At 45.5% G+C, this 52,010-nt stretch carries 48 protein-coding genes, 2 rRNA genes and 2 pseudogenes (2 of these 52 only partly in view); 28 read left to right on the plus strand and 24 right to left on the minus strand.

Annotated features, from left to right (window positions below):
- Together ACO6V5_RS10740 and ACO6V5_RS10745 are read right to left on the minus strand one after the other, a co-directional pair.
- Positions 1-187, minus strand: the start of a protein-coding gene (locus tag ACO6V5_RS10740) for a M23 family metallopeptidase (RefSeq protein ID WP_422133060.1). It extends 617 nt beyond the left edge of the window; only the first 187 of its 804 coding nucleotides appear in the window; the start codon lies at positions 185-187; its stop codon lies off the left edge, out of view.
- A 355-nt stretch (positions 188-542) separates the two neighbouring features.
- Positions 543-776, minus strand: a complete 234-nt coding sequence (locus ACO6V5_RS10745; RefSeq protein ID WP_422133059.1) for a flavodoxin domain-containing protein — start codon at positions 774-776, stop codon at positions 543-545.
- Between the two features lie 200 nt (positions 777-976).
- On the opposite strand from ACO6V5_RS10745, the gene ACO6V5_RS10750 reads away from it, so the two are divergent.
- Entirely contained in the window at positions 977-2,137 is a 1,161-nt protein-coding gene (locus ACO6V5_RS10750) for a glycosyltransferase family 87 protein (protein ID WP_422137511.1), read from the plus strand.
- Positions 2,138-2,190: 53 nt separating this feature from the next.
- Here the strand turns inward: ACO6V5_RS10750 and ACO6V5_RS10755 are convergent, their stop codons facing one another.
- The 11 genes from ACO6V5_RS10755 to ACO6V5_RS10805 form a co-directional block, all read right to left on the minus strand.
- Positions 2,191-3,150: an ABC transporter permease gene (locus tag ACO6V5_RS10755; protein WP_422409422.1), complete on the minus strand. Its 960-nt coding sequence runs from the start codon at positions 3,148-3,150 to the stop codon at positions 2,191-2,193.
- Positions 3,147-4,127 carry an ABC transporter permease gene (locus ACO6V5_RS10760; protein WP_422133056.1) on the minus strand — a complete coding sequence of 327 codons (981 nt, stop codon included), beginning with the start codon at positions 4,125-4,127 and terminating at the stop codon, positions 3,147-3,149. The genes ACO6V5_RS10755 and ACO6V5_RS10760 overlap by 4 nt, the downstream gene beginning before the upstream one ends.
- Before the next feature lie 128 nt (positions 4,128-4,255).
- Complete coding sequence (locus ACO6V5_RS10765; protein WP_422133055.1) at positions 4,256-5,815, minus strand: ABC transporter substrate-binding protein; 1,560 nt, start codon at positions 5,813-5,815, stop codon at positions 4,256-4,258.
- 134 nt (positions 5,816-5,949) lie between these two features.
- Complete coding sequence (locus ACO6V5_RS10770; RefSeq protein WP_422409420.1) at positions 5,950-7,689, minus strand: dipeptide ABC transporter ATP-binding protein; 1,740 nt, start codon at positions 7,687-7,689, stop codon at positions 5,950-5,952.
- Positions 7,690-8,231: 542 nt separating this feature from the next.
- On the minus strand, positions 8,232-8,663 hold the full coding sequence (gene alaE / locus ACO6V5_RS10775; protein ID WP_422409418.1) for an L-alanine exporter AlaE: 432 nt from the start codon (positions 8,661-8,663) through the stop codon (positions 8,232-8,234).
- 420 nt (positions 8,664-9,083) lie between these two features.
- A complete protein-coding gene (thpR, locus tag ACO6V5_RS10780; RefSeq protein ID WP_422133052.1) occupies positions 9,084-9,671 on the minus strand; it encodes an RNA 2',3'-cyclic phosphodiesterase in 588 nt (195 codons plus the stop codon).
- 83 nt (positions 9,672-9,754) lie between these two features.
- On the minus strand, positions 9,755-11,161 hold the full coding sequence (gene menE / locus ACO6V5_RS10785; RefSeq protein WP_422409416.1) for an o-succinylbenzoate--CoA ligase: 1,407 nt from the start codon (positions 11,159-11,161) through the stop codon (positions 9,755-9,757).
- Positions 11,137-12,171, minus strand: a complete 1,035-nt coding sequence (gene menC, locus ACO6V5_RS10790) for an o-succinylbenzoate synthase (RefSeq protein ID WP_422409414.1) — start codon at positions 12,169-12,171, stop codon at positions 11,137-11,139. Before menC ends, menE begins: the two co-directional genes overlap by 25 nt.
- A 12-nt stretch (positions 12,172-12,183) precedes the next feature.
- The gene (menH, locus tag ACO6V5_RS10795) at positions 12,184-13,011 is read right to left on the minus strand and encodes a 2-succinyl-6-hydroxy-2,4-cyclohexadiene-1-carboxylate synthase (protein ID WP_422409412.1); all 828 of its coding nucleotides are present in this window, start codon (positions 13,009-13,011) and stop codon (positions 12,184-12,186) included.
- The gene (gene menD / locus ACO6V5_RS10800) at positions 13,008-14,750 is read right to left on the minus strand and encodes a 2-succinyl-5-enolpyruvyl-6-hydroxy-3-cyclohexene-1-carboxylic-acid synthase (protein ID WP_422409410.1); all 1,743 of its coding nucleotides are present in this window, start codon (positions 14,748-14,750) and stop codon (positions 13,008-13,010) included. Before menD ends, menH begins: the two co-directional genes overlap by 4 nt.
- A complete protein-coding gene (locus tag ACO6V5_RS10805; protein WP_422409408.1) occupies positions 14,725-16,140 on the minus strand; it encodes an isochorismate synthase in 1,416 nt (471 codons plus the stop codon). Before ACO6V5_RS10805 ends, menD begins: the two co-directional genes overlap by 26 nt.
- Positions 16,141-16,289: 149 nt before the next feature.
- Here ACO6V5_RS10805 and ACO6V5_RS10810 point away from each other — a divergent pair, with 149 nt between their 5' ends.
- Together ACO6V5_RS10810 and ACO6V5_RS10815 are read left to right on the plus strand one after the other, a co-directional pair.
- Complete coding sequence (locus ACO6V5_RS10810; protein ID WP_422442269.1) at positions 16,290-16,445, plus strand: hypothetical protein; 156 nt, start codon at positions 16,290-16,292, stop codon at positions 16,443-16,445.
- A 286-nt stretch (positions 16,446-16,731) separates the two neighbouring features.
- A complete protein-coding gene (locus tag ACO6V5_RS10815) occupies positions 16,732-17,064 on the plus strand; it encodes a hypothetical protein (RefSeq protein WP_422409404.1) in 333 nt (110 codons plus the stop codon).
- Between the two features lie 129 nt (positions 17,065-17,193).
- On the opposite strand, the gene ACO6V5_RS10820 is transcribed toward ACO6V5_RS10815, so the two are convergent.
- Complete coding sequence (locus ACO6V5_RS10820) at positions 17,194-17,421, minus strand: hypothetical protein (protein ID WP_422137503.1); 228 nt, start codon at positions 17,419-17,421, stop codon at positions 17,194-17,196.
- 93 nt (positions 17,422-17,514) lie between these two features.
- On the minus strand, positions 17,515-19,044 hold the full coding sequence (putP, locus tag ACO6V5_RS10825; RefSeq protein WP_422133043.1) for a sodium/proline symporter PutP: 1,530 nt from the start codon (positions 19,042-19,044) through the stop codon (positions 17,515-17,517).
- A gap of 280 nt (positions 19,045-19,324) precedes the next feature.
- On the opposite strand from putP, the gene hutI reads away from it, so the two are divergent.
- Positions 19,325-20,575: an imidazolonepropionase gene (hutI, locus tag ACO6V5_RS10830; protein WP_422409401.1), complete on the plus strand. Its 1,251-nt coding sequence runs from the start codon at positions 19,325-19,327 to the stop codon at positions 20,573-20,575.
- On the opposite strand, the gene ACO6V5_RS10835 is transcribed toward hutI, so the two are convergent.
- A complete protein-coding gene (locus ACO6V5_RS10835; protein WP_422133041.1) occupies positions 20,572-21,216 on the minus strand; it encodes an NAD(P)H-binding protein in 645 nt (214 codons plus the stop codon). The genes hutI and ACO6V5_RS10835 overlap by 4 nt on opposite strands.
- Before the next feature lie 1,129 nt (positions 21,217-22,345).
- On the opposite strand from ACO6V5_RS10835, the gene ACO6V5_RS10840 reads away from it, so the two are divergent.
- From ACO6V5_RS10840 to ACO6V5_RS10950, 23 genes and pseudogenes are all read left to right on the plus strand, one after another.
- A complete protein-coding gene (locus ACO6V5_RS10840; protein WP_422133040.1) occupies positions 22,346-23,419 on the plus strand; it encodes a glycosyltransferase in 1,074 nt (357 codons plus the stop codon).
- A gap of 3 nt (positions 23,420-23,422) precedes the next feature.
- The gene (gene rfbB, locus ACO6V5_RS10845; protein WP_422409399.1) at positions 23,423-24,490 is read left to right on the plus strand and encodes a dTDP-glucose 4,6-dehydratase; all 1,068 of its coding nucleotides are present in this window, start codon (positions 23,423-23,425) and stop codon (positions 24,488-24,490) included.
- On the plus strand, positions 24,487-25,386 hold the full coding sequence (rfbD, locus tag ACO6V5_RS10850; RefSeq protein WP_422409397.1) for a dTDP-4-dehydrorhamnose reductase: 900 nt from the start codon (positions 24,487-24,489) through the stop codon (positions 25,384-25,386). The genes rfbB and rfbD overlap by 4 nt, the downstream gene beginning before the upstream one ends.
- Positions 25,383-26,273 (plus strand): glucose-1-phosphate thymidylyltransferase RfbA, encoded by an 891-nt coding sequence (gene rfbA, locus ACO6V5_RS10855; RefSeq protein WP_422409395.1) that lies wholly within the window; start codon positions 25,383-25,385, stop codon positions 26,271-26,273. The genes rfbD and rfbA overlap by 4 nt, the downstream gene beginning before the upstream one ends.
- On the plus strand, positions 26,260-26,808 hold the full coding sequence (rfbC, locus tag ACO6V5_RS10860; RefSeq protein WP_422409393.1) for a dTDP-4-dehydrorhamnose 3,5-epimerase: 549 nt from the start codon (positions 26,260-26,262) through the stop codon (positions 26,806-26,808). The genes rfbA and rfbC overlap by 14 nt, the downstream gene beginning before the upstream one ends.
- 62 nt (positions 26,809-26,870) lie before the next feature.
- Complete coding sequence (locus ACO6V5_RS10865; protein WP_422133035.1) at positions 26,871-27,560, plus strand: TylF/MycF/NovP-related O-methyltransferase; 690 nt, start codon at positions 26,871-26,873, stop codon at positions 27,558-27,560.
- Between the two features lie 12 nt (positions 27,561-27,572).
- Positions 27,573-28,403 carry an ABC transporter permease gene (locus ACO6V5_RS10870; RefSeq protein ID WP_422133034.1) on the plus strand — a complete coding sequence of 277 codons (831 nt, stop codon included), beginning with the start codon at positions 27,573-27,575 and terminating at the stop codon, positions 28,401-28,403.
- A complete protein-coding gene (locus ACO6V5_RS10875) occupies positions 28,393-29,784 on the plus strand; it encodes an ABC transporter ATP-binding protein (RefSeq protein ID WP_422133033.1) in 1,392 nt (463 codons plus the stop codon). Before ACO6V5_RS10870 ends, ACO6V5_RS10875 begins: the two co-directional genes overlap by 11 nt.
- Complete coding sequence (locus ACO6V5_RS10880) at positions 29,738-31,045, plus strand: hypothetical protein (RefSeq protein WP_422133032.1); 1,308 nt, start codon at positions 29,738-29,740, stop codon at positions 31,043-31,045. The genes ACO6V5_RS10875 and ACO6V5_RS10880 overlap by 47 nt, the downstream gene beginning before the upstream one ends.
- Positions 31,046-31,231: 186 nt before the next feature.
- Entirely contained in the window at positions 31,232-34,099 is a 2,868-nt protein-coding gene (locus ACO6V5_RS10885) for a glycosyltransferase (RefSeq protein WP_422133031.1), read from the plus strand.
- 6 nt (positions 34,100-34,105) lie between these two features.
- A complete protein-coding gene (gene rfbF, locus ACO6V5_RS10890; RefSeq protein ID WP_422133030.1) occupies positions 34,106-34,879 on the plus strand; it encodes a glucose-1-phosphate cytidylyltransferase in 774 nt (257 codons plus the stop codon).
- Positions 34,876-35,955, plus strand: a complete 1,080-nt coding sequence (gene rfbG, locus ACO6V5_RS10895; protein WP_422409389.1) for a CDP-glucose 4,6-dehydratase — start codon at positions 34,876-34,878, stop codon at positions 35,953-35,955. The genes rfbF and rfbG overlap by 4 nt, the downstream gene beginning before the upstream one ends.
- Positions 35,936-36,505: a dTDP-4-dehydrorhamnose 3,5-epimerase family protein gene (locus ACO6V5_RS10900; RefSeq protein WP_422133028.1), complete on the plus strand. Its 570-nt coding sequence runs from the start codon at positions 35,936-35,938 to the stop codon at positions 36,503-36,505. The genes rfbG and ACO6V5_RS10900 overlap by 20 nt, the downstream gene beginning before the upstream one ends.
- Entirely contained in the window at positions 36,502-37,728 is a 1,227-nt protein-coding gene (locus tag ACO6V5_RS10905) for a methyltransferase domain-containing protein (protein WP_422133027.1), read from the plus strand. Before ACO6V5_RS10900 ends, ACO6V5_RS10905 begins: the two co-directional genes overlap by 4 nt.
- Before the next feature lie 269 nt (positions 37,729-37,997).
- Complete coding sequence (locus ACO6V5_RS10910; protein WP_422409387.1) at positions 37,998-38,534, plus strand: hypothetical protein; 537 nt, start codon at positions 37,998-38,000, stop codon at positions 38,532-38,534.
- A complete protein-coding gene (locus ACO6V5_RS10915; protein WP_422133025.1) occupies positions 38,527-38,862 on the plus strand; it encodes a hypothetical protein in 336 nt (111 codons plus the stop codon). The genes ACO6V5_RS10910 and ACO6V5_RS10915 overlap by 8 nt, the downstream gene beginning before the upstream one ends.
- Before the next feature lie 218 nt (positions 38,863-39,080).
- Complete coding sequence (locus ACO6V5_RS10920) at positions 39,081-39,848, plus strand: DUF1698 domain-containing protein (RefSeq protein ID WP_422409385.1); 768 nt, start codon at positions 39,081-39,083, stop codon at positions 39,846-39,848.
- Entirely contained in the window at positions 39,848-40,750 is a 903-nt protein-coding gene (locus tag ACO6V5_RS10925) for an NAD-dependent epimerase/dehydratase family protein (protein ID WP_422133023.1), read from the plus strand. The genes ACO6V5_RS10920 and ACO6V5_RS10925 overlap by 1 nt, the downstream gene beginning before the upstream one ends.
- A 153-nt stretch (positions 40,751-40,903) precedes the next feature.
- Positions 40,904-41,041, plus strand: coding sequence for a sugar transferase (locus ACO6V5_RS10930; protein WP_422133022.1), 138 nt, complete (start codon positions 40,904-40,906; stop codon positions 41,039-41,041).
- A 288-nt stretch (positions 41,042-41,329) separates the two neighbouring features.
- The gene (locus tag ACO6V5_RS10935; protein ID WP_422133021.1) at positions 41,330-41,554 is read left to right on the plus strand and encodes an AbrB/MazE/SpoVT family DNA-binding domain-containing protein; all 225 of its coding nucleotides are present in this window, start codon (positions 41,330-41,332) and stop codon (positions 41,552-41,554) included.
- Positions 41,551-41,814 carry a PIN domain-containing protein gene (locus ACO6V5_RS10940; RefSeq protein WP_422133020.1) on the plus strand — a complete coding sequence of 88 codons (264 nt, stop codon included), beginning with the start codon at positions 41,551-41,553 and terminating at the stop codon, positions 41,812-41,814. Before ACO6V5_RS10935 ends, ACO6V5_RS10940 begins: the two co-directional genes overlap by 4 nt.
- Before the next feature lie 313 nt (positions 41,815-42,127).
- Positions 42,128-42,244 (plus strand): annotated as a pseudogene (locus ACO6V5_RS10945) (transposase family protein); the annotation flags it as partial.
- A 12-nt stretch (positions 42,245-42,256) separates the two neighbouring features.
- Positions 42,257-42,482: pseudogene (locus ACO6V5_RS10950) on the plus strand (transposase); the annotation flags it as partial.
- A gap of 33 nt (positions 42,483-42,515) precedes the next feature.
- Here the strand turns inward: ACO6V5_RS10950 and ACO6V5_RS10955 are convergent.
- From ACO6V5_RS10955 to ACO6V5_RS10980, 6 genes are all read right to left on the minus strand, one after another.
- Complete coding sequence (locus tag ACO6V5_RS10955) at positions 42,516-42,857, minus strand: type II toxin-antitoxin system PemK/MazF family toxin (protein WP_422133019.1); 342 nt, start codon at positions 42,855-42,857, stop codon at positions 42,516-42,518.
- Positions 42,830-43,051, minus strand: a complete 222-nt coding sequence (locus ACO6V5_RS10960) for a hypothetical protein (protein WP_422133018.1) — start codon at positions 43,049-43,051, stop codon at positions 42,830-42,832. Before ACO6V5_RS10960 ends, ACO6V5_RS10955 begins: the two co-directional genes overlap by 28 nt.
- A gap of 308 nt (positions 43,052-43,359) precedes the next feature.
- A complete protein-coding gene (locus ACO6V5_RS10965) occupies positions 43,360-43,578 on the minus strand; it encodes a toxin-antitoxin system HicB family antitoxin (protein WP_422133017.1) in 219 nt (72 codons plus the stop codon).
- Positions 43,579-43,784: 206 nt separating this feature from the next.
- Positions 43,785-45,032 carry a group II intron reverse transcriptase/maturase gene (gene ltrA / locus ACO6V5_RS10970; protein ID WP_422133016.1) on the minus strand — a complete coding sequence of 416 codons (1,248 nt, stop codon included), beginning with the start codon at positions 45,030-45,032 and terminating at the stop codon, positions 43,785-43,787.
- A 572-nt stretch (positions 45,033-45,604) separates the two neighbouring features.
- Complete coding sequence (gene ltrA, locus ACO6V5_RS10975) at positions 45,605-46,930, minus strand: group II intron reverse transcriptase/maturase (protein ID WP_422409380.1); 1,326 nt, start codon at positions 46,928-46,930, stop codon at positions 45,605-45,607.
- 382 nt (positions 46,931-47,312) lie between these two features.
- Entirely contained in the window at positions 47,313-47,573 is a 261-nt protein-coding gene (locus ACO6V5_RS10980; RefSeq protein ID WP_422133014.1) for a PIN domain-containing protein, read from the minus strand.
- 396 nt (positions 47,574-47,969) lie between these two features.
- Here ACO6V5_RS10980 and ACO6V5_RS10985 point away from each other — a divergent pair, with 396 nt between their 5' ends.
- The gene (locus tag ACO6V5_RS10985; protein ID WP_422133013.1) at positions 47,970-48,518 is read left to right on the plus strand and encodes a sugar transferase; all 549 of its coding nucleotides are present in this window, start codon (positions 47,970-47,972) and stop codon (positions 48,516-48,518) included.
- A gap of 56 nt (positions 48,519-48,574) precedes the next feature.
- Here ACO6V5_RS10985 and rrf read toward each other — a convergent pair.
- Both rrf and ACO6V5_RS10995 read right to left on the minus strand, forming a co-directional pair.
- Positions 48,575-48,690, minus strand: a 5S ribosomal RNA gene (gene rrf / locus ACO6V5_RS10990).
- Positions 48,691-48,907: 217 nt separating this feature from the next.
- Positions 48,908-52,010, minus strand: a 23S ribosomal RNA gene (locus tag ACO6V5_RS10995); it runs 379 nt beyond the window's last position.

Here is a 52,010-nt window from a genome sequence, read left to right on the forward strand (position 1 = left end):
ACCCGATGATAAATTGGCCCCGTTCCGACACTCTGACGGACCTGTCTTTATAGATGACTTCAGTTCCCGGCTTCACCTGCCCTACATAAAAGCCCCCCTGAATCAGTTTGGACTTAAGGGAAACGACATCCTGGGCCATGGCCAGTGGCAACACCCAAAAGGAAAACAGTAACAGAATTAAACGCATATGGACTCCATGTCTTATAAGCATCACTATTTTATCGCCACCACTTTTCAAACGTTACAGCAAACTGGTAGATTGATATAAGGCTATCCGGCTCAGGAGATCTCATCCAGCCTGCATTACCCGACAAAGTAACTGCAAAACAGGATATGAGATTTTCGATATAAAAAGAATAACAGCAGGTACCCTTCCATGAACATGGATTACATTATTCTGGCTCTGTCGCTTTTTCTCCCCACCGTTTACGGTTTTGCTTTACTAATGTCCCTGGCTTTTGAACCTGAAACCTGATCGTCAGGGTGCTTATGTCCATTTAATTCGCTTGCCAGTTGCTGAACGAGTCGTTCAGCAAACTGTGTTACACGACTCCAGTCTGTAAACTCATGATCTCAAAACGAAAAAAATCAGCATGATGGTGGCCATATCGGATAGAACTGCCAAGCATCAAGGCATCGTACTGCTGCAAACGAATCCCGGTTGTCAGCCCTTCAAGATCAACCAAATCCACGCCGTGACCGGCATGACTCACTATGGAGCGCATCCTTTCGATGATTTTCTGTGTCTGACCTTCCCTGGATGCAAACAGAGTCAAAAAACAGCGGAAAACAAGCCCCTTTCAAATACGCTGCACCCACCAATGGACAGGAAATTTCAGAGAGGAATTCATACAGACCACTGGCAGAAAAGACATTCTCATCGTATGTTGTAATCAGCCTCGGAAAAAACAGATGACTTTCGGCCAATTTGGGAGTTATCCATTTTTTGTCATAACTCAAAAAAGAAAGAGTACTGATGAAGGACATAGCCCTCCTTAAAAATCATCCTGCTGCCCTTTTCGGAATGTTTCTATGGGGGCTGGCCGTGGCCCTGATCTTTGCCAAAGTCGCGCTGGAACCGGGTCAGCACACAGTGCTGGACAGCTACCTGCTGGGCGCTGACCGATGGATCGACCGGGTAAAGCTCTATTCGGGACCGGGAGGATTCATTTATACACCTACTTTTGCCCTACTGTTTGTTCCTGTCACCAAACTGCCTGTTTTTCTCGCTGACCTGCTCTGGCGTTTATTTATCATGGGTCTCTATGCCTGGGCCAGCCTGAGACTGCTGAGACACTTTCAGGAATACTCACAGGAGACACTCTTTAACCGATTTGGATTATTCAGCCTGATTGCCGTTCCCATTGCTTTTTCAGGTTTTCGAAATGGCCAGGTGAATGTGATCCTTATTGCGGCCATGATGCTGGTGATCAGCCAGATCATAGAGAAGCGCTGGAATTCGGCAGCCCTGGTTCTGGCCCTGATCATGAGTCTGAAACCCACCTTTATTGTCTTTTTCCTGCTGGTGACCACTTTGTTCAGACCTTTCTGGCTAAGAGTGCCACTGATGCTGCTGGCATTTCTTGCACTGCCTCTGATATTTGGCGGGCTCGATTACGGACTTGAACAGTACAACAACTTTCTTGAGATGGCCGAGTCTGCAGTTGACCGTGGAGTAACAACACCTAACTGGGCCAGTTTCTTTAACATTCCCATGCAGCTTTTCAACTACTCAGTACCCGAAGCCTTGCAGAACATAATAAAAATCATTCTGGCTGCCACCACCTGGGCCGTTTGTTTTTATGCCATTGTCCGTCATGGCACCAGAAATGGCCTGATCTATTTATTGAGTTTTGCAGCCTGCTATCACGTTATGTTCAACCCCAGAAGCGTCAATACCGATTATATTATTCTTGGTTCCGTTCTGGCCTTCTGGTTTACTGCTGCCGCCTTTCAATGGAGAGATAAAGCACTGACATGGATAATCGGCTTAATCGCCCTGGGTGTACTGTTAGCATTTGATATTTCAAGAACGCTGGTCACAGATACCACCAGCTGGTTCAACCCTTTAATGGCTGCCGTTTTCGCCGGCGTTCTGATCTGGCAATTGAGCAGAAAAAGGGTTTTTGCCCCCTGAGTTCAAAAAAGGAAAAGGCCGCTAAACGGCCTTTTTCCTGAAGAAAATTTGATTTAACCTTTATAAAGTTTGGGATTAAGCACGTCCCTCAGCCAGTCACCCAACAGGTTAATCACCAGAACCAGAGTGACCAGGATCACACCGGGGATGACCGTAATCCACCAGCTGCCAGAAAAAATATACTCAAAGCCGCTGGAGATCAGTGAGCCCAATGAAGGCTCTGATACTGGCATCCCCAGTCCCAGGAAAGAGAGAGCAGCTTCACTGATAATGGCGTTGGCAATCTGAACGGTTGAGATCACCAAAATAGGAGACAGGCAGTTTGGCAGAATATGACGGAACATAATGCGTCCGGAGCCAAAGCCCATGACCCTGGCAGCCTCGACATACTCCTTCTTTTTCTCAGCCAGAACCGACGCACGTATCGTACGTGCGTACTGTGGCCATTCGGCAATACCAATCACCATAATCAACATCCACATCGCCAGCTTGCTGTATAACTCTGACCCAAAGGATGCCTGGAAAACAGCCAACACGACAATGGCCACCATCATGGTTGAGAAGGACAACTGAATATCCGCCATCCGCATCAGGAAGTTGTCAACCCGCCCCCCGACATAGCCGGCTGTCAAGCCAATCACAATGCCCAGCAGCGCCTGCAGTATCACTGCAAAGAAACCGATGGTAATGGAGATTCTGGCACCATACAGAATGGTACTCAGCATATCCCGGCCCTGAGAGTCTGTTCCCAGAAGGAATCGCTCATCGCCGTCTTCACTCCAGGACGGCGCCATCTCGGAGTCCATAATATCAATGGTCGAAAGATCATAGGGATTCGTCGGAGCGATAACCGGTGCCAGCAGGGCGGCGGCAACCATAACAGCCAATATAAAAGCAGCCACCATGGCCAGACGATCATTGACAAAACTGTACCAGACATTGGACTGACGAATCTTCTGCCAGATAGAAGGCACCTTTTGTGCCTCTGCTTCATTCATGGGCAACTCACTCATTGGCTGCCTCCTGCCAGTTTTACAGTTGGGTTAATAAGGCCATAGATCAGATCGACCAGGGTATTCACCACCACAAAGATGCCGCCAACAACGATCAGATAAGCAACAATCAAGGGTGTATCGACACGGTTTACCGCTTCCAGAAACATGAAGCCCATGCCGGGCCACTGGAAGACGGTCTCCGTCAGAATTGTATAGGCGACCATGGTTCCAATCTGGACCCCCCCTACCGTAATAACAGGCAACATGGTGTTCTTCAAAGCGTGCAGGAAGTAAACACGCGCTTTCTGCAGACCTTTCGCCTTAGCAAACTTCACATACTCACTGTGCAGGGTTTCCACCATCTCGGAACGAATCAAACGAATAAAGAGCGGCAGCATGATGCTGGCCAGAGAAATAGACGGCAGAATCAGATGTAGCCAGCCACTTTTGGTCAGGAAGCCAGTTTCCCAACTGCCGAAAACGTGGGTTAAATCACCCCGTCCATAGGAAGGCAGCCACCCCAGCTCTATGGAAAACAGATAAATACTAAATATAGCGGTCAGGAAAACAGGGACAGAAATACCCAGAATACTGACTCCGAGAATCAATCTGGACAAAAAACTGTTCGGGCGAATAGCACTGTAAACACCTGCGGGAATGGAGATCAAAATAATCAGCAGGGTAGCACTGAATACCAGCTCAAGCGTCGCTGGTAACTTATTCATAATGACTTCCAGGGCGGGCTCTTTAAAGAAGTAAGAGGTTCCCAGGTCTCCCTGAACGGCTTTGGACATAAAGCGCCCATATTGCACCAGGAATGGATCGTTCAGGCCCAGCTCATCACGCAGCACCTCTCTTTCAGCTTCTGATACGGACTGGCCCACCATCTCCCTGAGAGGATCACCCAGATTATCCTGGATGGAAAAACTGATCAGGCTGATGACAAACATCACCACCAGACCCTGCATCAGTCTCCTGAATAAAAATAACAACATAAAAAATCCTGCAGCGTTTTATAGTTGCGAAAATGCCGCTCTACTCAGATGACGACACAGACTGACCAGAGAAAATTATCGATCAGAAAAAATAAAAAAAGGGCCAGCATAAACCGGCCCTGTGGGGATTACTTCTCACTAACGACCAGGTCAGCCAGGTATGGGAAGTTCATGATGTTCACCACTTCTTCGGCTTTCACACCTTTACGGGCACCCCAGGCCAGGTTCTCCCAGTGCAGAGGAACGTAAGCCGCTTCCTGATAAAGCTCCTTCTCAACTTCCTGCAGCAGTTTGGCGCGCTTGTCCAGGTTTGTTTCAGTCCCTGCCGCTTTAACCAGCTTATCGATGGACTCGTTGCAGTAGTTACCACTGTTGTACTGACCCCAGCCTGTAGTGTCATCCTTGCAGGCAGTCGTATATTCAGTCATGTTGGCTGAATCTTCGGTATCAGAGTGCCAGCCGATCATCATGATGTCAGCGGCACGCTCATCAAATTCTGGCCAGTACTGCGCCTTGGGCATGGTTTTCAGGTCAACCTTGATGTTAATACGCTCCAACATGCTGGCCACGGTCTGGGCAATCTTGGCATCGTTGATGTAACGGTTATTTGGCGCCATCATGGTGACAGAGAAGCCATCTTCATAGCCTGCTTCTTTCATCAGTTGTTTGGCTTTCTTCAGGTCATAACGTGGTGCCAGCTCATCAACATAGCCAACGTAACCTTCAGGTCCCTGCTGACCGGCAGCCTCGCCAAAGCCCTTCATAATCTTTTTAACAATGCCTTCGTTGTTGACAGCATAAACGATGGCCTGACGAACTCGCTTATCCTTGAATGCTTCAACACGATCCTGGTTCAGCTGGAAAGAGATCAGACGGGAACCGGTCAGAGTGATCAATTCAGCATCGTCTGAACGCTTGATACGCTCATGATCATTAGGTGGTACCGGATAGATAAAGTCCACACCACCGGACAGCAGAGCAGCAACACGTGTCGCATTTTCCTTGATCGGCGTCAGTGTAATCTTGTCCACGTTACCCGGAGACTGTTTGTCCCAATAGCCATCAAAACGCTCATATTCAAGCTTCACGCCCTGCTGACGCTCACTGACGACGTAAGGTCCGGTACCGGAAATGTGACGGGAAGCGAAGCTATCACCGTGCTTGACAATCAGCCCCTTATCACGGCCTTTATCATCTTTACCGCTATAGAACTGGCTGTCCATCGGGAAGATGTAAGTGGCAGAGTTCAGAACCAGTGGATAAGGCTTCCTGGTGACCAGATCAAAGGTGTAGTCGTCGATCACTTTCAGCTCGGCGAAAGGAGCGAAAATGGCTTTGTAGTCCGCACTGTCGACCATACGATCGTAGGTCCACTTGACGTCCCTGGCTGTCAATGTGTTGCCAGAATGGAACTTAACCCCCTTTCTCAGGGTAAAGCGCATGGTCAGGTCATCAATACGCTCCCACTTCTCAGCCAGACGAGGCTCAAAGCTCAAGTCCTGATTCCAGCGAATCAGTGGATCAAAGGACATATGTGCCATCTGCAGGGTACCGCCCGACAGCTGCTCATAAGGGTCCAGAGATACAGGGTCAGCGTCGTAAGCAACCTTCAACGAAGCGGCCTGTACACTCATGGCCAATGTAGAAGCCAGAGCAACTCCAGCCAGTGACTTGATCATTTTTTTCATTATTTTACCCTCTGGGCAGGTCAACAAACGTTTTTATACTTTTGTAAGAAACAACTTTTTCTGGAACAAAAAATAAAACTGATTCTGCGCTCATGGCAAAGAACACGGGCTTTAACGCGCTGGCCAATCAGTCATCACACCAGTGCAACGGGTGCCTGTTGTAATTCCTTCAGACCCCGATGGGAGAGATGATCCATTTTCGGCATCAAATCAATCAGATTCCGGGTATATTCGTGCTCGGGCGATTTGAACAGCTTTTCGGTCTCATCCACTTCCACCAGCGTTCCATGCTTCATAACCCCAACCCGGTCGCACATCTGGCGGATCACCGTCAGATCGTGACTGATGAACAGCATGGTCAGGCCCAGCTCTTCCTGCAGGTCTTTCAGCAAATTGAGAATCTGCGCCTGAACCGATACATCCAGCGCAGATGTAGGTTCATCACAAATCAGGAAGCGGGGACGGGTCGCCAATGCTCTGGCAATGGAAATACGCTGGCGCTGACCACCGGAAAACTCATGAGGAAACTTGATTCCGGCTCTACTGCCCAGGCCAACATGGTCCAGCAGGTCAGCAGTGATCTGTCGAATCTGCTGCTCAGACTGAGCCAGGCCATGAAAACGAATGGGCTCGGCAATAATATCGTTAACATTCATACGGGCATTCAGACTGGAATAGGGATTCTGGAATACCATCTGAATCTGTCGTCTTAAAGGCTTACGGGCCTTTTCGTTCAGCCGGGTAATATCATTACCTGCGAAAAAGACCTGCCCGGAGTCAGGTTGATAAAGACCCGCAATCACACGGGCAATGGTTGACTTGCCCGAGCCCGATTCACCCACCAGACCAAAGGTTTCACCGTCACGCACTTTGAATGAAACATTATTGGATGCTGTCACATAACGACGGTTCTTTTTCAAGAAAGCTGACTGGGTTTCAAATTTGAGCATGACATTTTCAACGCTCAGAAGATTCTCATCTTTTATAGAGCCAAAGGATTCACGCTGACCCAGCCAGTGATTTTTGACATCAATGCTGCGGCTTTCGACTTTCTCAATGTATTCAACCCGCGGAAAACGATGCAGTTTGACATCGGTTCTTGGCACAGCACTGATCAGACTCTGTGTATAGGGGTGTTCAGGATTTTTCAGAATCTTGTCAGGTTCACCAATCTCTACCAGTTCTCCCATATACATTACGGCAACGCGGTCTGTAACGTTTGCAATGACACCCATATCATGGGTTACCAATACACATCCGACTTCCCGCTCTTTACAGAGTTCACGAATCAAATCAAGAATCTGGTTTTGAATGGAAACATCCAGGGCAGTAGTGGGTTCATCAGCAATAATCAATTCGGGCTCGCCGGCCAAAGCAATTGCAATAACTACCCGTTGACGCATACCACCGGAAAATTGATGGGGATATTGTTTGATTCTGATTTCCGGCTCGGGAATACCCACGGCCTTCAGCAAATCGATTGCTTTAATGAAAGCTTCAGCCGGATTTAATCCGAGATTTTCGATAATGGTTTCGACTAACTGGGTTTCAATCGTCAGAAGCGGGTTTAATGAAGTCATTGGATCTTGAAAAATAAATCCAATTCTTTTGCCACGCACTTTACGAATGGCTTCACCAGAGAGACCTGAAATGATTTCACCATTCAACCTGATTTCACCACCCGCGACGCGACCGGGAGCACTGAGCAAATCAATAATGGCATTACCAACCGTGGACTTACCGGCTCCAGACTCCCCCACGAGGCCCAGAATCTCACCTTTGGCAACTGTAAAAGACATTCCCTTTACAGCCACTGCAACACCGTGACGTGAAGGAAATTCAATACGCAGGTCATTGACCTCCAATAAGGACATGCTCCCCCCCTCAAATTCAATGTGAAAACACAGTCGCTTCTTGATAACCGTTCCGATAAACGAAAAACTTTTAAAAGCTATTGTCCTGCTAATCGTTTATCAGCCGATTCTTTTATTGATGACTGTTTTTTCATCTAATTCTTATTCGTGCTTTGCCAATCCTTTCACTCTTGAATTAAACGGACTTACGGCCATAGAAACAAGAAAGATCCAATCAAAGCTTCGCGACCTGAAAGGTGCACATTCGCCTTTTGGCAAACACTCTATTTATACAGTCGCGCAACGACCAAGGCGGAAATTGTGCGAATCCGGGGTCCACCGGACGACGCTGCAATTGTATAATAAAGAGGCAACCGAGACTGTCCAACTCCGCTATTGGCGGAGTTAAAACAGGCAAACCCATACAACACATTCGGGTAAACTGGAGGGGACTATAACCAGATAGTTAGAAAATAGGAAGCCTCATTAATTAATGACAGCTATTAAAACGGCATAATTTCGGTGATTACTTATATAGCTAAGTACTAATATGAAAAATATTATTAAGCGGTTCTCATACCCCCTGATACAAATCTGTTACGACAAATCTGCATGTAAACACCGTAAGGACGAGCCATCAGCATTAAAGCACCGGTCTGACCCAGACAGGCAGTAATAATCTGTTCCATTGTTGCACCTGTGGCAGCAACCAGAACAACATAAACCGGAATCTGGAAAGAGACAAACGCCACTATATCAAGAACAGTATCTCCAACTTTTCTTGATTTGAAGCTATGGCTGTAACTCATTATCCAGTCACGATAGATTCCGTAAGGACGGGCAACCAGCATATTAACCGGAATACTCATCAAACGAGACTGCAGGGATTGTTCAATAGTCAACCCGGCCACCAGAATCTCAACCAGTAATCCAACAACCAATCCAAAACTGATCAGGGCAAATGTATCTGCCAGTGTTTCGCGTTTAATTGACATATCACTCCCCCTGAATGCAGACAATAGAAAACCTCTGACGTAAGTCACATCAGAAAAAGTCTGAAAAAAATTAATAGGTTGTCAGACACAGGCCGCTTGGTTTCGAGCGGTTAAGACACCTGTTTGACGCGGCATAATTTATACCTGACAAGAACAATTTACAACAGTGAAAAACTTTGTTTTATTATATAAAGACAAGATATATTTTGGTTAATAAATCATTTAACAAAATAATAAGCCAACCTGGCCCATCAGAACCAAAAGTCTTACTAACGAAAAAATTAACTTCTTAATCGAATTTCAAATTTCTGCTGAGTTTTTAATCAAGGCATACAGCGAGACTGGACCAGATAGCAAAAAACCCCACCTTTCAACGAAAGTGCAGGGTTTCAATTTCCTTTGGACTTGTGGAGTTCAGTGTCAGGCTGACTTAGCCAGGGGCAATAGAGGGAATTCTTTCAGTACCGAGTATTGAGTACCTTCAGCCGTGGTTTCGCTCTTCATCAATACCGCTTCATTAACCGTCATGCGGTAACTGGGCATATTGAAAAAATGGCTGTGAGTCACATGATGATGCTGCTTGAAACGAGCCAGTGTGACATGGGGTCGGAAGTTGCGCATTTCACGACGCATTCCGCACATAAGAGCGCCTTCTTCGCAAATTCGGGACAACGCATTCAACTGCTGGCCTGAATGTATATTCAAGGCCAGTGCCCGGGGTCTGTGTGCATCAGGGAAAAATTCGAAACACCCGGTCATACAGTCGAATCCGTGCACATTTGCCAGGGCATCTTCGATATAACTGGAAAACTGCTCAAGACTCTGTTCGCCACATTCACCCAGAAAGCGCAGTGTTATGTGCTGCTGCTGAGGCACCATCCAGCGAAGTTTGTGCTGAAGCACATCACCGGCGCGGTGGCGCGCTTTTTTGTGCAGTATCGCTGCAAGCTCCAGCGGAATCCTGACAGCGATGAATGCACGGATGTTTTTTTGATCTTTTGTTTTCATCAGACACTTCAATTATCACCGCTATTTGCCAGCATTATGCCTTGGTCCGGGTCAGATAGCGACGATAATCAGTTAAAATACGATTAAGGATTTGCTAGCCTGTCAGCTAATGCTTTCAGGGTTTGACGATTGGGCTTGAGACCGGTGGGTATCTGCTCAGCCGGGAGCAAGCGAATCATATCAGGAATCTTGAATCGGCTAATGATGCCTGCAAGCTTTTGTTTTGTAAATACCTCATTCAGAGAGCCCGACTCGGTTTGCACAAATGCAAAAGGCCTCTGCCCATAATCATCATCGCTTACAGACACCACAACCGCCATAATGATGTCGTCAATGCTGAGCAAGGCCTTTTCAATTTCCTCCGGATGGATGTTCTCCCCGCCAGAAATCAACATATTATCTATACGACCAATAACCATTATTTGATCACCGGAATACCGACCAATGTCGCCTGTGTGATACCAACCTCGCTCATCGACAATCGGAATAATTCTGCCGTCGTCAAAATAGCCCGCAGATAAGGTTTTGCCTCTGACCAGAATCTCTCCGGAAGCAACGATTTGCAGCTCCCGATAAGGTAGAGGCTCACCTGAGGTTACTCCCGAGCGGGTAAATTTCGGGGTTCCGGTACAAACCTGGGCACTCATCTCTGTCATACCATAAGTGGTTAGAATATTAATACCTTTCTCCTGAACCTGAGATACCAGTTCAGGAGACGCAAACCCTCCACCCAAAAGAATGTATTTCAGCTTACTGTTATCCAGCAGATCGGCTCCTCTTACCAACAGTCTGCGCAACTGGGTATTGACCAGAGATACATGGGTGATTCTGTATTCCAACAGCAATTGCTCTAATGACATTTTTTGCGTATCTATCACTATCTCGGCACCTGCGAGCAGGCAACGAACCACAATGCCAAAGCCGCCAACATGGAACAGTGGCAGAGACAACAGCCAGCCGTCATACTCTGTCAGAGGCGTACAGGATTGAGAGCCTTTGGCACTGTAAACATGATTGGAGAAAGTATGACTGACGGCTTTGGGCACACCGGTAGTGCCTGACGTAGCAATCAGATCAAACAGAGCTTCTGGCTCGATGACCAAACGGGAATCCGCTGCTTCAGGCTGGTCAGAGAAGCTGGGCCATTCCAGGCCCGTTATTGCTCCAAACCCTTCATGAAGGGTCCACTGGGCACCGATCTTCTGGCAATACTGCCTCTTCTGCACGTCCGGCATTTGCGGATTGACCGGGCAAAAGACCCACCGGCCTCTCAGGCAGGCTATGATCATTATGACCGCATCCCATGCACAGGTTATCGGTACCAGAATCCGATCGCCTCTCCTGACACCCTGACTATAAAATGCATCAAGGAGTGTTTCCGCCTTTGCGTCCAGCTCAGCCCTGGATACAGGCTGACCATTCACTCTGGCAACGACCCTTTGAGGATCTTTGAGTGACCAGTCTCTCAGAGGGCAGAACGATAACTCCATACATTCTCCATGGCATTGAGTAAATCTAAAGACATTCGTCGACCGTACTCAGGCAACCGGCAAAATCCGGGGTTCTGAAAAGCAGAGAGCGTATCAAGGCCAGGACTTTCCATCGGGTCACACTGCAGGCTGAGTTGCTCGATCAGAGTCAACCCCAAAGTACTTTCGAAGGATGAGCTGAAAACGACTCTGGCCTTTTTTCCCCTGGCCCAGTCAGCCAGAGTCAAACATCTGGACACACCACCCACCAGGGTTGGTTTTAATACGACAGCCCTGAGTCCGTCTTCAGCTCTGAGTCTATTCATTTCCGGCAGCATCGTGCCGAGTGCCGACTCCTGCAATGTTTCGTCCAGCGCGTACCCGACACCGGTTTTTTGGAATAATTGCGGAAATTCTTCATAATACTGTGTAGGTTCTTCGATGTAGCTGACTCTGCAGGCTGGCACCTGCCCGGCAAACTCTAAAGCCTCATCGAAAGACCACCGTTGATTGGCATCCAACCTCAGTTTTACATCGTCCGGAATCCGATCAAGAATTTGATTAACCGCATCCACATCCTGCCCAATGCTATTGCCCCCGACCTTTAACTTGAACTCATCGGGCCAGTTCCCGGACCAGTCATCCAGACGTTTGAGCGTCAATGCATCGGCTCCCATAAGCAAAGGTGATTCAGAGACCCTCTCTTGACTCCAATGCTCTTTGCCGAGACTGAATTGAATGCTCTCGATGGCAAAAGCAACCGACGGATATAGAAGACTCTGATCGATCACCCCCCGGGAACAATAGCATTCTGCCGCATATTTCAACTGCTCCTGAGCTTCAAAGACAGTTTCCCGGCTAAAATCTGGCAGAGGAGAAGCTTCGCCGTAATGCACCTGCTTATTCTGATCGACCATCTCAAGAATGAGACCTTCACGGATTGTCAGTGTCATCGTTTTTAACGAAAGAGGCTTGCTCAGGGGTTGTCGATATCGATATAGGTTGCAGGACTGAAAGAGAGCAGATGTCATAATGTACTCAGATCACAAAAGTAGCTGCCTTATAATCGCTGCCATAGCTTCTGGCTGCTCCCGGTGGATATTATGGCCTGCTGCTTTGATCTCATGAACACTATGAACACACCCCATCTCAAGTAAACGGTGTGCGATGTTCTGAAATTTCAGGTCACGTTCGCCACAAAAATAATGTGACGCTTGTGAAGAGCGATTGAGTACCCCGCAGAACTCTGGCTGCCGGGACAGACTGAACGCTTCAAGCGCCCATGCCAGAGATGCCCCATTCGCGCCGACTTTGTCGGGAGATAAGCCTTCAATTTGATGACTTGAACAACGATGCTGCATCAGTCGTTCCCGCTCACGACTGTTCAGATCGGCAAAAACTGGCTGGTGATACCAGCGCTGCAGAACTTCATTGAGTGGATCATTGCGAAACTGTTCTGCCCAATCCTGATCATTCTTCCAGCGAGCCTGACGCTCAGCGTCGTCTTCCAAACCAGGATGGGACGACTCCAACAGCAGCCGGTCAATAGCCTCTACTGCCTGAGCAAGGTGGCTCATGGCCAGTCGCCCGCCCAGTGAATAGCCCAACACACTGTAATGTTCGAGTCCCAATTGATAAAGCGTTCCCCGCAGCAGATCACTGAAGGCTTCAAAAGCATTATCCTGGCTGACTTTGACATCACGACTTTTGCCATGCCCGGGTAAATCAACGGCCACCAGATACAGATCAGTCTCCAGGTATCTGGCCAACTCCTCCCAGTCCCCGGAGTCTCCCAGAAAACCATGCAACAAAACCAGCGGCACACCTTCACGGATACCCCAGGTTCGATAAGCAAGGTTGGTTGCGTTCATGACAACATCTCCAGCTGGCTCAACGCCTGCTTTATCTGCTCAGCAGCCTGACCGGGTTGCGTCATCACCTCAATGACTGATGCGCCCGGCTTCTGGCTCACTTGCTTCAGCAAGGCTGCCAGCGCCTCTCGACTGTCCGGCTGATGGTAGGGCAATCCAAACATTTCCGCAGCCTGACGGGCATTCAGGCTATGAGGGCTGACAAAATACTTCTGCGCGGCTTCGGGTCGATCCTCAACCGGCAACAGGTTGAAAATACCACCGCCATCATTATTGATGACCAACAGAGCAAAGGGTGAATTCAACTGCCTCAATAATTGCAGGGAATTTAAATCGTGGAGAAATGATAGATCACCGACGACAGCCACCATAAATTTCTTTTCGCCCACAGCACAACCTGCTGCCGTTGCCAGCAATCCATCAATACCACTGGCACCACGGTTAGCATATACCTGCCCGGCCGGGGCAAGGGAGAACATATCCAATAGTCGAATGGGCAAACTGTTTCCAACAAAAAGACAATTGTCGTCAGGCAATAGTTTGGTCAGATACGCCCCCAGCCAACGTTCAGTTAATGAACCCGGGGCCGAGTCCAGCCTGGCCACCAGAGTATGGACCGATTGGGATAACTGTTCGATCTGCCCTTTCCATAATGGATCAGAGCCCTGGTCATCAGAAAGTTCAGTCAACATACGACAGCAGTCTGCAACAGGCCCGACCAGCCGATAGGTCTGGCAGTGACCGGTATCCATTCGGCGAAATGCCTGGCCAAGCATCCAGTAATGCTGCCACTCGCCGAAAGAAATGAACTTATCCAGTCTCTTTGAAACCAGATGAGCACCCACCTGAAGAATACGATCTGCCTGACTCAAAAGGGCTTTTCCGGCTTTGCTGGCCAGAAGCAGATCAGCATGGGGAATAGCCGACGGATGGCCATAAAGCTGAGATTGAAAATCGGCCAGGAGAGGCCAGCCCAATACCCGGGCTAATCCTGCAACCGCTTCGGCAGACTCCTGCTCATTAATACGGCCCGCTATGATCAAGCCTTTGCCCATCGAAAAATCTGCCCAGCCAACAGGACTTTTGTTGAGTGATATCTTCATCTCAGTGTCGTAGACAGTGTGAGGCGTTCTGGCCGAGCGCCAGAATGACAGTCGACTCAGATAACCTGAAAAATCATGGGCCTTGCCTTCCGGGTACAAAGGCTCCCGAAACATGCAGTTGATATGCATGGGAAGCCCCTGCTGGCAGGAGCGGGCAAAGGCCTGATCAATACTGGTCAATAGCCAGCTGGGGGGGATACTCTCATCAGGTGTTGGCAGCTTTAAAGTAGCTCCGGGATAACCGGCATAAATATCCTGCTGCTCAATGGCCTGATTGGCACCGCAGTCGATAAGCTCGGGAGGTCGATCAGCCGTGATTATAACCAGGGGAACACCAGACTGTCTGGCTTCTATGATGGCTGGATAGAGGTTTGCAACCGCTGTCCCGGAAGTGGTGATCACTGCAACCGGTTTACGTGTACTTTTAGCCAGTCCCAGAGCAAAGAAGCCCAGACCGCGTTCATCAAAATGGACATGCTTTTCAAACTGACTGTATTCTGCTGCCACCAGCGTCAGTGGCGCAGAGCGGGAGCCCGGGGCAATACAAACATGCTCTACACCCAACCGGCTCAGCTCTTCCAGAATCAGTGCCGACCAGAGAAAATTCAGGCTAGGATGTCTGGTGGGAAAGGTCATTAGATCTTCCAATTCGGTTAGATACATCCATCACAGGGGCTTCAGGATCCAGCAATGACAGAAGGGTTCCGATCTTGCTATCCAGCTCCTGCCACTCATCCTGAGCATCTGAGCCATTGACTATCCCGGCACCTGAAAACACCCTGAGCCGTTTCTTTTCCAGCAGAGCACTGCGAATCGATACCGTGAACTCACTGCGCTTTTTACCCAGCACACCGCAAGCTCCGGCGTAGAGTCCCCTGCTATAAAGTTCACGTTCTTCAATAAAGTGTCTTGCCATCTCCCTGGGTTCACCACCCACCGCAGGCGTAGGATGCAAAAGAGATAGAAGCTGACTGTCACTGACTTCGTCTTTGAGCACGCCCCTTATCACTTGTCTTAGATGCTGAATCGTTTTTAGTTTGACCACAGAATGACTGCGGTCAAATTCCAGATCAGAGCAGATGAATTCCAGCCGCCTGCGGATATCATCCAGCACGAGACGATTCTCATGTACGTTCTTCGAGTCATTGAGCAGACGCAACTCAAGTTTGAAATCTTCATGGCGATTACTGCCCCGCCGGGTCGTCCCTGCCAGGGCTTCAGTGTGAACAGCGCGATCGACCCGGCGAAACAAACGCTCCGGAGAGCAGCCAAAAAAGAGTGAGCCCTGATCGGATTCAAAAGCAAAAACGTAAGATCTCGGGTTCGCCAATTGCCAGTGATAGAGTAGCATCCAGGGGTTCAGCTGACCTTCCAGAAGGCTCAATTGTGCCTCTCTGGAAAGCACCACTTTTTGCAAGGCTCCTGACTCGAAACCCTCAAGGGCATGTCCAATCAGAGAAGTCCAGTGTGCCTGATCGGGTATGAATTCCGGGGCGCCCAATAAATAGTGAGCACCTACTTCTTCAAGTGTCCAGCTGACCTGCGCCAGAAAACCCAGGGCCCTCTCAATGCTGGTGCCCCATGACAGCTCATCATGACCCAGCAGATGACAGGCCAAAGAACACCCTTTCCGGGTCTGAACCACTTCGATCACCGGAAAAAAGAATTCGCCATACCCAAATTCAGGCCAGATCATCGTCTGACTGTCCGAAAAAGACAGGTATCCGAGGCAACGCGTTTTTTTATCCAACATTGCGTTCACCTGCTGAAAGCAAGTGTTCACCTCAGCCTGATCTTTGACTTTAAACCGCCAGGCTTTGCCAAGACCCGCTGCCTTGTAGTCACTTTCGCGATCCTGCCAGTAGCTTTTTCCCGGTAGTGTCTGACCTGATAGCCAGTTGAATAAATTAATCATGGGAAGGGGCTGTTCTATCCGTACCAGAATCTGCTCCGGTGCACCGGATAGCCGCAGCTGCCTCAGCCTCTCAGTCAGCTCTGCTACCTGACTTCGAACTTCTTCTATCAACACCCTACTCCCAGGCGCTAAGGCCAAATTCGGATGTTAATTGTACGTATCAGAATCAATCCCATCAGGATGGTATTTACCGAAGTATCATGCTCTCGTCATTCCCGCGAAGGCGGGTGTCGCAAAACCCTCTCCAGCGAGGGAACGAGTTGACTCCCGTCATTCCCGACTTCATTCTCGTCATTCCCGACTTCATTCTCGTCATTCCCGACTTCATTCTCGTCATTCCCGCGAAGGCGGGAATCCACACTGACTCACCACCAGAACCATCCTGCCCGGTGCCCCCCTGGCCTTGTCATCCCTGAGAAGGCGGAGTCCCACTGTTGGGGCTGGATTCCCGCTTTCGCGGGAATGACGACTTCCTTAACAACTCGTTCCCACGCTGGAGCATGGGAACCAGAGTTTTGCGACAGTCTCCTTCGCGGGAATGACGACCTCAGAGCATGGGAACGATCTGTTGGAGTTTTACGAGACCCTCACTCTGCGTGGGAATGCATACCTCCATCGAAAGCCTCAACAAAAGCATAACCAAAAACCGAATGAGAATGATATTATAGAACCCGACATAAATACTCTGGAACTGGATCGAGTATGGCAACCAATGGCGAATCTGCCAAAAGATGGCTGGAAGAAAATCAGGATAAGGTTTCTGTTGAACGTATACGACAAATTCGAGATAACATCTCAAACAAACTACAGGATCTCGATGAATCCGACGAGGCCTATCCCGGTCTTCTGGAAGCTCTGGATGTGATGGATAATCATCTGCTTCAGCAAGAAGGTGACTCACCTGCACCAGAAAGTGAATCTGCCAGCCTGGACTTGGGCCCGCTGGTTCCTCAATCCGACCTTCAAACCCCTCAACTCAGCGCCCAAGAGAAAAAGTTGAAGTTTCAGCAGTTGCTGAAAACCGGGAAAGTTTAACGCTCAGACCTTCACAACCTCTGTTATCACAGCTGCCGAAGTTAAAAAACACCTTACACAAGACTGTGGCACCGCACTGATCTCTTTTGGTGCCACGCTGAAAGCCCTGGCATTTTTTCACTCAAACGCTCAGTATGAAACTTTCAGCCGCTTGCACTCCGCTACCACCAGATCATAACTCCAGACCCGATCTTTGGGAGCAGGTTCTTCATGTTCAATCAACTTGTGACACATCTGCATGGGGTTCAACCCTTTCTTCTTCAGTCGCTCCAGGGTTTGTTTCAACTCGGCATCATGAGGATCAATCTCATCACTCTGCTGATGACGCTTTTTGACAGCCACTTGCAATTGCTTCATGGCATCCTCCCACTGTGAACTCAGGATTTGTTAATGGAAAAAGACACCTCTTACTCTATACCCGATGGATCAATTCTGCGTAATGCAAAGCAATTATGACAACGAAGGCTCTTCATCATCAACACGGGAAACAGTACAAGTCCTGCTCGCCACTTTTTCAAAACGATCTAACATATTCCTCGAGGGCTGGCGTCCCAAAAAGCTGAATAAAACACAAGCCACCATAGAAATCACGAACCCTGGTATTATCTCATAAAGATCGAACAGGCCACCGGTTAACTGTTTCCATATCAGCACGGTGACAGCACCAGTAACGATGCCCGCCATGGCTCCCAGCCCGGTCATTCTTTTCCAGTAAAGCGACAGAAGCAGGGCCGGACCGAAAGCCGCCCCCAGGCCAGCCCAGGCATAAGACACCATTGCAAGAACACTGCTGTCGGGATTCATCGCCAACCAAGTGGCGATCACCGCAATGCCAACGACCGCCAGTCGACCCACCAGCAAAACTTCCCGGGCATTGGCGTCAACTTTGAAAAGATCCCGATAAAAGTCTTCAGCAAAAGCCGTAGAACAAACCAGCAACTGAGAATCGGCAGTGCTCATGATGGCCGCCAGAATGGCCGCCAGTAAGATGCCAGCAATCACCGGATGAAAAAGTGTATTCACCATCAACATAAAGATGGCTTCCGGATCATCCAGCTGAATACCGGATCGCTGGGTATAAACAATTCCCGCCAGACCTACCATTAAAGCGCCCAACATACAGATGCCGGTCCAGCTCACAGCAATTCTTCTGGCCAAAGGCAGCTGATCTGAAGATTGCACCGCCTTAAATCGGGCCAGGATATGAGGTTGACCAAAATAACCCAACCCCCAACCCAGTAAAGAAACAATGGTAATGAGTGAAAGCGCCTGACCTTCACTGGTTGTAAAAAGGTTCAGAAGCTCCGGATTCAGCGCACCGATTTCCACAAACACCTGATCCACCCCGCCACTGACCTCCAATGCTGCAATGGGCACAATCAGCAAAGCGGCTGCCATGAGCAAACCCTGAATCAGATCCGTCCAGCAAACCGCCAGAAAACCTCCAAACAGGGTGTAAGAGATCACCGACAACATTCCAATGACTACTGCCCACTCATAATCAATGCCAAAAACAGATTCAAAAAGCTTGCCCCCGGCCACCAGACCAGAGCTGGTGTAAAACAGGAAGAAAACAAGGATGAAGGCTGCCGATACAGGTTGCAGAAACCCTTTACGATCTTCAAAACGACTGGCGAAATATTCCGGTAAGGTCAGTGAGTCATCGGCAACTACGCTGTATACTCTCAAGCGTCGGGCAACAATCAACCAGTTCAGCCAGGTCCCCCCCAACAACCCCGCAGCCAACCAAAACGCTTCCAGACCTGCGGCAAAAGCATAGCCCGGCAATCCCAGCAACAACCAGCCACTCATATCCGACGCCCCCGCGCTGAGGGCTGCAGACCATGGACCCAGCGAGCGGCCCCCAAGAAAATAATCTGCCGAACTGAGCGTTCTCTGCCAGGCGATGTAGCCGACCCCCAGCATCACGGTAAAATAAACCAGAAAGGTCAGGATTATCTGCAGGTTTCCTTCGGGCATAATTAATTCCATGATTGTTGTTGGTGCTTTTTTTTAATCAAGGTAGTTCATTTATGAATCTTCGGTAATATTCAGGCATTTTTTATAGTCAGATGGATTAATCGACTATTTTTCCCAACTCACCAACCTTAACCACCTACTTAACTCAGATTTCCTTTCGAATTAAGATTATCTGGCTATCCTTATCTCCCATATCCAGTCTTTATGAACTGCCGGCATCTTGATACTGGCTTCTGTCTGGAGCCAACTGTCCTGAGTTCAACCCATGGCAATGCACCCCATGATCCAACTTAAAGACTGCGACCGAGTCTGGATTAACGTCAATCTGGCGACTTTTGATCCTGCCGTGTCAGATCCTTATGGCTTGAAACACCATTGTGCCCTGGGTATTCACAGTGGAAAAATCGCACGCATCGAATCCATGTCCGAGGTTACCGCTACGCGGCTGCCCTATGACGTGATCGATGGTCATAATGGCTGGCTGACACCCGGCCTCATAGACTGCCATACGCACCTGGTTTTCGGCGGCCATAGAGCACAGGAATTTGAACTGAGACTGAAAGGCGTGCCCTATGAACAGATTGCCGCCCAGGGCGGTGGCATTCTTGCCACTGCCAGGGCCACCCGGGTGCGCTCCAAAGAGCAACTGATCAAATCGGCTCTGCCCCGCATCAAGGCATTAACCACTGAAGGCGTTACACTGATCGAGATCAAATCAGGCTATGGCCTGAACCTGACAGATGAAATCAAGATGCTGGAAGTGGCTAAAGAGCTGCGCAATCGCCATTCTGTAAAAATTATCAATACCTTGCTGGTTGCCAATGCATTGCCTCCAGAGTATGCGGGCAGAACCGATGAATACGTTGACATGATCTGCCAACAACTCATCCCGGAATTGGCTGAAAAAAAACTCGCAGAAGCCGTGGATGTAAATTGTGAAAATGTTGCCTTCACCATGACCCACAGAGCCAGAATTTTTCAGTCGGCAATAGACCACGGCCTACCAACAAAATGCCACACCGAACAGTTCAAAGAAAATGGGGGAGCTTCTCTGGCAGCACAAATGAATGCACTCTCCTGCGATCACCTGCAACATATCTCTGAGCAGGGTATTGCCGATATGGCCGAATCCGGATCTATTGCGGTGCTGCTTCCCGGGTCTTACTACTTCATGCGTTCTCAGACTGTCCCCCCCGTGGAACTGCTAAGGCAATATCAAGTCCCGATCGCTCTTGCCACAGATACCAACCCAGGGACGTCGCCACTGGCCTCAATAAGAATGATGATGAATATGGGATGTATCTTTTTTGAACTCACACCCGCAGAAGCTCTGGCAGGGGTCACTGTTAATGCTGCTCGTGCACTGGGTATTGCCGACCACTATGGCAGCCTGGAAGAAGGTAAAGTGGCAGACTTTTGTCTGTGGGATATTGATCATCCTAATGAACTGGCTTACCAGCTGGGGCACTGTCCTTTGCGGCAGCGGGTTGTTGATGGGCACATCACCGACACCAGCCAACAGATAGATTAATGAAAAATCTTATCCAGAGTGTAAATGGAAACGCCTTCACCAGTCTCTTCGGTGACTTTCAACATTTTCTCTACCACTTCCCAATCGTGAACAGGCCTGAACTTTTGCAAACCAGGCAGTATACAGAGAAAGGGCAGGATCTTTGCGGCAAGCCCTTCACCAAAGCGGCTTTCTCTTCTCTGCCCCAACAACAATGATGGCTGGAAAATACTGACTCTCTGGAAAGGGAGCCGTTGTACTGCCTGTTCCAACTCACCTTTCATCTTCAAATAGGGCGATACACTTTGTGCATTCGCTCCGCTAGAACTGACCAGCAGATAGTGAGGTATCTTATTCCCGGCAGCCAGCTTTGCAGCTTCCAACTGATAGTCAAAATCTATGTGTCTCTGAGCAGCGAGAGAACCTGCCTGCTTTCTTGTCGTTCCGAGGCAAGAAAAGAACAAGTCGCCTTTAATGAGCTCACTGTGCTGAGCCAGATCTTCAAAATCAATGACATGACTCTCTAGTTTATCGGACTTTTGTTGCAAGCTTTTTCGTGTCAGTGCTACCACCTTTTCGATGTCTGATGACTTCAGAAGCTGGTTCAGCAATGTGCTACCTACCAAACCTGTGGCACCGATGATTACGGCTGTTTTGGGCATGGATTTTCTCCGCAATATCAGAATATATAACTTTACTTCAATGAAGTGACGATAGTGACAAACCGACCAGTAAGGAAAAATTTATCCCGGTCTGGTGCGAAATCGATATTGGTCAAGCTACAATCACATCCCTGATAGCAGACCGTGGTTATTTGGTGCAATCGCGATCAAACTAATGCAAGTAAAGCTAGTTGTAAGCCACAATTTCGCACGACACTTGTCTGCAATTAAAAGTGCCGTTGAATCTGGGCGTGTCGGAAATATCGCTGATATATACCAATACTTTTCTTTAGTCGCTATCAACAATGACCAAGACAGCAGGGTGATTGTGCAATTTATACCTCCAAGCGCGAGCCAGTTGCCATTGGCAAGATAGCATTTACCCGGGCATCAGAGATAAAAGACTGGGGACCTCATTTAGCAAATCATGAAATCAAAGAGTAAAAAAATTCGACACCTTCCATGTAAATTTAAAAAGCTTTGCTAGACTTTCATTCCAAGCGGGTTAGCGACAGTGCAGAAAGCTGACCACTCTATATCGTTAGGGCTTATAGGGTTTAGCGTTTTTATAATTCTGCATGCTTGAACATAAACTTTTCTGATTCAAGTTATGTGATTTGTCTGTTGCCAAAAAAAGACGTTTTCTATAATTTTATGTTGTTTGTCGTGTATTTTCTCCCTGTGCGAGAGGAAATGGTGTTCTGTGCCAATAGATAATCAGCTGAAAATTTCGGAAAAAATTGGACGGGCGGTAGCCTCACTTTAAATCTACCGGTCTATTTGTTCGCCCTAGGCAATGAGCCGTAGTGAAAAATCATGAGAGCCTCCGAAGCCGCTGCACTTGATGGTTATAAGCATATCCGCCTACTACAAATCCATTGTCTTATACAAAAAAGATTTGGTTGTTCTGGAAATGAATGCATATGATTTAATGAACAGGCTATCTGTCATTTGTGACACACTTCGGAAATGGAAAGTCGATTATAATTTAATTTTCGGAGCAATTCTCGTAGTTAGTCATCATCGTTGTCTTTAGGATTTAATGATAGTGACTGGTTTGAAAATGTTGGGCATTAAGAATTTCAACGCACTACACCAGATCTAGCGATAGCGATGGAATGGTAAGGCTATGTTTTCAACAACTCCCCATGCTACTCAGATTTTTTGGCGCGATGCTAACTGTGACGATTACCACACTGTACCAAAACAGTTTTTTCAGCGTGGCGTTGCGTACGCTTCCGAGCATCAATGCAGTGGAGCTGATCGGAAGAACATTGGCGGCAGACAGCTAGCCGTAATTCTCGGTTACTACAACGGTGAGTCATACCTTTGGGAGCAGCTACATTCGATCTTTAACCAGACTCATCGCCCTTCTCACATTTTCATTTCTGATGACGGTTCTGACACCGAACTGTGCTCGGAATCACTTGGGTATCATCGGCATTATTCAGAGAAAGTCAGCATCGGGGTCAGGGCGGCAAATATCGGGTTCGCAAATAATTTCTTAAATGCTCTAAGCTACGTCGATGAGCCGTTCAGGTATTTTGCTTTTAGTGATCAGGATGATGTCTGGCACTCTGACAAACTTGAAAAGGCTCTGGATAGCCTGGAACAGTACCCCGAAGATCAACCAGCACTCTATTGTGCACGCACCCTTGTAACCGACGAAACCTGTAACGTTATCAAAGGTATTTCGCCGTTATTTAGTAAACCGCCGTCTTTTACTAATGCCCTTGTGCAGTCTATTGGCGGTGGCAATACGATGGTATTCAATAAGGCGGCGCGGGATCTTATCGTTGAATCATCATCAAACACAGAAGTTGTTTCCCACGACTGGTGGTGTTACCAGATCGTTTCAGGTGCTGGTGGCGTCGTTGTTTACGACCAGAAGCCTTGCCTGAGATACCGCCAACACACAAATAACCTGATTGGCGCAAACAAGGGCTGGAAAGCTCGATTCATTAGAATCCTCGGTTTGTTACAAGGAAGGTTCCGCAGCTGGAATGACATTAATCTTTCTGCACTCGTTAAACACAGATCGCTACTCACACAGGAGAATCAAAATTATCTGGACAATTTTGTAACGGCTCGCCGCTCAAATTTTATTAAACGTTTCTTCCTGTCTTGTCGCTCAGGCATTCACCGACAGACACTGTTCGGAAACCTCGGCCTGCTCTTGGGTATCATTGTTAACAAGGTCTAAGCTATGACGATACTGGTAACAGGCAGTGCTGGCTTTATTGGTGCCAATTTTGTCATTGATTGGCTTTCGGAAATGGATGAAACCGTCATCAGTCTTGATAAGCTGACCTACGCCGGCAATCTTAATAACCTCTCCGAAGTTGAAGAAGATGAACGACATATTTTTGTGAATGGCGATATTGGCAACAGCATTCTGATCGATAGGTTACTGCGCATCAACAAACCTCGGGCGGTGGTCAATTTTGCGGCAGAGTCTCACGTGGATAGGTCCATTCACGAGCCAGAAGCGTTCCTGCAAACCAACGTTATCGGTACTTTCAGACTGCTGGAATCCTCGCGGCGGTTCTACAGCGAACTTAGCGAAAAAGATAAACGTAACTTTCGCTTTCTACATGTCTCAACTGATGAAGTGTATGGTTCATTAGACGCAGACTCACCTGCGTCTGCAGAGACAGAAGGTTTCCAACCAAATAACCCATACAGTGCCAGCAAAGCCTCTTCCGATCATTTGGTACGTGCTTATTATCACACCTACGATTTACCAGCACTGACAACTAACTGCTCTAATAACTATGGCCCCTATCAATTTCCCGAAAAATTGATACCACTGGTTATTCATAATGCCATGGCACATAAGCCGTTACCAATCTACGGCGATGGATTGCAAATCCGTGACTGGCTCTATGTGGGTGACCACTGCAGAGCTATCCGGATGGTATTGGATGAAGGCAGCTGTGGCGAGGTCTACAACATTGGCGGCCTAAATGAAAAAGCCAATATTGAAGTAGTTCGCTTGCTTTGTGACATCCTCAATGAGATGCATCCTGTTAGCGGGAACGCAACTATCACCAGCTATCATGACTTAATCACCTTCGTGGAAGATCGCCCAGGTCATGACAGGCGCTACGCTATTGATGCGAGCAAGATCGTAACCGAACTCGGTTGGCGTCCGGCCAAGACCTTTGCAACGAGCATTCAAAAAACCGTCGAGTGGTACCTGGATAATCAGGAATGGGTTGAACAAGTTATCAGCGGAGACTATCACCAATGGATCGAGAGGCAGTACGCATGAGAATATTACTTCTTGGTGCCAATGGTCAATTGGGTCTTGAATTGAGCCGCACCTTACCTGCCTCGGGAGAAGTCATGGCGTGTAGCCACGCCGAATTGGACATCACCGACCAGTATTCAGTGATAGAGGTCATTCACAACTTCAAGCCCCATGTAATCGTTAATGCCGCTGCGTATACTGCTGTCGACCGGGCAGAAAGTGAACGCAATATGGCCTTCAAGGTCAACGCGGAGGCTACGGGCATTCTTGCGAAGGAAGCGGCCAAGCATGATATCTGGCTGATCCATTATTCAACAGATTATGTTTTTGATGGCTGTAAAACTTGGCCCTATACAGAAGCGGATTCGCCAAAGCCCATTAATATCTATGGTGAATCAAAACTAGCAGGCGAACAGATCATTGCTGGCAGTGGCTGTTGTCACCTGATCTTTCGCACCACCTGGGTGATCGGGAAGGATGGCAATAACTTTGCCAAGACCATTCTTCGTCTGGCCACCGAGAGAGACTCATTAAATATCATTAATGATCAGTTTGGCGTGCCAACCTCACCAGCATTAATCGCCAGGGTAACCATAAATGCAATCGAAGCGATAGCCACCACCAGGCATTGGCCGGTGGGGTTATACCACCTTGCTCCCCATGGAAAGACAACATGGTACGGTATAGCAAAAACATTGCTTCAGTTTGCCGAAGAGGCACAGCTCCCACTGACCGCTGGTAAAAGCAGCCTACAGCCCATTAAAAGCACCGATTACCCCACACCCGCACAGCGACCTGCCAATTCACGGCTGGATACCAGCAAACTTGAGCGTCATCTACCGTTTACTTTACCGCACTGGCAGAATGACTTTTTTATAGCTGCAGAAGACATCATCAAGAGCTACAAAAGAGCATGAGGCGAAAAGGCATTATTCTCGCTGGGGGCAATGGCACACGCCTTTACCCGGTCACACAAGTGGTTTCCAAACAACTATTGCCGGTGTTTGATAAGCCCATGGTCTACTACCCGCTATCAACCTTGATGCTTGCAGATATCCGAGAAGTGCTTGTCATTTCGACACCACAGGATGCACCTCGTTTCAGGGAGCTGTTAGGTGATGGCAGCCAATGGGGAATAAATATTGAGTATGCGCTACAGCCCTCACCCGATGGTATAGCCCAGGCAATGATTATTGGTGAAGCATTTCTCGATGGCGCACCATCGGTATTGATTCTCGGCGATAATATTTTCTATGGCCATTCAATGGATGAAAAGCTGGCATCGGCCGATCAGCGCGAGGTTGGTGCAACCGTTTTTGCATACCATGTCAACGATCCTGAGCGATACGGTGTTGCTGAATTTGATAAGGCCGGCAAGGTCATAAGCCTGGAAGAAAAGCCAGAAAACCCTAAATCAAACTATGCAGTTACCGGGTTGTATTTCTACGACGAGAATGCTCCCGACTATGCCAAACAGATCAGGCCATCTGATCGTGGTGAGCTTGAGATTACCGACCTGAATAACATCTACCTTGAGAAAGATCAGCTTTCGCTGGAACGCATGAGCCGGGGCTTTGCCTGGCTTGACGCGGGTACCCACGAAAGCCTGATTGAAGCCCATCAATTTGTGCAAACCATTGAACATCGGCAGGAATTAAAAATAGCCTGTCCTGAAGAGATCGCCTTTCGTCACAACTGGATAGACCAGAAACAGTTGGAAGCGCTTGCCCAACCCATGCTGAAAAATGGCTACGGTAAATATTTGATGCAAGTCATTCGGGAGGTAGACGATGAAAGTAACTGATACCCGATTGCCAGAAGTTAAGGTCATCGAGCCGAGGGTATTTGAGGACGAGCGCGGCTTTTTCTTCGAAAGTTTTAATCAGCAGCGTTTTGAAGATTCGGTTGGTTGCAGCGTATCCTTTGTGCAAGACAACCACTCAAAATCCACCCAGGGTGTATTGCGAGGGCTGCATTACCAGTTACCACCCAAAGCACAGGGAAAGCTGGTTCGTGTCGTCCAGGGCGAGGTGTTTGATGTTGCCGTTGATATACGTCAGTCATCACCCACATTTGGGCAATGGGTTGGCGAGACATTATCAGCTGAAAATAAAAAACAGCTTTGGATTCCGGCAGGTTTTGCCCATGGGTTTTTAACGCTCTCAGAGGTGGCTGAGTTCCTTTATAAAACGACGGATGTCTACGCACCGGAATATGAGCATTCTATTCGCTGGAATGATGTTTCAATCAGTATTGAGTGGCCATATCTGTCACCAATCGTATCGAAAAAAGATCTTAAAGCAAACCAATTGAAAGATACTAAAAAAATATTTGAATGACTCTCCCTTGCATCATCTACCGAATTCAGCATCGAAGTTACCTGAAAGAGAATTAAATTTAAATGTATGAACAAGATGGATTAAAAAGTATTCATAATTGCGATTTCTTAGAGGATCCCTCATTTATAAATGCTTATGAGAGAGGGATCGCCGCAGCCGGTCAAGATTACTGTTGGCATTGGCGTGTTCATATAGGCTTGTGGGCTGCTAGGTCTGCAATAAAACTGGATGGAGATTTTGTAGAGTGTGGTGTAAATGCAGGTTTTCTTAGTTCATCTATTATGCACGACTTAGAATGGGATCAGCATAATAAAATTTTTTACCTATTGGATACATTCAATGGACTAGACGAAAGATACGTATCAGAAGCTGAGTTAAAGGATGGTATTCTTGATAAGAATAAAAAACTGATAAAAGATGGCTTTTATGTTACTTCTTCCAAGTTAGTAAAAGAAAATTTTTCTGAGTGGGAAAATGTTCACATCATTGAGGGATCAATACCTGATACTCTAACTAAAATTACGACCAATAAAATTGCTTTTGCCCATATTGACTTAAATTGTGCCCATCCCGAGGTAGAGGCATTGGATTATTTATGGAATAAGCTGGTTACAGGTGCCTTGGTATTGCTTGATGATTACGCTTATTATGGTTACCGCCATCAAAAATGTGCTATCGATAATTTTTCTGTAGAAAAAGGATTTTATGTTGCTACACTCCCAACGGGTCAAGGGCTACTGATCAAAACCTAGATTGGTAGAATTATGAACCCTCACAAAGCGCTTCCTACTTCACTGTTTTTCCTTACCAGAACACTCTGGCAACATCGGTACTTGATTAAGGAAATGGTTATCCGAGAAGTCATTGGGCGCTATAGAGGGTCAATCTTTGGCTTAGCCTGGTCTTTTTTCAATCCGCTGATGATGCTTGCTGTTTATACCTTTGTTTTTTCAGTTGTTTTCAAGGCGCGCTGGGGTATTGAGGCAACTGACAATAAAGCTAATTTTGCGCTAATTCTATTCGTTGGGTTAATAATCCACTCACTGTTTGCTGAAGTTCTTAATCGGTCACCGTCTCTTATTTTAAGTAATGCAAATTACGTAAAAAAAGTCGTTTTCCCTCTTGAGATACTGTCAATCGTCAGCCTTGGTGCTTCGTTATTCCATGCATTGATCAGTATTGTCGTTTTACTCGTAGCATTGGCTGTGTTGAATGGAATACCAACTCTGACGACTTTCTACGCACCGATCACTTTGTTCCCTCTATTGCCAATAACACTTGGCATAAGCTGGATTGTAGCTTCACTTGGAGTTTATCTTCGTGATATTGGGCAAATAATCGGAATTGTCACTACCATGCTCCTATTTCTTACCCCTGTGTTTTATCCGATAACAGCGCTACCTGAGTCTTACCAGTTGTTCATGCATCTTAATCCGCTGACTTTTCCGATTGAGCAAACCAGAGACGTTATCATTTTTGGCAAGTCACCGAATTGGATTGGGCAAGCTATCTACATTTTGATTAGCATTGTACTCTGCTGGCTAGGCTTTTGGTGTTTTCAAAAAACACGGAAGGGGTTTGCCGATGTTATCTAATACAAATAGCCAATTACAACATGATGGTGTTGCTATTCGAGTCTCGAACCTAAGTAAAGTTTATCATATATATGATCGCCCTGAGGACCGCCTGAAGCAATCTGTTATACCGCGACTTCAAAGAAGGATTGGCCTACAACCTAAGAAATATCATAATGAATTCTGGGCATTAAAAGATGTATCTTTCGAAGTAGAAAAGGGAAAAACCATTGGAATTATTGGCAGCAATGGGGCAGGTAAATCAACATTACTACAAATTATCTGTGGCACCTTGAGTCCATCATTTGGATCAGTAGAAACATGTGGACGAGTTGCAGCATTATTGGAATTAGGCTCAGGCTTTAATCCTGAGTTCACCGGGCGAGAAAATGTTTACATGAATGGTTCAATCCTGGGATTGACAAAAAAAGAAATTGATGAGCGTTTTGGTGAAATTGAGAGTTTTGCTGAGATTGGCAACTTTATTGACCAACAGGTGAAAATATACTCCAGTGGCATGTATGTACGTTTGGCTTTTGCTGTTATTGCCCACGTAGACGCCGAAATTTTAGTAATAGATGAGGCTTTAGCCGTAGGTGACGCTCAATTTACTCAGAAATGTATGCGATTTATTAGAAGATTTCAAAAAGAAGGGACATTGATTTTTGTTAGCCATGACACAGCAACTATTCAAAATTTATGTGAAAAAGCAATCTGGTTATCAAGTGGAGAAATTAAGGCTTTGGATACATCAAAATCTGTTTCAGAAGATTATCTACATCATACGCTTCAAGGAAGTTATGGGGATAAATTTAAACTTAACAAAATAAGAAAAAATAAATTTCAGGATCAAAGGAGTCAATTAAGTCAAGATGACGAATTATTGTTTGCATGTGATTATAAAACAAAAAATCAGGTAAAAAATCAAATAGATACAGCAAGCGGCTGGCAAACCGGTAATGGAAAAATTATCGAAGTATTTATAGAGAACTTAAACACTAAGAATGAACGATCAAATCTATTCATGGGAGGAGAGAAAATCAGATTAAATATAATAGCTGTTGCTAACAAGCCAATTGATAAGCCTATAATTGGATTTATTTGGCGGGATCGGCTAGGTCAGGAACTGTTTGGTGAAAACACTCTACCAACAACTACAACCAGCCCGATGAATTTGCAGGCAGGAGATTGCGTTACAGCTCAATTTGATTTTATTTTACCAATGCTACCAAACGGTGAGTACTCTGTTAATGCTGCTTTTGCAGATGGTACTCTATATGACCATATACAACATCATTGGATCAATGATGCTCTGATCGTGACTGTTTCATCGAGTGAAGTGAGGTGGGGACTTGTTGGCATTCCGTTCAAGCAAATCATTATGGAACGGAAAAATGGTTGAGGTGTCAAAAACACTGTTATTAAAAATTCCGAAGATTAAAAGTTATGTTGAAAATGTTAGAATGCTTCGGAAAAACCTTAGAGATAAAGTTAATGAATTGAATGATCTGCAGGTTTTAATAGCTCGTTCTCGTTCACCTGGACTTTTTACTCAAGAAAATGATTTTGCTACCGAGCGTTTAATGGCTCATCCCGTTAAATCCTCAAATTTCTCTGTTAAGTTAGTCTCGCACAGACCCGAAATGAAAGAGAACAGGGTACGTGTAGCAGAGCGTTTATCGGCTGCCTACCACTTGGCACAGAACGATGAAGCAAACGCTCCAGTGAAAAGTGAAGACGAAGATCTTTGGACTGGTTTGCTCAGATCAGAGTTGTCTGAAACGATCAAAATAATGGAAAAAGGAAGTGCTGAGAGTGTCGCCTACCACTTAATGGATTTTGGGAAAAATTATTCATGGTTTGGCGGAATATCCACATCTATTGACGGATATAACTGCAATTTAAATCCAGATCAAATAGCTCTAACGTATCTGGACAAACTGGTTTGCTTAGCTGAATCTATTGGTGTGTTGAGCCTGGAGAATCCAGAGTCAGGTCCTTGGGGTGAGAATTTGTCTACTGATATTGATACAATGATTAACGAAATTGAGCTGGAATTGAGAATAAATATAGCTCCACCTCTGGGCATCATACATACCGACGGCATTTCGACACGGAAAGGTATCTTTCATTATCGGCATTTAAATGCACTATACATGGCAATGCGAATGAATAGCATAAATCCGTCAAAAGATGCCGTAGCAGAAATAGGTGGAGGACTTGGTCTGACTGCAATGTATGCGTACCGCTTCGGATGTAAGTCATATACTATATTTGACCTTCCAATCACGTGTACTTTCATTGGTCACTACCTTATTCATGCCTTGGGTGAAGACAAGGTGACACTGTATGGTGAGCCTTACTCAGGTAAGGGTGTCAGAGTTTTACCTTATTGGGAATTTTACAATGCTCCATCGAAAAGCGTGGCTGTCACTATCAGTCAAGACACACTTCCTGAAATATCTGATAATCTCGTATTTGGCTATCTTGAAGAAACAAAGCGGATAACGAAAAACTATTTTCTCAGTATTAATCATGAGGTTTTTTCACCTCGAACTGTCCACAACTTTGCAAAGAAAATCCAAAATCTACATGCCCTTTACAGATTAAAAAGCTGGTTACGTGAAGGCTATGTTGAGGAGTGTTATAAAATCAATGAATGACTTGGTTACAACATTTAGAATGCATGATGAGTAGTTTCTTATAAATTTAAAAGATTTATTCCTTACTATTGTAAGAAATTTTGATGGCGTATTTCAGATATTAAATCTAATATCTTTTGATTTAAATTCGAATATATAAATTAAACTAAAGCTGCATTCATCATTGTTTCAGGATTACATTATTGTATGGTTGCTAAATATACTAAGATATTTGAAAATCATAAAGGCTTTGCTTCAGATAAGTGGTCTTTATATTTAGAAAAATATGAAGAGATTTTCAAACCTTATCGAACCAAAAGGTTAAATCTCTTAGAAATAGGAGTACAAAATGGTGGTTCATTAGAAATATGGGCCAAGTACTTTACGAATGCTGTAAAGATAATCGGTTGTGATATCGACAAAACTTGTTCATCACTTAGATACAATAGTGGAAAAATTCAAATAGTAATTGGCGATGCAACCGATAAGAATACAATCTATGCGATTTCAGATATATGCCAAAAATTCAATATTATAATTGATGATGGAAGCCATAACTCAAATGATATTATAAAATCGTTCGTCAACTACTTCAGAAATGTAGCTAACAATGGTATCTATGTGGTTGAGGATCTTCATTGTAGTTACTGGAAAGAGTACGGGGGGGGGTTATTTCATCCATATTCGTCCATTTCCTTTTTCAAAGCTTTAGCCGATGTAATAAATTTTGAACATTGGGGGTTCGTTTCCAAACCCACAAAAGCTCTTGATAATATTCTTAATGAATATAATTGTGAAATTCCAGAACATAGTCTTTCTTATTTACATTCTATTGAATTTGTTAATTCGATGTGCATTATAAAAAAACGCCAAAAAAATAGAAATGTACTTGGTAAACAGCGAGTTGCAGGTAAGATTGAAATTGTAAAAAAAGGTCATTTTTTCTTAGACGGGAATTTCATTGATCCTCCATGTCAATCAAAAAACAAGTGGAATATAACAACAGATGCTCAGATTGCGTCACTACAGGAAGATATCAACAGGAGTAGTACTAGAATCGCAGAATTGCAGGAAGAGATCTATCAAAGCAATGCTAGAATCGAAAAATTACAGCAAGAGAACTATCAGGGTAATACTAGAATCGCAGAATTGCAGGAAGAGATCTACCAAGGGGACGCTAAAATCAATGAATATGCTAATTCATCAAGTTGGAAAGTTACTAAGCCATATAGATTTTTTGGAAGAATCGTCAGGTCATATTTTAAAAAAATTAGTTTTCTTCGATCTCTGATAACCACATATGGTATTACTAATTTGATGGAGAAAATATACGTAACCTATTGTGATGCGGGTCTTGATGGAATAATTTATCGAGCGAACAACATAAAATCACTTTATTCAACGACGGGTGCTTTACGCGAACCGTTTCAAAAAACGCATGAAGACATTGCAGGCTTATTATATAAGCACCATAATCAGGATGTTAAATGCAATGTGTTAATATCAGTGATTATCTGTATTTACAAAACGCCACTAAAAATGCTAAAACAATCAATAGATTCCATCTTAAATCAGTCTTATAAAAACTGGGAGCTAATACTTGTAGACGACTGTTCAGAAAACAAGAAAATCACTAAAATGATTAGACATTTTCAAAAGAATGACTCAAGAATAAAAGTTATCATACGTTCCGAGAATGGAAATATTTCAGCTGCTAATAACACAGGGCTTAAACATGTTTCAGGACAATTTTTCACAATCCTAGATCACGATGATACTTTACACCCTGATGCTCTTTATCATGCTGTAATTTCTATAAATCGTAATCCTAATGTTGATTACATTTATTCGGATGAAGATAAAATAACAAGAAATGGGGAAAAAATTTATGGGCCTTTTTTCAAGCCTGACTGGTCGCCTGAATACATTCTATCAATGATGTATACCTGTCATATGAGTATGTTTAGAACATCACTAGTAAAAAATCTTGGAGGTTATAATTCTGAGTTCGATGGAGCACAAGACTATGAGTTAGTATTACGTGTTATAAACCAAAGTATGAACATAGTGCACATCCCAATGGTACTCTATCATTGGAGAGTTTGGGAAAACTCAACTGCTGAAACAATTGATGCCAAACCAGAAAGCATTGGTAGAGCAAGAAAAGCAATCGAAAATCATTTAGATGAAAAAAAAGAGAACTTTAGTATAAATGATTCCGAGTTTAAAGGTCATTTTAATATTGACTTCTACCCAAAAGAAGAGTCACTGGTTTCAATTATAATTCCGACAGCTAATGGAGAGATAAAAATAAATGGTTGCTATGAAAAACACATAAATGCTGTTTGCAAAAGTATCTTTAGGCTTACAGAATATAAAAATTATGAAATAATTGTTGTGCATAACGGTAATCTTGATAGTTCACAGCTAGTTTGGCTTAAAAGCTTTAGAAACATAAAGCTATCGCATTATCAATCAGAGCAATTTAGTTTAGCTCAAAAAATTAATCAAGGATCTGCTGCTGCTGATGGTGAATATCTGGTCATTATGAATGATGATATAAGAGTCATCTCTTCTAATTGGTTAACCTTAATGCTAGGCATGGTGCAACGAGATGGAGTTGGGGTTGTTGGTCCTAAATTATTGTTCCCTGACAATACAATTCAACATGCTGGGGTAGTTTTGTTAGGTGGGTTGCCCGGTCATGCTTATTATAAATGGCCTGTAAATTCACAAGGTTACGCTTTAGGTGCTGCAGTAAATCGAAATTATTCAGCTGTCACAGGTGCCTGTTCAATTACTCCAAAAAAGCTTTTCAATATTTTAGGCGGTTACAGTAATCGCTACCCATTAAATTACAATGATGTGGATTACTGTTTGAGAGCTTCTAAGCTAGGCTATAGATCTGTTTATCTGGCAAATGTTGAACTTTACCACTATGAAGGAGTATCCAAGGAGGGTGGGCGTTCAGTTAAAAATTCAGAAATCTTAACTTTTTTAGAAGATTGGGGTGAAGAATTTAAATTTGATCCTTATTACAATCCATCCTTGAATCAAATGCAACCATATGTGTGATTTCATATGAAAGCCGTGATACTTGCCGGTGGTTTTGGTACGCGTATTTCCGAAGAAACCAATTTAAAACCAAAACCAATGATCAGAATTGGTGGAAAACCTATCTTATGGCACATAATGAAAATATATTCTGCGCATGGTGTTAATGAGTTCGTGATTTGCTGTGGCTATAAAGGGTATTTAATCAAGGAGTATTTTGCCAACTATTTTCTTCATATGTCAGACGTTACTTTCGACATGAAATCTAATCAGATGAAAGTACACAGGCAAAATGCAGAATCTTGGCTGGTAACTCTTGTAGATACTGGAGAAAAAACACTAACCGGGGGTAGATTAAAGCGAATAGAAGAACATGTTATGAGAGAGGAGAGTTTTTGTTTTACTTACGGCGATGGACTTTCAGATATTGATATAGCCAAGGAAATTTCATTTCATCAATCCCATGGTAAATTGGCAACAGTTGCGGCAGTGCAGCCGCCCGGTCGTTTTGGAGCTCTTCAAACGGAAGGTTCTTGTGTATGCGGCTTTTCAGAAAAACCTAGAGGTGATGGTTGCACAATAAATGGTGGTTTTTTCATTTTGTCCCCCAAATGCCTTGATTACATTCATGGCGATCAAACAACATGGGAAGAAGAGCCTTTGAAGACTTTGGCTGCTGACGGTGAGCTCATGTCATATGTTCACTCAGGTTTTTGGCAGCCAATGGATACCCTCCGCGAAAAAAAACTGCTAGAGGATCTCTGGGTTACAGGCAAAGCACCCTGGAAGGTATGGAAGTGAACAGGTCATTCTGGTCTGGTAAAAGAGTCTTCTTAACAGGACATACAGGGTTTAAAGGTGGGTGGTTAACTCTTTGGTTGTCGAAAATGGGTGCAAAAATATACGGCTATGCTCTAAAACCGCCTACGGAACCAAACTTTTTCTACGTAACAAAATTAGAAAATTACTTGACTGGTCATGAAATTGGTGATTTGCGTAATGCAGAAAAATTGACAGCAACGGTTTGCAGTATAAAACCAGAAATAATTTTTCATCTGGCAGCACAGCCTATTGTTCGACAGTCTTACATTGATCCGGTAGAAACATATAGCGTGAATGTTCTTGGCACTGTCAATTTATTTCAAGCAGTTCGCAAGGCCGGGAGTGTGAGAGCGATTGTCAATGTTACTTCAGATAAGTGTTACGAAAACAGGGAGTGGGTCTGGCCCTACAGAGAAAATGAGCCTATGGGTGGTTTTGATCCCTATTCCAGTAGCAAAGCTTGTTCTGAACTTTTGACCGCAGCTTATCGGCGATCTTTTTTTCAACAACAAGGTATTCAAGTCGCAAGTGCAAGGGCCGGCAACGTGATTGGTGGTGGAGATTGGGCAATTGACAGGCTGATTCCTGACTTTTTTAGAGCCTTTGAGGCTGGACATAGATTGACTGTCCGTTCGCCAAACTCAATACGACCCTGGCAGCACGTGCTTGAACCCCTTTGTGGCTACATCTTACTTGCCGAAGCCCTTTATAATACTTGTCAGGATATGGCTGAAGGCTGGAACTTTGGGCCTGATGAAGACGACGCACGGTCTGTATCCTGGATAGTTGATTATTTAGGTCGCAAATATCCGGATACCAGCTGGGTTTACGACACTACTCTTCAACCCCATGAAGCAGCAGTGCTCAAACTTGATACTTCCAAGGCGAAATCAAAGCTTAAGTGGTACCCACGTTGGAATTTGACACAAGCCCTTGATATGACCTCTGATTGGTACCTTGCCTGGAAGAATAACCAAAACATGCATAGGGCAAGCTTGCAGCAGATTCAAACCTACGAAGCCAGTTTGTCACGCCATGATGATGCCGCGTTTTGAAATACATTCTGTCGAAATTGATGGCTTGAAAGTTCTGCAAAGGAAACTGTTAGAGGATGGAAGAGGCTATTTTGAGAGGTTTTTCTGCTCTGAGGAATTAAAGACAGTGCTAGCTGGTAAATTCATCGTGCAAATAAATCATACTCTAACGAAATCCAGATACACCGTGCGTGGGATGCACTTTCAATACCCACCAAACGCTGAAACAAAATTTATTAGTTGTATTCGGGGTGAGGTTTTTGATGTTGCTGTCGATGTTCGAATGGGTTCTCCTACATTTCTGAAATGGCATGGGGAAGTTTTGAGTGAGAGAAATCTGAAATCACTTGTCATCCCTGATGGATTTGCCCACGGATTTCAAACATTATCAGAAAATTGCGAATTGCTTTATCTTCACACAGCATTGTATCAACCAAAATCAGAGGATGGTCTCAATCCACTGGACAAAAAACTGGCTATTGACTGGCCGTATAATGTAGAGTCTATGTCTGCCAAAGATTCAGGCCATCCCATGCTGGATCTTAGTCAATTTAAAGGTGTAAAAATTTGAAATGTCGGCATTGCAACTCTGACCTTGTCTTATCACTGGTTGATTTGGGTAGCTCACCTCCCTCAAACGCCTATTTGACGAATGTAAGCATGGAGGGTCCTGAAAAATGGTTTCCGTTGCGTGTTTTAGTATGCGAAAAATGTTGGCTTGTACAGACAGAGGACTTTACAGATGCTGAGGACTTGTTTGACACAGAATATGCTTATTTCAGTAGTTTTTCTGACAGCTGGTTAGTGCATTCAAAGCAGTATGTGCATGACATGATTGATCGCTTCCGTCTAAATAGCAATAGCCATGTTGTTGAGGTGGCAGCCAATGATGGTTATCTGTTGCAGTATGTTAAAGAGGCTGGGATACCCTGTACCGGAATAGAGCCGACAGCGAGCACCGCCTGTGCTGCTAGAAAAAGAGGTATTCCAGTTATTGAAAAATTCTTTGGTATCAGGCTGGCAAATGAACTTGTTCAAAAGGGTATACAAGCAGATTTAACCGTAGCAAACAATGTTCTTGCTCATGTACCGGATATTAACGATTTCATTGCAGGTTTTACATCTTTACTCAAGCCTAAAGGTGTGGCTACATTTGAGTTTCCTCACTTTTTAAAACTGGTTAATCAGAACCAGTTTGATACTATTTATCATGAACACTTTTCATACTTGACCCTAACCACAGTAAGAAAAATATTTACACGATCAGGCCTTACTATTTTTGATGTTGAAGAATTATCTACTCATGGCGGTAGCCTGAGGGTATTCTCACAACGCTCAGACACAGGTGGTGAATCAATTTCTGACAATGTTAATTCCTTGCTGACAATAGAAAATGAACATGGGATAAATAACAAGAAATTCTATCAAGATTTTCAAAAAACAACAGACCGAGTGAAACATGAATTTTTATCATTTCTAATCAAGGCGAAGAGTGAAAAAAAATCGGTTGCGGCATATGGTGCAGCAGCTAAGGGAAATACACTGTTAAATTATGCTGGCGTTCGAAAGGACTTATTGCCATTCGTTGTCGATCGCAACCCCAATAAACAGCAAAAATACATGCCAGGTAGTCGCATACCAATAGTTGAGGAAGATGTATTAAATCATGTTAAGCCTGATTACATCATTATACTGCCTTGGAATCTACGCTCAGAAATAATGCACCAACTCTCTTATGTGCATAACTGGGGCTGTCAATTTGTTACAGCCATACCACAATTAACAATTTATTAGAAAAGAAATGTAATATGGCGATATTGATAAGTCTTTCATGGCGTATCCAGAATAAAAAAGTATGATAGATATATTTTAGGTGGATTTCTCAAACACACATTTCGGCAATTAAAAAATAATGGTAACGATGAGAAACTTGCGAATAAGTTCGTTAAAAATAAGGTAATCTCAATAGAATTAGTATCAGTGAAGCCCAACGGAAAAATAACTCTCTTTTTAAGTCAACGAGTTCACCAATAAGAGTCACAAAACTTGCTGAGGTATTTTCAATGATAGATTGCATTGATCTTGATGTGGGTTTTTATAGAAAAAAATATGATGATTTGAATCATTTTAATGATCGAAAGTTAGCTCGGCACTACTCACAATATGGATATTACGAGGGCAGGGAATGTAATCCTTATTGCTTGAGAGAGAAACTTACAGTGTTGTGTAATGATAAAAGAGTATTGGAAATAGGCCCTTTTACGACACCTCAGTTAAAGGGAGATACATTTTCATATGCAGACGTTTTAAATACAGATGACTTGATCAAACGGGCAAGAGACATTGGTTTTAGTACTCAAGATATACCAATAATTGATTATGTAATAGATAATTTGTCATTAAGCAAAATAGCAACAAGGTTTGAATGTGTTTTCTCATCTCATAATATTGAACATCAACCTGACTTAATTTCTCACTTACAAGAGGTGTACAATCTTCTTTCAGATAAAGGAAGATATTATTTAGTTGTTCCTCATTGTAGTTTTTGTTTTGATGCTACACTGCCTCCAACGAAAATATCAGAAATCTTTAATGCTTAATTATGAAAAGAGAAAAATCCATACGGTAGGTTCGGTTATAGAACATTTGGCAATGACAACCCACAATGATCCAGTAGAGCATTGGAGAGGAGTCCAGAAAACCACTGATTATCAATGGGTTGATAGTATACGTATTAAAGATGCGATAGATAAATATGAAAAAAGCAATGGAGATTATATTGATGTTCATGCATGGCAATTTACTCCAATAAGTTTTTTCAATATTATAAAAAGTCTGATTGATCTTGATTTTATTGGTTTCTCAAATATTTATGTTAGCGGTCAAGTGAAAAATAGATTTGAATTTACTGCAATTATTGAAAAATGAATTTTATGGTTTCTAGAGAATCATTGTTTGTGTGTTACTGTTCAAGATCAACCACAGGTCTGTGTTCTGATTAGTGGTTGAAAGTGATTTTTAGGGTACATGTACTTTCTTTTGAGTTGACCATAAATAGACAGCCGACTCACTTATTTGGTTGACTGGTGCCTTCGGGTTGTCAAAGCTATACCACGACTAACAATTTACTAGCTAAGGTAATTAACATGACAATACTTGATGAGTATTTCATGACATATCCTAAATCACAAAATGCGATAGATATATTTTATGGGGAATGGTCAAGTATTATTCCTGGAGATATAAAAAGTCATGGCACCGCTGATCTTTTTAACGATGTTAGAATTGATCTTATTTGTAACAAAGTAGGCGGTTTAAATAATGCCAATATTCTGGAATTAGGACCATTGGAAGGTGGGCACTCTTACATGCTAACAAAAAAGTTAAAAGCAAGAAGTGTTACTGCAATTGAGGCAAACAGCAGAGCTTATCTTAAATGTTTAATTATCAAAGAAATACTCGAAATGAACAACGTGTCTTACATGTTAGGGGATTTTGACCAATACTTAAATGACTGTAATATGTATGACTTGATTCTAGCATGTGGTGTCATATATCACTGTAAGAATCCCATTGAAACAATAGTAAAAATATCTAATAAAACACAAAAAATTGGTATATGGTCTCACTATTTTAAAGAGAGTGAGGTGAGGTCTATTTATGGTGATAGATTCTCTTACGTTGCGGAGATAATGAATTACAAGGGTTATACAGGCACTGTCTACAAACACAACTATTCAAAGGCACTCAACATACCTCGTTTTTGCGGAGGTGGTAACACATATACCTATTGGATGGATTTAGAGAGCTGGTTCAGCCTCTTCGATTCTTTGGGCTTTACGTTAGAGATTTTGTCTGGTAGCGAAAATCATATCCATGGCCCAGAGTTCACAGCTATCGCCACTAAAAAGTAATGAGCAAGAAAATACTCATAACAGGTGCTACAGGTTTCATAGGTCGCTACTGTCTGAAACTGCTAAAGGACTCTGGTTTTGAAATACATGCTGCTACACGTCAAGAACGAGAAGATAATGAAATTTTTTGGCATAAGTGCAATTTGCTTGAGAAAGGGTCTGCAGTAAGGCTCATTCGTTTGGTACGACCAAGTTATCTTTTACACCTCGCTTGGAATGCAGAACCAAATGTGTTTTGGTCCACACCCGAGAACCTACAATGGCTTAGTGCCAGTCTTGAGCTTTTGCAGGCTTTTGCTGAACATGGTGGCCATCGTGTAGTAATAACGGGTACCTGCGCCGAATACGACTGGCGTTTTGGTTGGTGCTCAGAAGATATTACACCACTAAATCCAGGCACCCTCTACGGAACGTGTAAGAATGCATTACAAGATATATTGAGTTCTTACAGCCATGAGACAGCGATAAGTACTGCTTGGGGGCGTATTTTTTTCATTTTTGGGCCCCACGAGCATCCGGCAAGGCTTATCTCATCAGTTACACTTTCACTATTAAGAGGTCAAATTGCCGCATGTAGCCAGGGTAACCAGGTGCGTGATTTTTTACATGTCGCAGACGTAGCCTCAGCTCTTGTCACTCTAATAACATCTGATCTACAAGGCCCTATCAATATTGCATCTGGAAGAGGAATATCAGTTAGGGAAATGGTCATCAATATAGGTACTTCTTTAGACCGCCTAGATTTAATTCAGTTTGGAAAAGTGCCAAATTCACCGACAGAGCCACCCCTTCTTGTAGCCGATACACGCAGACTTAACGATGAACTAGGATGGCAACCTTCCGAAACGTTTCAACAAAGGATAAAAGAAACAATTGATTGGTGGAAGCTGCAATTTTCATAATCAATCGATACGAATTCAAACTGACAATGTTGACATATAACTACCTGATTTTTCCATGCTGAATAGTAAGCCTGCGGGATTGCGTATTCTGGTCAGCCGGTGTTTTCTAATGGGTAGCTACCGTCGCCGCCTACTCGCAATGTCAAGAATAAAGTGTACCGTTTTTTCGATTGTCTGCTGGCGTCAATAGGTCTGATTGTTGGATCACCTCTGCTTCTGGTGATTTATATTATGGGTCTTTTCGATAATGGCTCTCCTTTGTTCAGCCAAGAGCGAGTTGGGCGCTGTTAACTCCGCTATAAAAAGCCGTTTGTTCTTTTGAAGTTCCGTACCATGCAAGTGCAACGCAGGCATGAAGAAAAAACAAAAGAAAGCAGCTATGAGTACACGCTATCTGGCTGAAGTCCTTGCTGGGCAGGCACTTTCATGATTTTGCCGTGGTTTTGATATTCAGAAATGTGAAAATTACTTTGTGAGAATTCCCTGATCACAGGTTGTTGGACTTAATCTGGTTTTCCTGTTGTACACACCTTAAGGTAAGACTATATTAGTATTGCCTTAAGGTGGAGATAGAAAACCATGAGAGCATCTACAAAAGGACAAGTTAGCATCCCTCGGGAAGTAAGAGAGGTACTCGGGATTTTGCCGGGTAGTGAAATAGAATTTATTGAGGAAAATGGCAGATTCTATCTGGAAAAAAGAGATCAACCAAAAACAAAGAAAAGATTTGCCCGGTTCAGGGGAATCGCATCAGCCCAAATGAGCACTGAAGAAATTATGGGACTTACGAGAGGCGAGCCGTGAATGGCATTCTGATCGATTCCTGTGTTCTACTCGACTTGTTGACTAACGATAAAAATTGGGCTGATCGGTCAGAGAAAATTCTCGAGCAATACAGTCAAAGTAATAGCTTGTTCATAAACTCAGTAGTATACACAGAGATATCCATTGGTTTTAAAACAACAGAAGAAGTCGATGAAACATTGACTAAAATGGGTATCAAAGTTTTGGAAATCCCTCGAGAAGCATTGTTCTTGGCAGGTAAAGTTTATCTTCAATATTGAAAGAACAAAGGCAAAAGAATATCACCATTGCCTGATTTCTTTATTGGAGCCCATGCGTTGATCTCAAATTTTCAACTAATAACGCGGGATAATGGTAAGTTCTCAAGCTATTTTCCCACCCTGAAATTGATAACTCCCGCTAATAGTTAATAAGCTTATCTTAGGAAAAAGTCATGCAAGCACCCGAAGCCATTGGGCTCAATGCCATGGAAAAATCATGAAAACTGCTGAAATCATTGACCTGTAGCTTACATTTGCTTTCTTTTTAATACGGCTATGGTCTTATATCTACACATCAGGATAAGGCCTCAGCATGAATGCTCACGACTTGATTTCACAACTCTCTATTATCAGTGACCCTCACCAAGCTTGGAAAGTTGACCATAAGCTAACAGACATCCTTTTTCTGACGATCTGTGCTGTCATTGCAGCGCAGAAGACTGAGAATAAGCTTCACTGGAAACTTGATGTTGCGATGAGAGAAGACGAGTATCGCATCCGAAGAAATGTCGGAGCAGAAGTTCTAGCAGGCTTTAGACATATTGCAGTCAATCTGCTGAACAACACGAAAACCTTCAAAGCAGGTCTGAAGAGGAAACAAAAGAAAGCCGCTATGGATGAGTACACGCTATCTGGCTGAAGTCCATGCTGGGCAGGCACTTTCATGATTATTCCTTGGGCAGATACTTTCAGTTCAAGGGTTATTGCACTTTTCGTGAAATAATTTGATGTAAACGATGAATAATTTCATTGAATTTCTCTGCTTTTATGGTCGCGATTTCTTGGCAGATAATGCTTTGGTGTGCCGTGAATAACTTTCCCGGGCGCGCAAAGCTCTCACGGTCTAGGATTCCTTGGTTGAAATCGTTCGGAGTGATAACAATTGCTGTCGGATCAGAGTATGCTTTACTGGTGATCTGACAGAGAATAACATCACCTTTTCCGACGCTGGCAAGTGTAAGAGCCGGGCGGCGTTTAGTTGACGACAAGTCGGAGAACGGGAAATTGATAGTGACTATCGTTCCTGCTGAAGGCATTCCCATGCTTCATCCTCATCTGGCTTATTCCAGTCTGCTGCGAGTGACGGTTCACTTAACAGCACTTCATCATTAACCCGCTGGCCGGGTGACTCCTCAAGTATGGTTATCAATACGTTAGACCCTGAAGGCAATACCAGATTATCTGGCAGTTTGAGGTTGCCCTTACTGTCTACAGTGGCTTTGTATGTCTGAAACATATCCATGCTCCCTGTATCAATGGTTCATCAACGATAGCTTAGTTCTGTAGTGAGGGGAAGCTATTGACACCTGGAAAACGAGGGTATGTTTTAAGAAAAGTGAAAAAGGAAGCTTGATGGTGCGATGAGAGAAGATGAGTGTCGAATTCGAAGTAATGCCGGGGCAGAAATTTTGGCAGACTTTAGACAGTCACTCTACTAAACAGTTCGAAAACGTTCAAAGCAGGCCTGAAGGGAAAGCAAAGGAAAGCTGTTATGAGCACATGCTATCCGGCTGCAGTCCTGGCCAGGCACGTACTTTCATGATTTTACCGTGACTCACTGTCCAGCCTGTCCAGAACCTTCAGAGCTTCCTTTGGATTACCTGATTCTGCTCTGACCAGGTAACGGTTATAGGTATCAAACTCTGCCAAGGCGATGGTCGATAATTCATCCATCAATTTGTTCAGACTGATATTTCTGGACTTGGCCAATTGCTTCAAGCGTTCATGTTTTTCTTCGGTCATTCGAATGGTAAGTACGCTCATTGCCTGATCTCCCTAATAAAGTCTTCTGGATTACAAATGGTTAGGTGGTCAAACCTCAGTTCACCGCGACCAACATCTTTAATGTTCTTGATCGGGATAGGGCCTAGCCTCACAGCTACGCTCCTCCCAGTCGAGTCAACCAAGGGAACCTCCCCCTCAGCTGCTCACGGAACCGTACTTGAACCTCTCAGCTCATACGGCTCTTCTTATCCAGCCGCTGACACACAACCAATACGCCAGTGTGCCATTAACCACGGGGCTTTCTTGGCGACTCTCCCTAAACAATGGGCAGCTCGCTTCTTTCGCCCCCTCAATTTCTTGTATTTGCCCATAGCCCAGCGAACCAGTGTTTCTTCCACATAGTTCAGAACTTTCTTCAATTCCGACGGGTAGAATTTCCCATAGTAATTGATCCAGCCCTGTACATAGGGATTGATCAACTTTGCCAACTCATCAAGCGAGTAAAGTGATCGTTTGGTGGGAACTGCCAGCTCCCTGATAGTGTCCCGGATATGCTGAGCCGAAGCCTTGCTTATCGCCGGGAGAAAGCTGACAAAGAACTTCCCGTACCGGTTTCTGGCCATCCGTGGGCGAAAGGTATAGCTCAAAAAGTCAAACGCCGTGTTTTCATGCTTTTCCGGTCGGTCTTCATCCATGCAGTAGACCAGCTTCGTCTTTTCCGGATGCAATGTCAGGCCGCAGTCTTTCAACCTCTGCCTGACCTGCTCCAGTACTGACTCCGCTTCCTGTTTGGTACGACAATGGATCAGCGCATCATCAGCATACCTCTCAAACCAGACATGCCGTATATTGCGTTCGAGCCATAGATCAAAAGCATAATGCATAAACAGGTTCGCCAGCAGTGGGCTAATCACGCCCCCTTGCGGCGTCCCCTTCATCCGTTTAACTTGCTCCCTGCCATCATCTACAGGAGCTTCCAGCCAACGTTTTATGTATAGCAGTACCCAAGGTTCCTGAATGTGGCGCCTCGCCGCTTTCATCATGAGTTCATGATCCAGATTGTCAAAGAATCCCTTTATATCGAGATCAATCACCCAGTCGCGCCGCCAGCAACGCTTTCGCGCAACCGCCAGTGCCTGATGAGCATTTCGGTTAGGCCGGTAGCCATAGGAGTTTTCATGAAAGACAGGTTCCACTAATGGCTCCACGATCAACTTGACCACCGTTTGGGCTATGCGATCCGCTACTGTCGGTACTCCCAGCGGTCTCGTGCCTCCACCTTTCTTGTCGATGTCTACACGCATGACGGGGGGAGGAAAGTAACTTCCCGATGACATCCTGTTCCATAGTTTGTACAGGTTGCCGCTCAGGTTGGCTTCAAAGTCAGCCAGCGACTGACCATCAATGCCTGCGGCTCCCTTGTTGGCTTTCACCTTCTGCCAGGCTTGCCAGACAAGCCTTTTCGAAATTGTGAACGGTTTTGCATCAGTCATAGATTCATCCCATAAAGTTGGTTGATCTACTCCTTCCGCTGGATAAGTCAGCCCCTTCGCTCCATACCCATTACAGGTACTTCATCGCTACTACGAGCTGATCCGCCCCTGTGCCCTGTATTGGTACTCAGAGCCTTGCTGTTTGACAGCTTGGCTGGCTCCCTTAACACCAGAGCGACAGGTTCTCATGTTCCATAAAAGAGCCTGAAATCGGTTCATGCCATCTTTGTGCCGGACACCGCTCAGGCAGTAACTGGATAACTCCTGAACTTATCATGAGGTAGTGGTGCCCCTCACTTTTGATGCCAACGTATACGCTTACGACACGTCATCAATGGTTCACTTGCGTTCATCTCCCGAAGTCATACCTGACGCAATCTTGTTGCGTCTTTTCTGTGACGCTCACCACCCTGACTCTTAATCAGCGCAGCTCACAGTGGTTTGGTGGTCGCTTCCAGAAGCCGCCACCGGAGGGCCTGCCTCCATCTCAATTACAGTTACGAACAGACCGACTCTGTTCTCATGACACACCAACACCCAGCATACGGGTCCGTACTGGGCGTTTCGGTCAGTTAAGCAGCCAATAATCTAATCAAACCTAATTCATCGAACCAACTATTCGGCAATGCTAAGTGCAGCGCAGGACTCCGGCTTATCCGCCAGTACCCTTTGCTCGACCCTACTGTCTGCCTCGTCAGCTCATCACTGACTCCTCGCCTTCTTAGCTCCGCATATCGCTTCGGGCTTTTCTTCCATTGATACCAGAGCAAACTTCTCAATCGTCGCCTGATCCAGCAGTCAAAGTTTTCAAACTCCGAACGGGTTTCAACTTCTCGAAAGTAGTTCTTCCAGCCCCGTAAGTAGCGATTCAGAAACTCCAATCTCTGCTCCAGTGACCGCCCGCCTTTGCGGGTTAGTTGTTTGACCTTGTCCCTGAACCGCTTGCAGGTTTTATCTGCCAGCTTCTTCCTGCCATCTCTGGTAAAGCTGTATCCCAGGAACGCCCGCCTCCATGCCTTGTCAACTGCACTTTTCGCAACGTTGACTTTTAGCTTCAGCTTGCTTTCGATGTAACGAGTCAAACTTGCCATCACTCTCTCGCCTGCTTTCTGGCTTCGCACAAACACCCGACAGTCGTCAGCGTAACGTACAAACCGTAAATCACGCTTTTCTAACTCTTTATCGAGTTCATCCAGTACGATGTTAGACAACACAGGTGAGAGCGGCCCTCCCTGAGGCACTCCTTCGGTCTGCGGTTTTACCAGCCCGTTCTCCATCACTCCGGACTGTAGGAATCGTCGAATTAAACGTAATACATCCTTGTCATCTGTGTGAACTGCCAGCTTTGCCATCAGTCGATCATGGTTAACCCGATCGAAGAATTTCGACAGGTCAATGTCCACAACCCAGCTATATCCTTCTCGGATATACGACTGAGCCTGATTAATCGCCTGATGTGCTGACCGGTTCGGCCTGAATCCGTAACTGAAGGCTGAGAACCTTGGTTCCCACTCGGCCTGCAATACTTGCTGTATCGCTTGCTGCACCATTCGGTCTAAGGCGATTGGTATACCCAACTGCCTTTCTCCTCCGTCCGGTTTGGGAATCAGTACTCGCCTTACGGGAGCAGGACGCCATTCTCCCTGCAAAAGACATTGCCGCAGTTCATGACCATGTTCTTGTAGATGGGTGTACAACCCTTCCACTGTCATGCGGTCGATGCCTGCTGCGCCTTTATTGCGTTTAACTCGCTGAAAGGCTCTTGTTAAATTATTGGGGTTGGCGATACGTTCCATCAGGCTCGTACCACCCGCCGGGCTTTCGTAATCCTGTGATACCGACACGACCTCAGCCCTCATAGCCTTGCAGCCTCCGGTTCCGCCGTGACCACTTGGCATGAGTTCCAGTGTTTGCTGGATTTGTCTGCGTCCAGTGTATCGAATAACAGAAACTACTCACCACTCTGTACCGTTCAGGCCTTCACTGACATACGCCAGCTACTATGCCATCTGCTGACTTCTGTGTGGCGGTCAAGTCACCTTACGATGGCCTCAGTCCGAAATATCAGACACCACACAGACCTCCCGAGGTAAGTCACACCGCCTTCGCCGCACAACCGCCAGATCTACTGCCTGAATGTCCGGATGAGTATGGACTTCGTCATCATACGCTGACTCGTCCTCACGCAAACAGCCTCATATCTGATTTCTGTTCGTCGGCTCGCGGTTTTGCTCCACACTGCCTTCAGCCTGCACCTCACGATACAAACCTTGTGCTTCACTAGTCCTTCGCCCTCATCTGGCTGGACAGGGGACTTTCACCCCCAAGCTGTGTGACATGCTCGGCACACGTGATGATATGGCTGGCACCGCCAGCCATCGCCAGCTCTACCAGGTGATTATCAGCTTCGTCTGGTAATTTTGGCCGCCAGAGATAATAGATCTCAACCCACTGGGTAATACTTAGCAGCGCGTTGAGCACCTGTTCACGTTCCGACTCAATAGGTAAGCGGTGTTTATTACCCATCCATGGAAAAATCATGAAAGCCCCTTCAATTATTGGCCTGTAGCTTATATTTGCTTTCTTTTTAATGCGTCTATGGTCTTATATCTACACATCAGGATAAGGCCTCAGCATGAATGCTCACGACTTGATTTCACAACTCTCTATTATCAGTGACCCTCACCAAGCTTGGAAAGTTGGCCATAATCTAAATAATCGTCCTTACTCATGATTCGATCCTGAATGAGAAAATAAACATTATATTGCGAGACAATAGCTCATATCGTCTACAGATTTAAATGCAGACAAGCTGATTGGTGATTTACAGGGTCGATCCTGCAAAGGCAATCCACCTTTTAGGCTGGCAACCGCCCTATCCTGTCGAACAGGGTATTCGGGCTACCGTTTTGGCCTATTCTCCAGGTAAAAAATGAAGTGTATCGTTTCCTCGATTGCCTGCTGGCTCTACTCGGTCTAATTCTCAGCTCGCCTTTACTTCTGGTAATTTATATTATGGGTCTTCTTGATACCGGCTCTCCCCTGTTCAGCCAGGAACGGGTTGGCCGTTATAAAAAGCCGTTTGTGCTTGTGAAGTTCCGTACCATGCAAGTGGATACTTTCTCTGTTGCCAGTCATCTTGTCCCTTCCTCATCCATTACGCCACTGGGTCGATTCCTGCGTAAAACCAAGCTGGATGAACTGCCACAGCTATGGAATGTTCTGGTTGGCGATATGAGTCTGGTAGGTCCACGGCCTAATCTTTTTAATCAGCAAGAGTTGATTGAAGCCCGTGAACAACTCGGGGTGTATAATGTGTTGCCTGGCCTTACCGGACTTGCGCAAGTCAGACAGATTGATATGTCCACCCCTGAACTGCTTGCCAGAACAGACAGCCAGATGATCCGATCCTTAACTCTTCGGGATTATTTTAAATATATTTTGATGACTGCGACGGGGAAAGGTCAGGGAGACCGGGTGCGATGAGTAGTAATAACAAAAACCCCGGTCAATCTCTCAACCGGGGTTCTGCTTTATTCAATGCCTGGCGATGACCTACTCTCACATGGGGAAGCCCCACACTACCATCGGCGATGTGTCGTTTCACTTCCGAGTTCGGGATGGGATCGGGTGGTTCCAACGCTCTATGGTCACCAGGCAAAACTGGTCGAGCCGTTGGCTCTCGAGCTGGAAGCTTGAAGCTGGAGGCTTGAAGCTGTTTCTCGAAAACTAAGGCTCTGGAATCCAAATCTCTTTTAAGCTGTGTCGTCTATTCTTGCTCAACACTCTCGTTCACTGTGTACGGCTTCAAGCTTCCAGCTTCAGGCTTCCAGCTTTTGCTGGCAGCTTCGCTGCGCAAATCGCTTTGGCGTTATATGGTCAAGCCTCTCGAGTCATTAGTACGGGTTAGCTCAACGCCTCACAACGCTTACACATCCCGCCTATCAACGTCGTAGTCTTCAACGTCTCTTATGGGCCTTGCGGCCAGGGAAGTCTCATCTTGAAGGGGGCTTCCCGCTTAGATGCTTTCAGCGGTTATCCCGTCCGAACTTAGCTACCGGGCAATGCGTCTGGCGACACAACCCGAACACCAGTGGTTCGTCCACTCCGGTCCTCTCGTACTAGGAGCAGCTCTCCTCAAACTTCCAACGTCCACGGCAGATAGGGACCGAACTGTCTCACGACGTTCTAAACCCAGCTCGCGTACCACTTTAAATGGCGAACAGCCATACCCTTGGGACCGGCTTCAGCCCCAGGATGTGATGAGCCGACATCGAGGTGCCAAACACCGCCGTCGATGTGAACTCTTGGGCGGTATCAGCCTGTTATCCCCGGAGTACCTTTTATCCGTTGAGCGATGGCCCTTCCATTCAGAACCACCGGATCACTATGACCTACTTTCGTACCTGCTCGAGATGTACCTCTCGCAGTCAAGCTGGCTTGTACCATTACACTAACCGCACGATGTCCGACCGTGCTTAGCCAACCTTCGTGCTCCTCCGTTACTCTTTGGGAGGAGACCGCCCCAGTCAAACTACCCACCACACAATGTCCCCGATCCTGCTAAAGGACCTGGGTTAGAACCTCAATATTGCCAGGGTGGTATTTCAAGGTTGGCTCCATGCAGACTGGCGTCCACACTTCAAAGCCTCCCACCTATCCTACACAAGCAACATCAAGATCCACTGTGAAGCTGTAGTAAAGGTTCACGGGGTCTTTCCGTCTAGCCGCGGATACACTGCATCTTAACAGCGATTTCAATTTCACTGAGTCCTGGGTGGAGACAGCGTGGCCATCGTTACGCCATTCGTGCAGGTCGGAACTTACCCGACAAGGAATTTCGCTACCTTAGGACCGTTATAGTTACGGCCGCCGTTTACTCGGGCTTCGATCAAGAGCTTCTCCGAAGATAACCCCATCAATTAACCTTCGAGCACCGGGCAGGCGTCACACCGTATACGTCCACTTACGTGTTAGCACAGTGCTGTGTTTTTAATAAACAGTCGCAGCCACCTGGTATCTTCGACCAGCCTCAGCTTACGGGGCAAGCCCGATCACCAAAGCTGGCGCACCTTCTCCCGAAGTTACGGTGCCATTTTGCCTAGTTCCTTCACCCAGGTTCTCTCAAGCGCCTTGGTATTCTCTACCTGACCACCTGTGTCGGTTTCGGGTACGGTCCCTCTTGACCTGAAGCTTAGAAGGTTTTCCTGGAAGCCTGGCATCAACCACTTCCCCACCTTGGTGGGTTCGTCATCAGTTCTCGGCTTTGTGAACCCGGATTTGCCTGGGTCCACAGCCTACGACCTTAAACAGGGACAACCATCGCCCTGCCGGCCTAGCCTTCTCCGTCACTCCATCGCAGTCAAAAGGGGTACAGGAATATTAACCTGTTTCCCATCGATTACGTCTTTCGACCTCACCTTAGGGGCCGACTCACCCTGCGCCGATTAGCGTTGCGCAGGAACCCTTGGTCTTCCGGCGAGGGAGCCTCTCACTCCCTTTATCGTTACTCATGTCAGCATTCGCACTTCTGATACCTCCAGCCCACCTTCCGGTGAACCTTCAACGGCTTACAGAACGCTCCTCTACCGGTTCAGTTGTCAGTTTGCAGTTGTCGGTTGTCAGTTTGAACTGAGTTATTTAAAACTCTTGTGCAAACTAACCAACATCTTACTGACTTGGTTGTATTCGGTTTTGAGGTCTTGCCATTGCTGATCGTCAATGTAATTGAGATCAAGGCAGTACCTTAACCAAACTCTCATTTCGTCAGATGATCCGATAGCCATCAATATGAACCTTCGAAACTCTGCTTTTGAGATGATCAGTTTCCCATGTCCTTCAGCAATATTTGCACAGATTCCTTTACTGGCTCTGCGCATCTGATCAGCAAGTCCATGCATTTGTTCAATTCTCGGAAATTCCAGCGAGAGCTTGTGAACTTTCAAAGAAAGCTTATAGGCCCATTGAAATACTTCTAAATCTTCAAATCGCTGCATACTTACTTCTCATACTGCCAACTGACAACTGTAAACTGACAACTGAACCCCGTAGCTTCGGTGAATAGTTTGAGCCCCGTTACATCTTCCGCGCGAGCCGACTCGACCAGTGAGCTATTACGCTTTCTTTAAAGGGTGGCTGCTTCTAAGCCAACCTCCTGGCTGTCTGGGCCTTCTCACATCGTTTCCCACTTAACTATTACTTTGGGACCTTAGCTGACGGTCTGGGTTGTTTCCCTTTCCACGACGGACGTTAGCACCCGCCGTGTGTCTCCCGTGATTGCACTCATCGGTATTCGGAGTTTGCATGGGGTTGGTAAGCCGGGATGGCCCCCTAGCCCAAACAGTGCTCTACCCCCGATGGTGAGACACGAGGCGCTACCTAAATAGCTTTCGAGGAGAACCAGCTATCTCCGGGCTTGATTAGCCTTTCACTCCTATCCACAAGTCATCCCCTGGCTTTTCAACGACAGTGGGTTCGGTCCTCCAATCAGTGTTACCTGATCTTCAACCTGCTCATGGATAGATCGCCCGGTTTCGGGTCTATTCACTGCGACTGGACGCCCTGTTAAGACTCGCTTTCGCTACGGCTTCCCTATACGGTTAACCTTGCCACAGAAAATAAGTCGCTGACCCATTATACAAAAGGTACGCAGTCATCAGTGGCCAGTTGTCAGTTGTCGGTGGTCAGTTTTGTTCAGCGTCAATTTCAACACCTCTGCAAATCTGCCCGTATTTTCCAACTTGACGACCTGGTAATCAGTCATCTGCTGTCGCTTGCCTACTGGCAACTGACAACTGACAACTGACCACTGACTCCCACTGCTTGTACGTACACGGTTTCAGGTTCTATTTCACTCCCCTCAACGGGGTTCTTTTCGCCTTTCCCTCACGGTACTGGTTCACTATCGGTCAGTCAGGAGTATTTAGCCTTGGAGGATGGTCCCCCCTTGTCTCCGAAAAGACGGTTCAGACAACATTT

The organism is Endozoicomonas sp. ALD068, from assembly GCF_049310145.1.
GTDB lineage: Bacteria > Pseudomonadota > Gammaproteobacteria > Pseudomonadales > Endozoicomonadaceae > Endozoicomonas_A.

Excerpts from the sequence above, each read along its gene's own strand:
- ACO6V5_RS10885 (WP_422133031.1), top strand. The coding sequence starts at position 31,232 with ATGGTTGCTAAATATACTAAGATATTTGAAAATCATAAAGGCTTTGCT.
- thpR (WP_422133052.1), bottom strand. The coding sequence starts at position 9,671 with ATGAAAACAAAAGATCAAAAAAACATCCGTGCATTCATCGCTGTCAGG.
- ACO6V5_RS10875 (WP_422133033.1), top strand. The coding sequence starts at position 28,393 with ATGTTATCTAATACAAATAGCCAATTACAACATGATGGTGTTGCTATT.
- ACO6V5_RS10910 (WP_422409387.1), top strand. The coding sequence starts at position 37,998 with ATGATAGATTGCATTGATCTTGATGTGGGTTTTTATAGAAAAAAATAT.
- ACO6V5_RS10915 (WP_422133025.1), top strand. The coding sequence starts at position 38,527 with ATGCTTAATTATGAAAAGAGAAAAATCCATACGGTAGGTTCGGTTATA.
- ltrA (WP_422133016.1), bottom strand. The coding sequence starts at position 45,032 with ATGACTGATGCAAAACCGTTCACAATTTCGAAAAGGCTTGTCTGGCAA.
- menD (WP_422409410.1), bottom strand. The coding sequence starts at position 14,750 with ATGACCTTTCCCACCAGACATCCTAGCCTGAATTTTCTCTGGTCGGCA.
- rfbD (WP_422409397.1), top strand. The coding sequence starts at position 24,487 with ATGAGAATATTACTTCTTGGTGCCAATGGTCAATTGGGTCTTGAATTG.
- ltrA (WP_422409380.1), bottom strand. The coding sequence starts at position 46,930 with ATGCCAAGTGGTCACGGCGGAACCGGAGGCTGCAAGGCTATGAGGGCT.
- putP (WP_422133043.1), bottom strand. The coding sequence starts at position 19,044 with ATGCCCGAAGGAAACCTGCAGATAATCCTGACCTTTCTGGTTTATTTT.
- ACO6V5_RS10935 (WP_422133021.1), top strand. The coding sequence starts at position 41,330 with ATGAGAGCATCTACAAAAGGACAAGTTAGCATCCCTCGGGAAGTAAGA.
- rfbB (WP_422409399.1), top strand. The coding sequence starts at position 23,423 with ATGACGATACTGGTAACAGGCAGTGCTGGCTTTATTGGTGCCAATTTT.
- ACO6V5_RS10765 (WP_422133055.1), bottom strand. The coding sequence starts at position 5,815 with ATGAAAAAAATGATCAAGTCACTGGCTGGAGTTGCTCTGGCTTCTACA.
- menC (WP_422409414.1), bottom strand. The coding sequence starts at position 12,171 with ATGACATCTGCTCTCTTTCAGTCCTGCAACCTATATCGATATCGACAA.
- ACO6V5_RS10865 (WP_422133035.1), top strand. The coding sequence starts at position 26,871 with ATGTATGAACAAGATGGATTAAAAAGTATTCATAATTGCGATTTCTTA.
- ACO6V5_RS10920 (WP_422409385.1), top strand. The coding sequence starts at position 39,081 with ATGACAATACTTGATGAGTATTTCATGACATATCCTAAATCACAAAAT.
- ACO6V5_RS10815 (WP_422409404.1), top strand. The coding sequence starts at position 16,732 with ATGGCAACCAATGGCGAATCTGCCAAAAGATGGCTGGAAGAAAATCAG.
- menE (WP_422409416.1), bottom strand. The coding sequence starts at position 11,161 with ATGGAGTTATCGTTCTGCCCTCTGAGAGACTGGTCACTCAAAGATCCT.
- ACO6V5_RS10835 (WP_422133041.1), bottom strand. The coding sequence starts at position 21,216 with ATGCCCAAAACAGCCGTAATCATCGGTGCCACAGGTTTGGTAGGTAGC.
- ACO6V5_RS10820 (WP_422137503.1), bottom strand. The coding sequence starts at position 17,421 with ATGAAGCAATTGCAAGTGGCTGTCAAAAAGCGTCATCAGCAGAGTGAT.
- ACO6V5_RS10840 (WP_422133040.1), top strand. The coding sequence starts at position 22,346 with ATGTTTTCAACAACTCCCCATGCTACTCAGATTTTTTGGCGCGATGCT.
- ACO6V5_RS10980 (WP_422133014.1), bottom strand. The coding sequence starts at position 47,573 with ATGATTTTTCCATGGATGGGTAATAAACACCGCTTACCTATTGAGTCG.
- rfbA (WP_422409395.1), top strand. The coding sequence starts at position 25,383 with ATGAGGCGAAAAGGCATTATTCTCGCTGGGGGCAATGGCACACGCCTT.
- ACO6V5_RS10755 (WP_422409422.1), bottom strand. The coding sequence starts at position 3,150 with ATGAGTGAGTTGCCCATGAATGAAGCAGAGGCACAAAAGGTGCCTTCT.
- ACO6V5_RS10955 (WP_422133019.1), bottom strand. The coding sequence starts at position 42,857 with ATGGGAATGCCTTCAGCAGGAACGATAGTCACTATCAATTTCCCGTTC.
- alaE (WP_422409418.1), bottom strand. The coding sequence starts at position 8,663 with ATGTCAATTAAACGCGAAACACTGGCAGATACATTTGCCCTGATCAGT.
- ACO6V5_RS10925 (WP_422133023.1), top strand. The coding sequence starts at position 39,848 with ATGAGCAAGAAAATACTCATAACAGGTGCTACAGGTTTCATAGGTCGC.
- rfbF (WP_422133030.1), top strand. The coding sequence starts at position 34,106 with ATGAAAGCCGTGATACTTGCCGGTGGTTTTGGTACGCGTATTTCCGAA.
- rfbC (WP_422409393.1), top strand. The coding sequence starts at position 26,260 with ATGAAAGTAACTGATACCCGATTGCCAGAAGTTAAGGTCATCGAGCCG.
- ACO6V5_RS10760 (WP_422133056.1), bottom strand. The coding sequence starts at position 4,127 with ATGTTGTTATTTTTATTCAGGAGACTGATGCAGGGTCTGGTGGTGATG.
- ACO6V5_RS10960 (WP_422133018.1), bottom strand. The coding sequence starts at position 43,051 with ATGTTTCAGACATACAAAGCCACTGTAGACAGTAAGGGCAACCTCAAA.
- ACO6V5_RS10900 (WP_422133028.1), top strand. The coding sequence starts at position 35,936 with ATGATGATGCCGCGTTTTGAAATACATTCTGTCGAAATTGATGGCTTG.
- ACO6V5_RS10965 (WP_422133017.1), bottom strand. The coding sequence starts at position 43,578 with ATGAGCGTACTTACCATTCGAATGACCGAAGAAAAACATGAACGCTTG.
- ACO6V5_RS10750 (WP_422137511.1), top strand. The coding sequence starts at position 977 with ATGAAGGACATAGCCCTCCTTAAAAATCATCCTGCTGCCCTTTTCGGA.
- hutI (WP_422409401.1), top strand. The coding sequence starts at position 19,325 with ATGATCCAACTTAAAGACTGCGACCGAGTCTGGATTAACGTCAATCTG.
- ACO6V5_RS10770 (WP_422409420.1), bottom strand. The coding sequence starts at position 7,689 with ATGTCCTTATTGGAGGTCAATGACCTGCGTATTGAATTTCCTTCACGT.
- menH (WP_422409412.1), bottom strand. The coding sequence starts at position 13,011 with ATGAACGCAACCAACCTTGCTTATCGAACCTGGGGTATCCGTGAAGGT.
- ACO6V5_RS10870 (WP_422133034.1), top strand. The coding sequence starts at position 27,573 with ATGAACCCTCACAAAGCGCTTCCTACTTCACTGTTTTTCCTTACCAGA.